This window comes from Kitasatospora sp. NPDC059973 (assembly GCF_042737525.1).
Classification (GTDB): Bacteria; Actinomycetota; Actinomycetes; order Streptomycetales; family Streptomycetaceae; genus Kitasatospora.
Genome location: NZ_JBHWUI010000071.1, coordinates 1 through 41,298, shown reverse-complemented (window position 1 = coordinate 41,298; position 41,298 = coordinate 1). Strand labels below are relative to the sequence as shown.

Annotated in this window: 38 protein-coding genes and 1 riboswitch; of the genes, 22 read left to right on the top strand and 16 right to left on the bottom strand. The window is 71.9% G+C overall.

What is annotated here, in order from left to right; genetic code table 11:
* Nucleotides 1–98: 98 nt before the first annotated feature.
* Nucleotides 99–1,295 (bottom strand): NADP-dependent malic enzyme, encoded by a 1,197-nt coding sequence (locus tag ACFWA9_RS20525; RefSeq protein WP_329489567.1) that lies wholly within the window; start codon nt 1,293–1,295, stop codon nt 99–101.
* Between the two features lie 598 nt (nt 1,296–1,893).
* On the opposite strand from ACFWA9_RS20525, the gene ACFWA9_RS20520 reads away from it, so the two are divergent.
* From ACFWA9_RS20520 to ACFWA9_RS20500, 5 genes are all read left to right on the top strand, one after another.
* A complete protein-coding gene (locus ACFWA9_RS20520) occupies nt 1,894–2,820 on the top strand; it encodes an ABC transporter substrate-binding protein (protein WP_380388702.1) in 927 nt (308 codons plus the stop codon).
* A gap of 515 nt (nt 2,821–3,335) precedes the next feature.
* Nucleotides 3,336–4,262, top strand: a complete 927-nt coding sequence (locus tag ACFWA9_RS20515) for a transporter substrate-binding domain-containing protein (protein ID WP_380388700.1) — start codon at nt 3,336–3,338, stop codon at nt 4,260–4,262.
* 36 nt (nt 4,263–4,298) lie between these two features.
* On the top strand, nt 4,299–5,273 hold the full coding sequence (locus ACFWA9_RS20510) for an amino acid ABC transporter permease (protein ID WP_352293124.1): 975 nt from the start codon (nt 4,299–4,301) through the stop codon (nt 5,271–5,273).
* Nucleotides 5,270–6,070: an amino acid ABC transporter ATP-binding protein gene (locus ACFWA9_RS20505; RefSeq protein WP_329489563.1), complete on the top strand. Its 801-nt coding sequence runs from the start codon at nt 5,270–5,272 to the stop codon at nt 6,068–6,070. Before ACFWA9_RS20510 ends, ACFWA9_RS20505 begins: the two co-directional genes overlap by 4 nt.
* Before the next feature lie 110 nt (nt 6,071–6,180).
* The gene (locus tag ACFWA9_RS20500; RefSeq protein WP_329489562.1) at nt 6,181–6,771 is read left to right on the top strand and encodes a CGNR zinc finger domain-containing protein; all 591 of its coding nucleotides are present in this window, start codon (nt 6,181–6,183) and stop codon (nt 6,769–6,771) included.
* A gap of 13 nt (nt 6,772–6,784) precedes the next feature.
* Here ACFWA9_RS20500 and sodX read toward each other — a convergent pair whose 3' ends face one another.
* On the bottom strand, nt 6,785–7,225 hold the full coding sequence (sodX, locus tag ACFWA9_RS20495) for a nickel-type superoxide dismutase maturation protease (RefSeq protein WP_359803320.1): 441 nt from the start codon (nt 7,223–7,225) through the stop codon (nt 6,785–6,787).
* Between the two features lie 184 nt (nt 7,226–7,409).
* Here sodX and sodN point away from each other — a divergent pair, with 184 nt between their 5' ends.
* From sodN to ACFWA9_RS20455, 8 genes are all read left to right on the top strand, one after another.
* A complete protein-coding gene (gene sodN / locus ACFWA9_RS20490) occupies nt 7,410–7,805 on the top strand; it encodes a superoxide dismutase, Ni (protein WP_063347853.1) in 396 nt (131 codons plus the stop codon).
* A gap of 101 nt (nt 7,806–7,906) precedes the next feature.
* Nucleotides 7,907–8,025, top strand: a riboswitch (cobalamin riboswitch).
* Between the two features lie 102 nt (nt 8,026–8,127).
* Entirely contained in the window at nt 8,128–9,204 is a 1,077-nt protein-coding gene (locus tag ACFWA9_RS20485; protein ID WP_359803200.1) for an iron ABC transporter permease, read from the top strand.
* Entirely contained in the window at nt 9,204–10,022 is an 819-nt protein-coding gene (locus ACFWA9_RS20480) for an ABC transporter ATP-binding protein (RefSeq protein WP_380388697.1), read from the top strand. Before ACFWA9_RS20485 ends, ACFWA9_RS20480 begins: the two co-directional genes overlap by 1 nt.
* Before the next feature lie 9 nt (nt 10,023–10,031).
* Nucleotides 10,032–11,027, top strand: a complete 996-nt coding sequence (locus tag ACFWA9_RS20475) for an ABC transporter substrate-binding protein (RefSeq protein WP_380388695.1) — start codon at nt 10,032–10,034, stop codon at nt 11,025–11,027.
* A gap of 65 nt (nt 11,028–11,092) precedes the next feature.
* On the top strand, nt 11,093–11,476 hold the full coding sequence (locus ACFWA9_RS20470; protein WP_352293116.1) for a nuclear transport factor 2 family protein: 384 nt from the start codon (nt 11,093–11,095) through the stop codon (nt 11,474–11,476).
* A gap of 9 nt (nt 11,477–11,485) precedes the next feature.
* Nucleotides 11,486–11,962 carry a GNAT family N-acetyltransferase gene (locus ACFWA9_RS20465; protein WP_380388693.1) on the top strand — a complete coding sequence of 159 codons (477 nt, stop codon included), beginning with the start codon at nt 11,486–11,488 and terminating at the stop codon, nt 11,960–11,962.
* A gap of 301 nt (nt 11,963–12,263) precedes the next feature.
* A complete protein-coding gene (locus ACFWA9_RS20460; protein ID WP_093860582.1) occupies nt 12,264–12,674 on the top strand; it encodes an anti-sigma regulatory factor in 411 nt (136 codons plus the stop codon).
* Between the two features lie 155 nt (nt 12,675–12,829).
* The gene (locus ACFWA9_RS20455; RefSeq protein WP_329489556.1) at nt 12,830–13,837 is read left to right on the top strand and encodes an RNA polymerase sigma factor SigF; all 1,008 of its coding nucleotides are present in this window, start codon (nt 12,830–12,832) and stop codon (nt 13,835–13,837) included.
* 43 nt (nt 13,838–13,880) lie between these two features.
* Here the strand turns inward: ACFWA9_RS20455 and ACFWA9_RS20450 are convergent, their stop codons facing one another.
* Nucleotides 13,881–14,309 carry a hypothetical protein gene (locus ACFWA9_RS20450; RefSeq protein WP_329489555.1) on the bottom strand — a complete coding sequence of 143 codons (429 nt, stop codon included), beginning with the start codon at nt 14,307–14,309 and terminating at the stop codon, nt 13,881–13,883.
* A 50-nt stretch (nt 14,310–14,359) separates the two neighbouring features.
* Here ACFWA9_RS20450 and ACFWA9_RS20445 point away from each other — a divergent pair, with 50 nt between their 5' ends.
* Together ACFWA9_RS20445 and ACFWA9_RS20440 are read left to right on the top strand one after the other, a co-directional pair.
* Nucleotides 14,360–15,331 (top strand): diacylglycerol kinase family protein, encoded by a 972-nt coding sequence (locus ACFWA9_RS20445; protein WP_329489554.1) that lies wholly within the window; start codon nt 14,360–14,362, stop codon nt 15,329–15,331.
* Nucleotides 15,332–15,700: 369 nt separating this feature from the next.
* Nucleotides 15,701–15,952: a WhiB family transcriptional regulator gene (locus tag ACFWA9_RS20440; protein ID WP_014138019.1), complete on the top strand. Its 252-nt coding sequence runs from the start codon at nt 15,701–15,703 to the stop codon at nt 15,950–15,952.
* A 476-nt stretch (nt 15,953–16,428) separates the two neighbouring features.
* On the opposite strand, the gene ACFWA9_RS20435 is transcribed toward ACFWA9_RS20440, so the two are convergent.
* The 7 genes from ACFWA9_RS20435 to ACFWA9_RS20405 form a co-directional block, all read right to left on the bottom strand.
* The gene (locus ACFWA9_RS20435) at nt 16,429–17,949 is read right to left on the bottom strand and encodes a PAS domain-containing sensor histidine kinase (protein WP_329489553.1); all 1,521 of its coding nucleotides are present in this window, start codon (nt 17,947–17,949) and stop codon (nt 16,429–16,431) included.
* Between the two features lie 430 nt (nt 17,950–18,379).
* Nucleotides 18,380–19,438 carry an SIS domain-containing protein gene (locus tag ACFWA9_RS20430; protein WP_380388691.1) on the bottom strand — a complete coding sequence of 353 codons (1,059 nt, stop codon included), beginning with the start codon at nt 19,436–19,438 and terminating at the stop codon, nt 18,380–18,382.
* Between the two features lie 209 nt (nt 19,439–19,647).
* Nucleotides 19,648–20,946, bottom strand: coding sequence for an extracellular solute-binding protein (locus ACFWA9_RS20425; RefSeq protein ID WP_380388704.1), 1,299 nt, complete (start codon nt 20,944–20,946; stop codon nt 19,648–19,650).
* A 435-nt stretch (nt 20,947–21,381) separates the two neighbouring features.
* On the bottom strand, nt 21,382–22,935 hold the full coding sequence (locus ACFWA9_RS20420; RefSeq protein ID WP_329489550.1) for a glycoside hydrolase family 3 protein: 1,554 nt from the start codon (nt 22,933–22,935) through the stop codon (nt 21,382–21,384).
* Nucleotides 22,936–22,941: 6 nt separating this feature from the next.
* Nucleotides 22,942–23,769 carry a carbohydrate ABC transporter permease gene (locus ACFWA9_RS20415; protein ID WP_329489549.1) on the bottom strand — a complete coding sequence of 276 codons (828 nt, stop codon included), beginning with the start codon at nt 23,767–23,769 and terminating at the stop codon, nt 22,942–22,944.
* Nucleotides 23,766–24,791: a sugar ABC transporter permease gene (locus ACFWA9_RS20410; protein WP_329489548.1), complete on the bottom strand. Its 1,026-nt coding sequence runs from the start codon at nt 24,789–24,791 to the stop codon at nt 23,766–23,768. The genes ACFWA9_RS20415 and ACFWA9_RS20410 overlap by 4 nt, the downstream gene beginning before the upstream one ends.
* Before the next feature lie 88 nt (nt 24,792–24,879).
* Nucleotides 24,880–26,163 (bottom strand): extracellular solute-binding protein, encoded by a 1,284-nt coding sequence (locus tag ACFWA9_RS20405; RefSeq protein ID WP_329489547.1) that lies wholly within the window; start codon nt 26,161–26,163, stop codon nt 24,880–24,882.
* Nucleotides 26,164–26,499: 336 nt separating this feature from the next.
* Here ACFWA9_RS20405 and ACFWA9_RS20400 point away from each other — a divergent pair, with 336 nt between their 5' ends.
* The 4 genes from ACFWA9_RS20400 to ACFWA9_RS20385 all read left to right on the top strand — a co-directional run bounded on the left by ACFWA9_RS20400 (nt 26,500) and on the right by ACFWA9_RS20385 (nt 30,454).
* Nucleotides 26,500–27,291, top strand: a complete 792-nt coding sequence (locus ACFWA9_RS20400) for a GntR family transcriptional regulator (protein ID WP_329489546.1) — start codon at nt 26,500–26,502, stop codon at nt 27,289–27,291.
* Nucleotides 27,292–27,610: 319 nt separating this feature from the next.
* A complete protein-coding gene (locus tag ACFWA9_RS20395; RefSeq protein ID WP_329489545.1) occupies nt 27,611–27,868 on the top strand; it encodes a DUF3311 domain-containing protein in 258 nt (85 codons plus the stop codon).
* Nucleotides 27,865–29,478 (top strand): monocarboxylate uptake permease MctP, encoded by a 1,614-nt coding sequence (mctP, locus tag ACFWA9_RS20390; RefSeq protein WP_352293106.1) that lies wholly within the window; start codon nt 27,865–27,867, stop codon nt 29,476–29,478. Before ACFWA9_RS20395 ends, mctP begins: the two co-directional genes overlap by 4 nt.
* Before the next feature lie 154 nt (nt 29,479–29,632).
* Nucleotides 29,633–30,454, top strand: coding sequence for a histidine phosphatase family protein (locus tag ACFWA9_RS20385; protein ID WP_380388687.1), 822 nt, complete (start codon nt 29,633–29,635; stop codon nt 30,452–30,454).
* A gap of 46 nt (nt 30,455–30,500) precedes the next feature.
* On the opposite strand, the gene ACFWA9_RS20380 is transcribed toward ACFWA9_RS20385, so the two are convergent.
* Nucleotides 30,501–31,457 carry a helix-turn-helix domain-containing protein gene (locus tag ACFWA9_RS20380; RefSeq protein ID WP_352293104.1) on the bottom strand — a complete coding sequence of 319 codons (957 nt, stop codon included), beginning with the start codon at nt 31,455–31,457 and terminating at the stop codon, nt 30,501–30,503.
* A 443-nt stretch (nt 31,458–31,900) separates the two neighbouring features.
* Between ACFWA9_RS20380 and ACFWA9_RS20375 the strand changes: the two genes are divergently transcribed.
* Nucleotides 31,901–32,395: an N-acetyltransferase gene (locus ACFWA9_RS20375; RefSeq protein WP_352293102.1), complete on the top strand. Its 495-nt coding sequence runs from the start codon at nt 31,901–31,903 to the stop codon at nt 32,393–32,395.
* A gap of 182 nt (nt 32,396–32,577) precedes the next feature.
* Nucleotides 32,578–34,824, top strand: coding sequence for an acyltransferase family protein (locus tag ACFWA9_RS20370; RefSeq protein WP_380388684.1), 2,247 nt, complete (start codon nt 32,578–32,580; stop codon nt 34,822–34,824).
* Here ACFWA9_RS20370 and ACFWA9_RS20365 read toward each other — a convergent pair.
* The 5 genes from ACFWA9_RS20365 to ACFWA9_RS20345 form a co-directional block, all read right to left on the bottom strand.
* Nucleotides 34,794–35,993 (bottom strand): glycoside hydrolase family 113, encoded by a 1,200-nt coding sequence (locus ACFWA9_RS20365; RefSeq protein ID WP_380388682.1) that lies wholly within the window; start codon nt 35,991–35,993, stop codon nt 34,794–34,796. The genes ACFWA9_RS20370 and ACFWA9_RS20365 overlap by 31 nt on opposite strands.
* Before the next feature lie 26 nt (nt 35,994–36,019).
* The gene (locus ACFWA9_RS20360) at nt 36,020–37,471 is read right to left on the bottom strand and encodes a glycosyltransferase family 2 protein (protein ID WP_329489538.1); all 1,452 of its coding nucleotides are present in this window, start codon (nt 37,469–37,471) and stop codon (nt 36,020–36,022) included.
* Between the two features lie 71 nt (nt 37,472–37,542).
* Nucleotides 37,543–38,367 carry a hypothetical protein gene (locus ACFWA9_RS20355; RefSeq protein ID WP_380388680.1) on the bottom strand — a complete coding sequence of 275 codons (825 nt, stop codon included), beginning with the start codon at nt 38,365–38,367 and terminating at the stop codon, nt 37,543–37,545.
* Between the two features lie 149 nt (nt 38,368–38,516).
* The gene (locus tag ACFWA9_RS20350; protein WP_380388678.1) at nt 38,517–39,980 is read right to left on the bottom strand and encodes a glycoside hydrolase family 26 protein; all 1,464 of its coding nucleotides are present in this window, start codon (nt 39,978–39,980) and stop codon (nt 38,517–38,519) included.
* A gap of 169 nt (nt 39,981–40,149) precedes the next feature.
* The gene (locus ACFWA9_RS20345; RefSeq protein ID WP_380388676.1) at nt 40,150–40,968 is read right to left on the bottom strand and encodes a hypothetical protein; all 819 of its coding nucleotides are present in this window, start codon (nt 40,966–40,968) and stop codon (nt 40,150–40,152) included.
* On the opposite strand from ACFWA9_RS20345, the gene ACFWA9_RS20340 reads away from it, so the two are divergent.
* Nucleotides 40,957–41,298, top strand: a 342-nt coding sequence (locus tag ACFWA9_RS20340; RefSeq protein ID WP_380388674.1) for a hypothetical protein, incomplete at its 3' end; no start/stop codon positions are given. The two genes, ACFWA9_RS20345 and ACFWA9_RS20340, sit on opposite strands and share 12 nt — an antisense overlap.

Sequence of the window (41,298 nt, the reverse complement as noted above, 5' to 3'; positions counted from 1 at the left end):
CGTAACCGGGTGTGCCTGTCCGGCGCGCCCGGGGTTGGGCCGGGACCGGGGCCCCGGCCGGGCGCGCCCCCCCCGCGGGGGCGCTCCCGGCCCGGGCGTCAGCGCCGGGCGACGCCCTCGGCCCGGGCGGCCTCGGCGACGGCCTTGGTGACGGCCGGGGCGACCCGCTCGTCGAACGGCGAGGGGATCACCTTCTGCGGCGTCAGCTCGTCGGCGACCACACCGGCCAGCGCCTTGGCGGCGGCCAGCTTCATGCCCTCGGTGATCCGGGTCGCCCGGACCTGGAGGGCGCCGGCGAAGATGCCGGGGAAGGCCAGCACGTTGTTGATCTGGTTCGGGAAGTCGCTGCGACCGGTGGCGACGACCGCCGCGTACTTGTGCGCGACCTCCGGGTGGATCTCCGGGTTCGGGTTGGCCATCGCGAAGATGAAGGCGCCCTCGGCCATGGTGGCCACGACCTCCTCCGGCACGGTCCCGCCGGAGACGCCGATGAAGACGTCGGCGCCGGCCAGCGCGTCGGCCAGCGAGCCCTTGACGCCGGTCCGGTTGGTCTGCGCGGCGATCTCGGCCTTGACGTCGGTCAGGTCACCGCGGCCCTCGTACACGACGCCCCGGCGGTCGCAGACCGCCACGTCGCCGATGCCGGCGGCGACCAGCATCTTGGCGATCGCGATCCCGGCCGCGCCGGCGCCGGAGATGACGGCCCGCAGGGTGCCGATCTCCCGGCCGGTCACCCGGGCCGCGTTCCAGAGCGCCGCGGTGGTGACGATCGCGGTGCCGTGCTGGTCGTCGTGGAAGATCGGGATGTCCAGCGCCTCCTGGAGGCGGCGCTCGATCTCGAAGCAACGGGGCGCGGAGATGTCCTCCAGGTTGACGCCGCCGAAGGAGGGCGCCAGCCGGACGACGGTCTCGACGATCTCGTCCACCCCGGTGCAGGCGAGCGCGATCGGCACCGCGTCCACGCCGCCGAACTGCTTGAACAGGATGGCCTTGCCCTCCATGACGGGCAGCGAGGCCTCCGGGCCGATGTCGCCGAGGCCCAGCACCGCGGTGCCGTCGGTGACGACGGCGACCGTGTTGGCCTTCCAGGTGTAGTCGTTCACCAGCTCCGGCTGCTCGGCGATGGCCGTGCAGACCCGTGCGACACCGGGGGTGTAGGCGAGGGACAGGTCGTCCGCGTCGCGCACCGGAACGGTCGCCCGGACCTCCATCTTGCCGCCGCGGTGGAGCGCGAAAACGGCATCGACCGGATCGACGGTGTCCTGGGTGCTGCTGTGGATGATCTCCGCTGCCACGATGACCTCTTCGTCATTGATCAGCGAGGACGCGTGGCCGACGGGCGGACGACCCGGCCGGAAACTTGAAACCGGGTACGCCGAGGCGGACCCGGGGAGGGCTGGATCGGGGCGCCGCCGTCGGGGCCGCGCCCTCGGAATGAGGGTTGTGTAACTGTTGAGCTGCGCTGTGCTGCTGCTTCTTCCCGGGCCGAGCGTAGGTCGGACGACGGCATCGCACCTATGCCTTTTCGTCCTCGTCGCGCGTACTTCCTCCGCATCGCGGCCAAAAGACGGGTGCCTGGCGTCTGGAACACCGGGCACCGGTGGCGGCAACAGCGGACGAGCACGCGCACTCGCAGGAGTGAACCAGGACACGACGGGGAGGCGGTGCCTCGGATACGGAGTCGGCGTCGTCGTGGACTTCCGTTCCTGCGCACCCCGAGCCTGTCGCGACTCGGTGGTCCGGTTCGAGCATCGGGGGTCACCCGGTACTGGATTCTGACACACCCGCCGCCGGGACCGGCAGGTCGGGATGGGAGGATCCCTTCTTCCGCCGTCTCGCGTACATCTCCGCGACGGCGTGGCGACACCACCTCCCTCCCACAGGAGCACCCTCATGCACCACCGCGCCCACCCCCGCCGACCGGCCGCCGCGGCCCTCTGCCTGGCCACCGCCGGCGCCCTGCTGCTCACCGGTTGCGGCGGCGACGAGCCGACCGCCGCGAAGGACCCGGTCCAGGAGCTCCGGGGCCGGATCCCCCAGGCCCAGCGCACCGCGGGCGTGCTCCGGATCGCCTCGGACCTCAACTACGCGCCGGTGGACTTCCGGGGTGCGGACGGCAAGCCGGACGGCATCGACCCCGACATCGCCAACGCCGTCGGCAAGATCCTCGGCCTGCGGATCGAGGTCGTCGACACCCCGTTCGAGAAGCTGATACCGAACCTGCACGCCAAGCAGGTCGACGTGGCGATGTCCGGTCTGAGCGACATCCGCCAGCGCCGGGACGGCGTCGACGACGCGGGCAAGCAGGTCGACCCGGGCGTGGACTTCGTGGACTACTTCATCGCCGGCACCTCGATCATCGTCCAGAAGGGCAACCCCAAGGGCGTCCGCACGCTGGACGACCTGTGCGGCCGGGTCGTCGCGGTGCAGCAGAACACCACCCAGGACGAGATCGTCGCCCGCCAGGTGCTGGCCTGCGGCCGGAGCGGCAAGCCGCTGACCGTCCACAAGTTCGACAGCGACGCCAAGGCGCTGGCCGAGGTCGCCGCGGGCACGGCGGCCGCCGGCCTGGACGACTTCCCGGTGGCCGCCTACGCGGCGAAGACCACCGACGGCGGTAACCGCTTCGAGGTGACCGGCGCGCAGTCCCGGTCGAACCCGTACGGGATCGCGGTGCGCAAGGAGGACACCGACCTGCGCGACGTACTGACCAAGGCGGTGGACCAGCTGATCCGCAGCGGCGAGTACGACAAGATCCTCGCCAAGTGGAACGTCGCCGCGGGGGCGGCCCAGAACGCGGTGGTCAACGGCGGCATCTGAGCGGCCGCGCGGGCGCGGACACCGGGCACCGTCACCGGGCGCCGTCCGTGGGCGCCGTCACCAGGCGTCATCACCGGGCGGCGCGGCCGGGGGACCCATCCGGCGGGCACACGGGCGGGCCTCCGGGCAGAGCGCGGGGAGATCTGCATACTTATACGCAGGGTGACAGGGACACGGTATTGGTCCGAATAGCGGACAGTGTGACCCCCCGTTATCCGATTTTGATCTGAATGAGGGCCATCCGACCGTCATCAGATGGCAGGATTCCCCCCATCTCCGATCGAGCCGGCCACTGGTCGAGGCGGTTCGATCAACGTCCACCTCGGCGGAGGGTGGCGGAAGCAGTACCACGCACCACCCTGCGCGAAGCCTGCTCAGGCCCAGCACGACCGGCTCTGCCCGTTCGACGACGTACCGCGACATACATCCCGTACAGCGCCGTACGGCCTGCTGCCCCGGTGTGCCGCTCCCCGCGGCGCGCTCCGCCCGACCTCTCCCTCAGGAGGAGATCCCCCATGACCGCCCGTACCCCGCGCACCCGTCTCCTCGCCGCCGGCGCGGTACTCGCGTCCGTCTCCCTGGCCCTCACCGCCTGTAGCAGCAGCAAGGACGAGAGCACCGGCGCCCCCAACGCCGGCGCGACCGTCAACGAGGTGAAGGCCGACGACAAGCTGGCCGCCCTCGTCCCCGCCGACATCAAGTCCGCCGGGAAGCTCACGGTCGGCTCGGACGCCTCGTACGCTCCCAACGAGTTCAAGGCCGACAACGGCAAGATCGAGGGCATGGACGTCGACCTGATCACCGCGGTCGCCGCCAGGCTCGGCCTCAAGGTCGACGTCCAGGACTCCGGTTTCACCGCGATCATCCCCGGCATCCAGTCGAACAAGTTCCAGATCGGCATGTCGTCCCTGACGGACAACAAGGAGCGCGAGCAGACCGTCGACATGGTCACCTACTTCAACGCGGGCAGCGCCATCGCGGTGAAGAAGGGCAACCCGGACAAGATCGACCCCGCCGACCTGTGCGGCAAGAAGGTCGCCGTCCAGACCGGCACCACGCAGGCGCAGGAGATCACCGACACCCGCAACCCCGCCTGCGCCCAGGCCGGCAAGCCGGGCATCGTCAACGACGGTGACAAGTTCGACCTCCAGACCGACGTCACCAACGCCGTGGTCTCCGGCCGCGACCAGCTCATGATGGCCGACTCCCCGGTCGTCGACTACGCGATCAAGCAGTCCGGCGGGCAGCTGGAGAAGGTCGGCGCCACCTACGACGCGGCCCCCTACGGCATCGCGCTGGCCAAGGGCTCGGCCCTCACCCCCGCCGTCCAGAGCGCCGTGCAGTCGCTGATCGACGACGGCACCTACAAGCAGATCCTCTCCAAGTGGGGCGTCGAGGCCGGTGCGATCGACAAGTCGACCGTCAACGGCGCCGTCAGCTGACCCTCCGCCTGACTCTCTCTCCCCCGAGGCCACACCGTGAACTCTCTGGACAAGGGGAAGGCGACGAAGGGACGGCCTGAGACCATCAAGGCCGTCCCCGTCCGCCACCCCGGACGCTGGGCGGGCGCCGTCGTCATCGCCCTGCTCGCGGCGATGCTGCTGAGCGCCCTCTTCACCAATCCCGCCTTCAAGTGGGACATCGTCGGGAAGTACCTCTTCCACGACAGCATCGTGCACGGCATGCTCGTCACGCTGGAGCTGACCGCGCTCGCCATGATCATGGGCGTGGTCGGCGGCATCATCCTCGCGGTGATGCGGCTCTCCCCCAACCCGCTGCTCTCCGGCACCGCGTGGATGTACATCTGGATCTTCCGCGGCACGCCCGTCCTGGTGCAGCTGGTCTTCTGGAACTTCCTCGGCCTGATCTGGGCCAAGCTCTCGATCGGCGTACCGTGGGGACCGGAGTTCTGGTCCGAGTCCACCAACGTGCTGATCCCGACCTTCGTCGCCGCCCTGCTGGGCCTGGGCCTCAACGAGGCCGCCTACATGGCGGAGATCGTCCGCGGCGGCATCCAGTCGGTCGACGAGGGCCAGAGCGAGGCCTCGCACGCGCTCGGCATGAGCCGCTTCCAGACCATGCGGCGGATCGTGCTCCCGCAGGCCATGCGGGTGATCATCCCGCCCACCGGCAACGAGACCATCTCGATGCTGAAGACCACCTCGCTGGTCAGCGTGATCTCCCTGGAGGAGATCTTCCGGGCCGGCCAGGTGATCTACTCGCGCAACTACCAGAACATCCCGCTGCTGATCGTGGTCAGCCTCTGGTACCTGTTCTTCACGTCGCTGCTGACCATCGGCCAGTACTACATCGAGCGGCACTACGCTCGCGGCTCCAACCGGACGCTCCCGCCCACGCCGATCCAGCGGCTGCGGAGGCTGTTCGCCGGGAAGCCCGCCCCGAAGACCACCGCCGACGTGGTCCCGGGGCTCGAGGGAGGTGGTCACGTATGACCGATCTGACCAAGACCCCCGCCGACGCCGGCAACGGCGGCCCGATGGTCCGCGCCGAGGACGTCCACAAGTCCTACGGCACGGTCCAGGTGCTCAAGGGCATCGACCTGGAGGTCAAGCAGGGCGAGGTGTTCTGCCTGATCGGCCCCTCCGGCTCCGGCAAGTCGACCTTCCTGCGGTGCATCAACCACCTGGAGAAGATCAACGCCGGCCGGCTCTGGGTCGACGGCGAGCTGGTCGGCTACCGGCAGAAGGGCGACCGGCTCTACGAGCTCCGGGAGAACGAGGTCGCGCTCAAGCGGCGCGACATCGGCATGGTGTTCCAGCGCTTCAACCTGTTCCCGCACATGACCGCCCTGGAGAACGTCATCGAGGCGCCGGTGCAGGTCAAGGGCGAGTCCAAGGCGGACGCCCGGACCCGCGGGATGGCCCTGCTGGAGCGGGTCGGCCTGGCCGACAAGGCGAAGAACTACCCCTCGCAGCTCTCCGGCGGCCAGCAGCAGCGGGTCGCGATCGCCCGGGCGCTGGCCATGAAGCCCAAGCTGATGCTCTTCGACGAGCCCACCTCGGCGCTCGACCCGGAGCTGGTCGGCGACGTCCTGGACGTCATGCGCGGCCTCGCCGAGGAGGGCATGACCATGGTCGTGGTGACCCACGAGATGGGCTTCGCCCGCGAGGTCGGCGACGCCCTGGTCTTCATGGACGGCGGGGTGGTGGTCGAGTCCGGCAACCCCCGCGACGTCCTCACCGACCCCCAGCACGAGCGCACCCGCGCGTTCCTCTCCAAGGTGCTCTGAGCGCACCGGCACGGCGCCCGGCAGGCCGGTCCTGCCGGGCGCCGACGTTTTCCCCGCCCGGGTAATAGGCTGGAGCTAGTCAGCCCGTTACCGACTCTGGAAGGACCACCGTGGAGCTCGCCTCGTACGCCGAACGGGCCGTTCGGCTGGTGAACACCGAGGAGCCCGAGCGCGGCACCGACACCCTGACCTCCGTGGACGCCGTGCGGTCGCTGTTCTCCGAATCCTCCCGGGCCGCCGCGCTCGCCGACGAGTCGGACCTGCCGCGGCTGCGCGCCGTCCGGACCAGGCTGCGCGGAGTGTTCGAGGCCGCCGCCGAGGGGGACGAGATCCGCGGCGTCGACCTGCTGAACAGCCTGCTGATGGAGTACCCCGTCAGCCCGCTGGTCTCCGGGCACGACTACCTGGACGACGCCGGGCGGCCGCGCTGGCACCTGCACCTCGCCGACAACTCGCCCACCGCCACCGCGCACTTCAGCGCCGTCGCCTGCATGGGACTGGCCGTCCACCTGACCGAGCTGGGCGCCGACCGGCTCGGCATCTGCCAGGCCTCGCCCTGCCGCAACGCCTACCTGGACACCTCCACCAACCGCTCCCGGCGGTACTGCTCCGACCGGTGCGCCACCCGCGCCAACGTCGCCGCGTACCGGGCCCGCAAGCGGCAGGAGGCCCAGGACGCCTCGGCCCTGGCCGGGGGCTGACCGGTACCCCCGGCTACCAGGCGCCGGGGTCGACCCAGACGCCCAGCCGGCGGGCGAGGCCCGGGATCCGGGCCGGCGGGCCGGCCAGCAGCAGCCGCTCCAGCCGGTGCCCCGGGGCCAGCCAGGCCGGGCGCGGGCGCAGCCGCAGCAGCACCCGGCCGAGCACCAGCTCGTCCGGGACGGCGCCGTAACTGCGGCTGTCGCTGTCGACCGGCCGGTTGTCGGAGAGCAGCCACCAGCCCTTGGCCCGCCGCTCGACGGCCCGCTTCACCACCAGCAGGTCCTGCTGGAAGGGGTGACGGAACACCACCACCGCCCCCGGTCTGATCCGCGCGCCGTACCTGACCAGGAGCCGGTCGCCCTCGCGCAGGGTCGGCACCATCGAGGGCCCCGCCACGTCGATCAGCCCGAACGGCGCGCCACCCCCCGGGGTGCCGCCCTCCGGTTCCGTCATCCGCGCCACGCCTGCTCCTCCCGGCTCGCCGCGTCCAGTCTGCCGCACGGGCCGTCCGCGGCCGATGCCCGAATTGGCCCGGTTCCGGCTCCGCCTTTTGCCTTAGGCCCGCCGCCCGGCCGCGAAACCCGGTGCCCGGAAGGGTAATCTCGCTCGCGGGAAGACGATCTAAGGAAGGACTCCCATGTTCTCTCGTCTGTTTGCACCGCGCGCCACCGCCCACGCCCACTGCGACCTCCCCTGCGGCGTGTACGACCCCGCGCAGGCCCGGATCGAGGCCGAGTCGGTCAAGGGCACCCAGGAGAAGTACCAGGCCAACGAGGACCCGGCGTTCCGCACCCGCGCCCTGATCATCAAGGAGCAGCGCGCCGAGGCCGTCAAGCACCACATCTCGGTGCTGTGGAGCGACTACTTCAAGGCCCCGCACTTCGAGAAGTACCCGCAGCTGCACCAGCTGATCAACGACACCCTGAAGGCCGCCTCGGCCGCCAAGGCGTCGACGGACCCGGCCACCGGCCAGGCCCTGCTCGACCTGATCGCCGAGGTCGACAAGATCTTCTGGGAGACCAAGCAGGCCTGATCACCGATCAGGCGCCGCCGACCGCCCCCGTCCGTACCGCCGGACGGGGGCGGTCGCGCGTTTTCGCGCGCGCGAACCCGGTAAGGGTCGCTCCGGCCCGGCGCTTGTTATGCTGCCAGGGCGTCCGAGGGAGAAGTCCGGTGTGAATCCGGCGCTGACCCGCAACGGTGGGCGGAGCCCTGTGCCCGCGAGCCCGATCGCCCTGGGACGCCGATCTCCCGACAACTCGCCGTGGACTGCGAGGGGATGGCGCCCCGGCAGCTGCGTGCCCGGGCGCGCCGCCTCGCTGCCGTCCGCGGCCCGAGGCGAAGGCGCGCCGCCCGTGAGCACCGCAGTGACCGCACCGGCCCCCGTACCGGCGGCCCGTCGAATACCCGTCGCGGCGCTGGCCGCCGGCCTGCTCGCGGCGCTGCTGCTCTCCCTGGTCTGCGGGGTGGCCCTCGGTGCCTCCGGACTCGGCTGGGCCCGCGTCCTGCGGCTGCTGGGCGCCGGACTGACGGGCGGTCGACTCGACGCCGGGGAGGCCGCCGCGTACGCGATCGTCTGGGAGATCCGGCTGCCGCGCACGGTGCTGGCCGCCGTGGTCGGCGCCGGGCTCGCGGCCACCGGGGTCGCGGTGCAGGCGATGGTCCGCAACGCGCTGGCCGACCCGTTCGTGCTGGGCATCTCCTCCGGCGCCTCGGTCGGCGCCAACGCCGTGCTGCTGCTGGGCGCGTTCGCCTCGCTCGGGGTCTGGGCGATCTCGGTCTCCGCGTTCGCCGCCGCCCTGCTGGCGATGGTCCTGGTCTACGCCGCCGCCCGGACGGCGTACGGGCTCACCCCGCTGCGGCTGGTGCTGACCGGTACCGCGATGTCCTACGGGTTCTCGGCGGTGACGGCGCTGATGGTGTTCGGCGCCGCGCGCGGTGAGGCCGCCCGCAGCGCCATGATGTGGCTGCTCGGCAGCCTCGGCGGGGCGACCTGGGGGTCCGTCCCGATCGCCGCCGCCACCGTGCTGGCCGGTCTCGCCTACCTGGCCGGCGCGGCCGGGCGGCTGGACGCCCTCGCCATGGGCGACGAGACGGCGGCCTCGCTCGGGGTGGACGGCGACCGGCTGCGCCGCGAGCTGTTCGTGGTGACGGCCGCCGTCACCGGCACCGTGGTCGCGGTCAGCGGCGCGATCGGCTTCGTCGGCCTGATGGTGCCGCACCTGACCCGGATGCTGGTCGGCGCCGGGCACCGCCGGGTGCTGCTGGTCGCGCCGCTCGCCGGGGCGCTGCTGCTGGTCTGGGTGGACATCGTCTCGCGCACCCTGCTGGCGCCGGCCGAACTGCCGGTCGGGGTGGTCACCGCCGTCCTCGGGGTGCCCTGCTTCCTGCTGCTGATGCGCCGTCGCGGCTACACCTTCGGAGGCCGCTGATGGACCTCGCCCTCGACGGCGTCTCGGTGGACCTGGCCGGCACCCGGCTGGTCCACGACGTCACCCTCGGCGCCGCCGCCGGGCAGGTGGTCGGCCTGGTCGGGCCGAACGGCAGCGGCAAGTCGACCCTGCTGCGCTGCGTCTACCGGGCGCTGCGCCCGGCCGCCGGCGCCGTCCGGCTGGACGGCGAGGACCTGCACGCGCTCGCCGCCCGCGAGGCCGCCCGGCGGGTGGCCGCGCTGCCGCAGGAGCACTCCGCCGAGTTCGACTTCACGGTGGCCGAGGTGGTCGGCATGGGCCGGCTGCCGCACCGCGGCGGCTTCGCCCGGCCGACCGCCGAGGACACCGGGCGGTGCGCCCGCGCCCTGCGGCGGGTGGGCGCGGACCACCTGGCCGGGCGCGGCTTCCTGAGCCTGTCCGGGGGCGAGAAGCAGCGGGTGCTGATCGCCCGCGCGCTGGTCCAGGAGCCTCGGGTGCTGGTGCTCGACGAGCCCACCAACCACCTGGACATCGCCCACCAGTTGGAGGTGCTGGCGCTGGTCCGGGAGGCCGGTACGACCGTGCTCACGGCCCTGCACGACCTCAATCTGGCGGCCGGCCACTGCGACCTGCTGTACGTCATCGCGGCCGGCCGGATCGTCGCCTCCGGGCCGCCGGCCGAGGTCCTGGAGCCGGCCCTGCTGGCCGAGGTGTTCGGCGTCCGCGCGACGCCCGTGAAGCACCCGGGGACCGGCGCCGTCCAGTTGCTCTTCGACCGGCTCGTCCGGACCTCCCCCGGCCCCGCCGACTCCGCCGACCCTGCCGACTCCCCCTGCTGAGGAACCCCCATGCGTACCAAGGCCGTTGCCACCGCCGCCCTGCTCACCCTCGCGCTGACCGCCTGCGGCGCCGAGATCGCCCCCGCCGGGGACGCCGACGCCGGCTCCGCCCACTACCCGGTGACCGTCGACAACTGCGGTACGAAGGTCACCTTCGAGCGGAAGCCGGCCCGGACGGTGACCAACGACGTGGGCATCACCGAGCTGATGTTCGCGCTCGGCCTGGCCGACCGGATGGCCGGCTACGTGATGCCCGACGACAAGGGCCAGGTCGACAAGGTGGCCTGGAAGGACGGCTACCAGCAGGCCAGGTGGCTCTCCAAGCAGCAGATCACCAAGGAGATCGCGCTGGAGGCGAGGGCCGACCTGGTCTTCGCCGGGTGGCACTACGGCTTCGACGAGGCCGGCGGCTTCACCCCGCAGGCGCTGGCCGGTCTCGGCATCGGCTCGTACGTGCTCAGCGAGTCCTGCCGCAGCGGCAAGGGCCCCGAGCGCGGGGTGATGTCCCCCCTGGACGCGCTCTACACCGACCTGACCAACCTGGGCGAGATCTTCGACGTCCGGGACCGGGCCGACGCGCTGATCGCCGGTTTCCGGGCGCAGGTCGCCGCCGTCCCGCAGCCCGAGCGCCGGCCGCGCGTCTTCCTGTACGACAGCGGCGAGGACAAGCCGTACACCTCGGGGAAGTTCGCCGCGCCCCAGGAGATCATCGCCAGGGCCGGCGGGGAGAACGTGATGGGCGACCTCGCCGACTCCTGGACCACCGTGGGCTGGGAGAGCGTGGTCCAGCGCGACCCCGAGGTGATCGTGATCAACAACTACGGCTCCCCGGACGCCGAGGCCAAGCGGACGTTCCTCACGTCCTTCCCGCCGCTGGCCGGCGTCTCCGCCGTCCGCAACGGGCGGATCTTCGTCCTGGACTACGTCGACCTGGTGGAGAGCCCGCGCAACCCGGCCGCGATCACCGCGCTCGCGGCCCACCTGCGCGGTGTGACGGCCGGCTGAGCCGCGGCGGGGCGGGCGTACGCTCGGAGGTACGAGCCGACGGAACCGACCGGAGGAGCGAGAACATGAGCACCATGGCCGCGCCGTCCGCCTTCGACACCGGCGTGCTGCGCGAGGGCATCGAGCGCGGCGACGCCGGCGCGCTGCTGGCGCTCTACGCGGACGACGCCGAACTGCGCGTGGTCGACCGCGAGACCCAGCCCAGCCACCCGCTGGTGGTGCACGGCCGGGACGAGATCGGCGCCCTGCTGAACGACGTCTACGGCCGGGAGACGAGCCACACGCTGGAGCGGGTGGTCCTGGACGGCGACCGCCTCGCCTTCATGGAGTCCTGCCGCTATCCCGACGGGGTCCGGGTGCTGGTCACCTCGGTCGCCGACCTGCGGGAGGGCCGGATCGTCGACCAGACCTCGATCCAGGCCTGGGACGAGGACGAGCGGGCCAAGTAGGCTCGTGGCATGATCCGCACCGCCGTAGTCACCGATGTCCCGGTCATCCACGCCATGATCCGCGAACTCGCGGAGTACGAGAAGGCACCGCACGAGGCGGTCGCCACCGAGGAACAGCTGCGCGAGTCGCTGTTCGGCGCCGCCCCGGCGGTGTTCGGGCTGGTCGCCGAGGACGACACCACCGGCGAGCCGGTCGGGTTCGCGGTCTGGTTCCTCAACTTCTCGACCTGGCGCGGGACGCACGGGATCTACCTGGAGGACCTCTACGTCCGCCCGCAGGCCCGCGGCGGCGGCCACGGCAAGGCGCTGCTGCTGGAGCTGGCCCGGATCGCCGTCGAGCGCGGCTACTCGCGGGTGGAGTGGTCGGTGCTGGACTGGAACGAGCCCTCGATCAACTTCTACAAGTCGCTGGGCGCGGTGCAGATGGACGAGTGGACCGTGCACCGGCTCACCGGCCAGGCGCTCACCGCGGCCGGCACCCGCTGACCGACCGGGTGCCACGAGTCCCTCCCGGGGGCTGCCACCCTGCGTCGCGAGGGCCTACCATGAGTGACCCTCGCACCCGGTGTCGCTCGTTCCCGTGAAGGCGGGACCGGATCGCGACATCCGCCCACCGATAGCGGTAACGTCTCGGGCGGATGCGCGGCGTCCGACCACCCCTCCCGGGGTATGACCGGTACGTACCGCACCACCCCTCTGGACAGTTGGGGCGAAGCAGTTGAGCCAAGCAACAGACAGTGCCGCGGCCACCGGCCCGGAAGCACAGCGCGTCACCCAGGAGGTGAGGGTGTCCCAGATCGACGGCGAGCCCGGAGTACAGGACTTCGTGGAGGTCAGGCTGCCCGCGGCGGGGGCCTACCTCTCGGTGCTGCGAACAGCGACGGCGGGGCTGGCGGCCCGGCTGGACTTCACGCTGGACGAGATCGAGGACCTCCGGATCGCGGTGGACGAGGCCTGCGCCATCCTGCTCCAGCAGGCGGTGCCCGGCTCCGTCCTCTCCTGCGAGTTCCGGCTGGTGGGCGACTCGCTGAAGGTCATCGTCTCCGCCCCGACCACGGACGGCCGTGCCCCGGAACGGGACACCTTCGCCTGGACGGTGCTCTCCGCGCTGGCCGGCGAGGTGGAGTCCTCGGTCGCCGAGGACAACACCGTCTCGATCAGCCTGCACAAGAAGCGCGGCGGGTCCGCCGCCCATTAGGGCCGCCACAGCAGCACCGAACAAGAGCCGTCCGTCCGGCGCCACGCGGGCCGGCGGACGGCTCCCGGTACCGCCCACCACGCGGTACGACCAACGAGACGAATCCGGGACCACCCCAGGTCCCGGTGCTCCCGGAACGGAACGGGGGAATGGCCGTGAGTGATCTGGACCGTACCGGCCTCGCGACGGCGGGCCCTGCCGTACCGACCCAGGCGAGCGTTCCCGGCCTCGCCGCCAACGACGAAGCGCACCCGAAGGACGCCCACCGGATGAGCCAGCCGACCGAGCCGACGTCTGATCCGTCGCCCACGCCCTCGCCGCCGTCCGCGGCCCCGGAGTCCCCGGTGCCCGACGCGGCCGAGGCGCTGCGCGGTGCGGTGCCCTCGCAGGCGCCGCACCGTTCGGGGGCGCCGGACCGGGAGGCGGCCCGGGCCCTGTTCGTCCGGCTGTCCGCGCTGCCCGAGGGCTCCGCGGAGCGCGTCGAGCTGCGCAACCAGCTGGTGCGGATGCACATCCCCCTGGTGGAGCACCTGGCCCGGCGGTTCCGCAACCGGGGCGAGCCGCTGGACGACCTCACCCAGGTCGCCACCATCGGACTGATCAAGTCGGTGGACCGCTTCGACCACGAACGCGGGGTCGAGTTCTCCACCTACGCGACGCCGACCATCGTCGGCGAGATCAAGCGCCACTTCCGGGACAAGGGCTGGGCGGTCCGGGTACCGCGCCGGCTCCAGGAGCTGCGGCTGTCGCTGACCACGGCGACCAGTGAGCTCTCCCAGCGGCACGGCCGCTCCCCCACCGTGCACGAGCTGGCCGAGCACCTGGGGATCTCCGAGGAGGACGTGCTGGAGGGCCTGGAGTCCGCCAACGCGTACTCCACGCTGTCGCTGGACGTCCCCGACAGCGATGACGAGTCGCCGGCCGTGGCGGACACCCTGGGCGCCACCGACGAGGCGCTGGAGGGCGTCGAGTACCGCGAGTCCCTCAAGCCGCTGCTGGCCCAACTGCCGCCCCGGGAGCAGAAGATCCTGGTGCTGCGGTTCTTCCGCAACATGACCCAGTCGCAGATCGCCGCCGAGGTGGGCATCTCGCAGATGCACGTCTCCCGGCTGCTGGCCCGTACCCTGGCCCAGCTCCGGGAGAAGCTCCTGGTGGAGGAGTAGGACTGACGGCCGCTCAGCGGCCGCCGTCGCCGGCCCTCCGCGCTCAGCCCTCGTGCGGAGCGTAGAGGGCCGTCGTCGCCTTCGGGCTGAGCAGGGCGCCGATGCCGGCCAGCCCGAGCAGGCCGATCGCCGCCCCGACGGCCACCATGGCGCCGCCGGTCTGCCACATGTAGTAGGCCACCGGCAGGCAGATCGAGTTGGTCAGCACCGCCGGGCTGCGGCCCCAGCGGCGGCCCTTGAGCAGCGCCCGGGCGGCCAGCAGCGGCAGCACGCCGAGCAGGACGATCACGAGGCCGCCGAACTCGTTCAGCGCGAGCTGCCTGGAGTCGCCGGACACGGCGGACACCATGTCCCAGACGCCGACGACGGCGAGTGCGGCGCCCTCCAGGGCGGTGATGGCGGCGCCCGCGGTCAGGGCCGCCGGCCGGTCGGCGCCGGGCGCGGGTACGGGTGCGGAGGATTCTGCGGTCACTCCAGCAGGGTAGCCGCCGGTTGGTCCGTACCGCCCCGTAGGCTGAGCACATGCGCGCTCTCCTGGTCGTCAACCCGAAAGCGACCACCACCAGTGGCCGCACCAGGGATGTCCTGATCCATGCCCTGCGCAGCGACCTCAAGCTGGAAGTGGCCCAGACGGAGTACCGCGGCCACGCGCGCGACCTGGCCCGCGAGGCGGTCGAGGACGGCGCCGTCGACCTGGTGGTGGCCCTGGGCGGCGACGGCACGGTCAACGAGGTGGTCAACGGACTGCTGACGCACGGCCCGGGCGAGAAGGTCCCCCGGCTGGCCGTGGTGCCCGGCGGGTCGACCAATGTGTTCGCCCGCGCGCTGGGTCTGCCCAACGACCCCGTGGAGGCCACCGGGGCCCTGCTGAACGCCCTGGACCAGCGCCGGGAGCGGCCGATCGGCCTGGGCAAGGCGATGACGGAGGGGCTGCCGGACCGCTGGTTCACCTTCACCGCCGGCCTCGGCTTCGACGCGGGCGTGGTGGGCCGGGTGGAGGAGCAGCGCAGAGCGGGGCGCAGGTCGACCCACGCGCTCTACGTCGGGCAGGCGCTCCGGCACTACGTCACCCAGCGTGAGCAGCGCCGATCGGGCCCCGTCACCCTGCAACTGCCGGGCCGGGCGCCGGTGCCGGGCCTGGTGCTGGCCATAGTCAGCAACACCTCGCCGTGGACGTTCCTGGGCAACCGCCCGGTCTACCCCTCCCCGCTCGCCTCCTTCGACACGGACCTCGATGTCTTCGGCATCACCCGGATGACCGCGTTCGGCACCGCTCGAACGGTCCGTCAGATCCTGCGGTCGCACACGCCTTCGGCCGATGGCGCCGCCCCTGCCGGCCCGTCCGGAAAGCACGTCGTCTCCTACCACGACGCTCGGCACTTCACCTTGGTTTCGCAGGAACCGGCCCCATTCCAGGTGGACGGGGACCACCTTGGAGACAGGAGTCGCGTCAGTTTCACAGGCGTACGGCGGGCACTGCGTGTGATTGTGTGACTGGAAGGAGGGTTCTCCCTTCTTCTCGAACGCACAAGCCCCCTTCACTCCATAGAAGTACTGGCTGTGAGCTAGGCGACACCGAAGAATCAAAAATTCCTCCCTGAAGGGGGTTGTATCCGGGCCCGAGGTTTGCGAACCTCTACATGGCGATCGGGACACATCGCAGCGACGGCAACCACAGACCCTGGCGGGTGCCGACCGCGGAGTGTCCCTCGAATCGCCGAATCCCTCCCCAGCACAGACCACCCGGGCCCGATGGGCCTTTGGTCTCTTTTGCTGTTGCGGGATTCGTGAAAGCGTTCACATTCACAAGCCATCGATTATGCCGATCGGGTCACCCCCGCCGGCAGGAGGAGTTGGACGACCATGGACTGGCGCCACCGCGCTGTCTGCCGCGAAGAGGACCCGGAGCTTTTCTTCCCGATCGGGAACACCGGTCCTGCTCTGCTGCAGATCGAGGAAGCCAAGGCCGTGTGCCGCCGCTGTCCGGTCATGGAGCAGTGCCTGCAGTGGGCGCTCGAGACCGGCCAGGATGCCGGCGTCTGGGGCGGTATGAGCGAGGACGAGCGTCGCGCGATGAAGCGCCGCGCTGCCCGCAACCGCGCCCGCACCGCCTGATCACACGCCGTAACACCAGTAGTGACCGCAGTGCCGATCAACACATGATCAAGGGCTTCCCTGCACTTCCTGGCGAAGCCTTCCGTACAAAGGACCTTGCTCGACACGGTCCGACGACACCGGGCCGCCCAGGCACTTGATACTGTTCACTTAGAGCAATATTGTGGAGCTGAGGCGCTCACCGTGTGCAACGCACCGGTGAGGTGTCGTATCACCCAGAGCCCCCGTTCCGGCCGACTCCCCCCGACGGCCGGAACGGGTTGAGAGGCCCTGTCGACCCACCCCCCCGGTCGACAGGGCCTCGTTTCTGTTTCCGCGCCCGGTCACGCGCGGCGGCCACCCGCCGTTCGGGTCACTTCCCGACGGCCACCTGCGGTGGTGCGGAGGTGCGCACCCGGCGCCCGTTCCGGGTACACGCCCCCGGCACACTCCACTGCGCCTCGGGTGCCGCGCCGTGTCCGTCGAGCCGGGACGGCTCAGGGCACCGGGATCTCCAGGATCACCTTGGTGCCGCCGTTCGGTCCCGCCACCATGTCGAAGGTGCCACCCAGCTCCCCGGTGGCCAGGGTCCGGACGATCTGCAGCCCGAGGTTGCCCGCCTGCTGCGGGTCGAATCCCTCCGGCATGCCCCGGCCGTCGTCCTGCACGGTGATCAGCAGGTACTCCTCCGGCCGGGCGCCGCCGTTCCAGCTGTCCGACCAGCCCATGCCGGTGGCCGGGGCCCGCCCGCGCAACGCGCTGACCTCCAGGTTCCCGGAGGCGGACGGCCCGAAGGCGTGCTCCAGCGCGTTCTGCAGCAGCTCGGTGAGCACCATCGCCAGCGGGGTGGCCACCTCGGCGGAGAGGATGCCGAAGCTCCCGCTGCGCCGGGTCGCCACCCGGCCGTCCTGGGACAGCTCCATCACCATGGCCAGCACCCGGTCAGCGATCTCGTCGAAGGCGACCTGCTCGTCCAGCGCCTGGGAGAGCGTCTCGTGCACGATCGCGATCGACCCGACCCGGCGCACCGCCTCGTCCAGCGCGGCCCGGCCGGCGTCCGAGTCCATCCGGCGGGACTGCAGCCGCAGCAGGGCCGCCACCGTCTGGAGGTTGTTCTTCACCCGGTGGTGGATCTCCCGGATGGTGGCGTCCTTGGTCATCAGCTCGCGGTCGCGCCGCCGCAGCTCGGTGACGTCGCGGCAGAGCACCAGGGAGCCGGTCAGGGTGCCCTTGGGCTTCAGCGGGATCGCCCGCAGGGTCACCACCCCGCCCTGCACCTCGACCTCGGTCTGGCGCGGCGCCCAGCCGCTCGCCAGCTTCACCAGTGCCTCGTGCACCGCCGACCGCGAGGGCGGGACCAGCTCGGCGGTGGCCCGGCCGAGGTGGCTGCCGACCAGGTCGGTGGTGAGCCCGAGGCGGTGGTAGGCGGAGAGCGCGTTGGGGCTGGCGTAGGTGACGATGCCGTCGGCGTCGAGCCGGATCAGGCCGTCGCCGACCCGGGGGGCGGCGTCCATGTCGGTCTGCTCGACTCCGTGGTACGGGAACGTCCCGGCGGCGATCATCTGGGCCAGGTCGGAGGCGCTCTGCAGGTACGTGAGTTCGAGCCGGCTGGGGGTGCGGACGGTCAGCAGGTTGGTGTTGCGGGCGATCACGCCGAGCACCTTGCCCTCGCGCCGCACCGGGATCGACTCGACCCGGACGGGCACCTCCTCGCGCCACTCCGGATCGCCCTCGCGCACGATCCGCCCCTCGTCGAAGGCGGCGTCCAGCAGGGGCCGGCGGCCGCGCGGGACGAGGTGGCCGACCATGTCGTCCTGGTAGGAGGTGGGCCCGGTGTTGGGCCGCATCTGGGCCACCGAGACGTACCGGATGCCGTCCCAGGTGGGGATCCACAGGACCAGGTCGGCGAAGGAGAGGTCGGAGAGCAGCTGCCACTCCGAGACCAGCATGTGGAGCCAGTCCACGTCGGCACCGGTCAGGGTGGTGTGGCGGCGGACGAGTTCGTTCAGCGAGGGCACATGGCGAGCGTAGCTCCAGGTCCCGGGCGGGGACGTGGCGCACCCGCCCGCGCGCGGGTGACCGCAGGTTGTCCAGACCAATTTTCGGGGTCCCCTGGACAACCCAGATTGGTCTAGTCCACAATGAAAGAGCACCAAGGAGAGGCCGCCGCGCAACTGCCCTGACCGCGCGACGCCGCTCCTCGGTCGGATACCGCCGAGCGAGGACCCCGCACAGTTCTCGGTCGTCCCGGTACCCGACGACAGCTCCGGGCTGCGGTGCCGCATGGGTTGAGGGTCCCGTGTCGGCGCCGTGGCCCGTAGTGCTTCCCGCCCCCGGCCGGGGGCGCTCCCCGCCCCGGCGGGACACCCGCGGACCGCTCCGGCCGCTCAAACGCCGCACCCCCGTCCACGGCCCGTGGACGGGGGTGCGGCGTCGTGGCGCCCGCGGTCAGTGCGTCTCGGTGACCTTGGCCAGGGCGCGCGGGGCGTCCGGGTCCTGGCCGCGGGCGATGGTGACCTCGTAGGCCAGCAGCTGCAGCGGCAGGATCTCCAGGACCGTCTGGACCTCCTCGGGTACGCCGGCCGGCAGCACGAAGCCCGCCGAGGCGGCGTCCACCTGCTGTCGCTGGCCGATGACCACCAGGTCCGCGCCGCGGCCGCGCAGGCGGTCCAGGACGGGCTGCAGGGCCTCCCCGCCCTTGCCCTCCGGGACGATCGCGATGACCGGGGAGACGTTGTCGACCATGGCCAGCGGGCCGTGCAGCAGATCGGCGCCGGAGAACGGGGAGGCCGGGATGTAGGTGGTCTCCATGAGCTTCAGCGCCGCCTCGCGGGCGGTCGGGTAGCCGTAGCCGCGCGAGGTGATGACCAGGCGCTGGGCGAAGCGGTAGCGCTCGGCCAGGGCCTTCACCTCGGGCTGCCGGGCCAGGATGCCGGCGGCCAGCTCCGGCAGCTCGCGGGCGGCCGCGCCGTCGCCGCCGCGCAGGCCCTCGACCAGCAGGTAGAGCGAGAGCAGCTCGGCGGTGTAGGTCTTGGTGGCGGGCAGCGCCTTCTCCGGGCCGGCCAGCACGTCGATGTGGAACTCGGAGACCTCGGCGAGCGGCGAGGAGGCGTTGTTGGTGACCGCCAGCGTGATCGCACCGGCCTCGCGGGCCGCCTTGGTGGAGGCGACGAGGTCCGGCGAGCCGCCGGACTGGCTGACGGTGACGACCAGCACGTCCGTGAGGTCCGGCTTGGCGCCGTACGCGGTGGTGGTGGACATCGAGGTCAGACCGGCCGGCTTGCCGAGCAGGATCTCGACCAGGTACTTGGCGTAGAGCGCCGCGTTGTCGGACGTGCCGCGCGCGGTGAGCAGGACGAAGCGAGGGTTGCGGGCGGCGATCCGGGCCGCGATGTCGAAGATCTTCGGGGCGCCCTCGTCGAGGATGCGCCGCAGGACGGCCGGCTGCTCGGCCATCTCCGCCGCCATGATCCGGCCGGGGACGGGGGCAGTCTGCGGGTCGGACATCAGGATGTGCCTCCGATGAGATGGTTCGACCCCGCCCGGACGGGGATGCCCGGCGAGGACCTCTACGGCGGCGAGTCCGCACACTCGCTGCGGTGGTTCCGTGATTCCTGCGGCAATCGTACGGGGACTCCCCCGCGCGGCACATCCGAGAGCCCCTCCCGGTGGTCCGGAAGGGGCTCTCCCCGGGGCGCCGGCCCCGCCGGGGCGGCTCAGCCCTGCTTGTTGATCAGCTGGTCGATCGCGGCGTCCGCCTCCTTGGCGGCCTGGTCCACCGGCTTGTTGCCCTTGAGGATCGCGGTGAGCATGTCGGGCAGGATCTTCTGCTTCTCGATCGCGCCCCAGCCCGGCGCCAGCGGGGTGAACCAGGCGTCCGGCACCGCGTTGGCCGCGGCGGCGGTCGCCGGCTTGCTCTTCAGCGGGTTCAGCTGGGTGAGGTTGTTCGGCAGGATGTCCTTGTCCGCCAGCGCCTGCTGGGACTTGGTACTGGTGAACATCCGGACCCAGTCGGTGGCCAGCGCGGCCGACGGCGACTTGGCGGTGACGGCGAGGTCCGAGCCGCCGATGAAGGTCGGCAGCGGCTTGCCGCCCGGGCCGGGCATGGTGGCCAGCTTGACGGCGTCCTTGAGGGTCGGGTCGCCGGTGACCGGCGCGGTCACGCTGGAGGCCTCGTAGCCGTTGCCGTAGAAGGCCCCGGCGTGGCCGCGGGCCATCGCCTCGAACTGGTTCTGCTCGTTGACCGCCAGGTCGCCCTTGTTGTACTTGCGCACCAGGTCGACGAAGTGGTTCAGCCCCTGCTGGGACTTCGGGTCGCTGAGCGTGCCGTGCCAGTTCCCGGCGCTGTCGAAGCGGGCGATGGCGCCGCCGTACGCGGAGACGTAGCTCATCGCGGCGTACCAGTACGGGCCGGGCAGGTAGAGCGCGGAGTAGCCCTTGTCGGCCTTGTTCTTGTCCGCGACCTTGTCCAGGGCCGCCTTGAGTTCGTCCTCGGTCTTGGGGAACTCCGCGCTGCCGGTGGCCGTCTGGAAGGCCGTCGCGTTGTAGATGGCGACCCGGGCGCCCGCGTAGTACGGCACGCACCAGAGCTTGTCCTGGTAGGTGCAGGTGTTGGCGAGCGCCTTGATCCAGGCGTCCGAGTTGTCGAAGCTGGAGCGCTCCACCGGGGCCAGCGCGCCGGCGAGCACGTACTTCATGGTCTCGGTGTTGCCGAGCTCCACCACGTCGGGGGCGTTGCCCTCGGCGAGCGCCTTGTCCAGCTTGCCGACCTTGTCGGCCCACCCCTGGTAGGCCAGCCGCAGGGTGACGTTGGGGTACTTCGCCGCGAACTCGTCGTTCACCCGCTGCACGAGGTCCGGCCAGTTCTTCTGGGCGTCGTCCATCAGCCAGACGGTGACCGTGCCGGTGGCGGACTTCGGGTCCGCCGTGGCGGCCTTGCCGTCGCCCGAGGGCGAGCCGCCCGAGGAACAGGCCGTCAATCCGGCGGCGAGCGCCAGGATCCCGAACGTCGCCATGAGCTGACGCTTCTTCACGCCATCCTCCGAGGGTGCTAGAGCCTGTGCCCGCCGGCAGCGTGATGGCGCGTCCGCCGGGAGGGATCCGGGCGGGGACGGCGAAGTGCTTCAGGAAGGGCCTATACCACATCCGGTGAGGTTGAAGTTCGAACCGGATGGACTGGAGCCTGGCCTAGACCACTGGCGGTGTCAACGCCAAATGGCCAGGCCGACAAGGACGTTGCAGACCCGTTGTAGCCCGTGGCGATCAGTTGCGACGTCATCACCCTAAGTAGAACTTAAGGCTGTCTTAAGGCCGATTTGAGGGAACACCGTCATCTGGGAACGCCGCAGGCCAACGGCGGGAAAACGGAACGGGCCCGCCATGCGCCATGCGCATGACGGGCCCGCTCGCGGAGGCCTTCCCGGCCCCCGGGGTCACGGTCCGACGGGACCTCAGCCGATCGCTCCCGACTGGCCGGTGAGCACCTCGACGGCCGCCAGCCCGCAGACCCGGGCGGCGCCGTGGGTGGCGATGTGGAGCGCGCCGACCGGCTCGGACTGGGGCAGGCCCATCTCGACCACCGCGGCGTCCGGGCGGGCCGCCACCAGCCGGGACAGCGCGGCGGACATCCAGGCGTAGCGGTGCGCGTCGCGGACCACCAGCACCAGGCGGCGGCCCTCGGCGCCGGCCACCACCTCGGCGACCAGCGCGTCCAGCTGCTCCGGGGCGGCGTCCTTCGGACCGACCTCCCGGGTGCGGGTGCCGGGGAAGCGGTCGGCCAGCATGTCGGCCACGCCCCACGGGGTCACCGCGCCGACGGCGATGTTGGGCTCGTCGGAGAACGAGGCCACGTACGGGCGCTCGGTCACCGGCAGGGCCTCCCGGCCCGGCGCCCGGACCACCCGCAGCGCGCGGCGGGCGGCCCGCAGGCCGACCGCCAGATCGGGCTCCAGCCGCTCGCCCTGGGCCGCGATCCGGCCCCAGCTGCCGAGCGCGCGCACCCGGTCGGCGGCCTCGGCCAGCCGCTCCTCCGGGAGCTTGCCGGCCCGCACGCCCGCCACGATGGCGTCGCGCAGCAGCAGCACGGTGTCCTCGTCGGCCAGCCCGCCGCCGACGCAGATCGCGTCCGCACCGGCCGCCAGGGCCAGGACGGTGCCCTCGCCCATGCCGAAGGTGTCGGCGATGGCGCCCATCTCGATCGCGTCGCTGACGATCAGGCCCTGGTAGCCGAGGCCGCCGTCGGCCGGGGCCGCGCGCAGCAGGTCGCGCAGCACGCGGGGGCTGAGCGTGGCCGGCAGCTTCGGGTCGAGCGCCGGGATCATGATGTGGGCCGTCATCACGGCCTTGGTGCCGGCCGCGATGGCGGCCTGGAACGGGATCAGGTCGCGGGCGCGCAGGGTGGCCAGGTCGACGTCGATCACCGGCAGGCCGTGGTGCGAGTCGACCGCGGTGTCGCCGTGCCCGGGGAAGTGCTTCGAGCAGGCGGCCACGCCGGCCGACTGCAGGCCCTCGACCCAGGCCGCGGTGTGGCGGGCGCACAGCTCCGGGTCGGCGCCGAAGGAGCGGACGCCGATCACCGGATTGCGCGGGTTGGAGTTGACGTCCGCGGTGGGCGCCCAGTTGTAGTTGACGCCGGCGGCCGCCAGCGCGCGGCCCAGCTCGCGGGCGACGTCGCGGGTCAGCGCCGGGTCGTCGATCGCGCCGAGGGCGAAGTTGCCCGGCCAGGAGGAGCCGGAGCCGGCCTCCAGGCGGGTGACGTCGCCGCTCTCCTCGTCGATCGCGATCAGGAGGTCGGGGTTCTCCTCGCGCAGCGCCCTGGTGAGCGCCGACAGCTGGTCGAGACCGGTGACGTTGCGGTCGAAGAGCGCGACCGAACCGAGGCCGGCCGCCAGGTGGCGGCGGACCCACTCCGGGGGCTCGGTGCCGACGAAGCCGGGCTGCAGGACGGTCAGCGCGTCACGGTGCAGCTGGTCGCTGGCCGGGAGGGTGGGGACAAGGATGCTCACGTCGCGTCAGCCCTTCACTGCACCGTCGGTCAAGCCACCGACGGCCTTGCGCTGGAGGAATACGAAGAGGATCAGCACCGGGAGGGCGAACAGCGTCGAGGCGGCCATGGTGGCACCCCAGTCGGTGCCGAAGTTGGTCTGGAACGAGGACAGCCAGAGCGGCAGGGTCTGCCCCTCGGTCTTGTTCAGGATCAGGACCAGGGGGAACTCGTTCCACGCGGTGATGAAGCCGAACAGCGAGGTCGACATCAGGCCCGGGGCGAGCAGCGGGAAGATCACCTTCACGAAGGCCTGGGTGCGGGTGCAGCCGTCCACCATCGCCGACTCCTCCAGCTCCTTCGGGACGGCGGCGATGAAGCTGCGCAGCGTCCAGATGGTGAAGGGCAGGACCATCATCATGTAGAAGGCGGTCAGCGGGACCAGGCTGTTCAGCATCTCGCTGTCGCGGGCGATCAGGTAGACCGCGATGGTCATGACCTCCCAGGGCGCCATCTGCGCCGCCATCACGACCAGGACGAAGGCCTTGCGGCCGCGGAACCGCATCCGGGCGATGGCGAAGGACGCCAGGGTCGCGATCACCAGCGAGATCAGCACCGCGACGACCGTCACCGTGAAGCTGTTGGTGACGTACGTCCAGAACTTGGGCGCGTTGACCGCCGTGGTGAAGTGGTCGAACGTCGCGTGGATCGGCAGGAAGACCGGCGTCCGGCTGACGATGTCCTTGTCGTCCTTGAAGGCCGTGATGACCATCCAGTAGACCGGGAAGATGAAGAAGACGAAGAGGACGAGCGCGATCACGTTCGGCCAGGTACGTCCGATGAGCGAGCGCCTCACAGCTCGTCCTCCTGCTTCAGAATGATCCGGAAGTAGTACGCCATCAGCACGCCGAGCATCAGGATGGTGAGCACCGCGATCGCGGCGCCGGTCCCGTAGTGCTGGGCGCCGGAACCTTCCAGGAAGGCGTGGACGGGCAGCGTCCGGGTGAGCGAGTCGGGGCCGCCCGCCTTGATCGCGTAGACCTGGGTGAAGGCCTTGAAGACCCAGATGACCTCAAGGAAGGTCGTGGCCAGGAAGAACGGCCGCAGGCTGGGGAAGATCACCGAGGTGAAGATCTTGGCGGGGCCGGCGCCGTCCATCCGGGCCGCCTCGTAGAGCTCCTTCGGGATGGTCGTCAGACCGGCGTACATGTTGAACGCCACGAAGGGGATCGAGCCCCAGACGATCAGCAGGATGATCACGAAGAAGGTGGAGTACTGGCTGCCGGTCCAGTTGTAGGCGGCCATCGAGTGCCAGCCCAGCTGGTCCAGGAACCAGTTCACGACACCGAAGCGGGTGTCGAACAGCCAGGTGTAGACGGTGGTCGCGGCGACCACCGGCATGGCCCAGGCGAGGAGCAGGCCGACCGAGAGCACCAGCCGCATCTTCTTGCCGAGCCGGTTGAGCAGCAGGCCGACCAGCGAACCGCCGACCATGATCAGGACCACGTTGACCAGGGTGAACGCGACCGTCCGGCCGGTGACCGCCCAGAAGTCGGCGTTGGTCAGCTGCTCGGTGTAGTTCTCGAAGCCGTTCCACTCGGTCAGGTGCTGGACGAGCTGGCGCGCGTTCAGGTTCTGGAACGAGACCAGCACGGTCTTCAGCAGGGGCCAGCCCAGCAGGCCCAGGGTCACCACGGTGGCCGGCAGCAGCAGCAGGTACGGGGCGAACCGCGTGCCGAAGCCCGGTCCGCCCGCTGTTCTGGTGCTCTTCTTCGGAGTGCCCTCGGCGCCGCCGGCGACGCTCGTCTCAATAGTGGCCACAGCAGCCTTCCCTGTGTCCGGGGACTGTGTCTGCACCCGCTCCGAATGCACAGCCATCGTTCTCTCTTCCTGGAACCTGACCACGACGGACAGGCGCCGCCCACCGGCCCCCCGCCGGGGGCCGGTGAGCGACGCCGCTCGACTACTACTGCTTGGCGTTCAGACGCTTGGCGATCTCGTCGTCGGCCTTCTTGGCGGCGGCGGCGTAGTCACCGGTCAGGGCGCCGGTCAGGAACTCCTTGATGGGGTTCGGGTTGTTCTCGACGCTCGCCCAGTTCGGCGTGGTCGGGGTGATCCCGCCGGAGGAGGCGGCGACCTTGGCGGCCGCGGCGAAGTCGCCGACCACCTTGTCGTCCAGCGACTTCTTGTTCGGGATGCTGCCGGCACCCGCGACGAGACCCTCGTTCTTGTCGTTGAGGGCGATCTTCAGGAAGTCCTTGGCCATGTCGGTGTTCTTGCTCGCCTGGGCGATGGCCAGGTTCGAGCCGCCGAGGAACACGCCGGAGGCCTTGTCGGCGGTCTTGCCCGGGAGCGGGAAGTAGCCGATCTTCTCCTTCGGCATCTCCTTCTCGGTCGGGATCTCCCAGCCGAGGCCGATGATCGAGCCGATGTCGCCCTTGGCGAAGACGTCCTTCTGCTGCGGCTTGGCCTCGTCACCGTCCTTGGCGGCGGTGGCCGAGTAGCTCTGCAGCTTCTTGTAGGTGTCGAAGGCCTTCTGCGCCTCGGGGGTCGACAGACCGCCGGCCCACTTGTCGCCGTCCTTCTTCGCCAGCTTGCCGCCCTCGCTGGTGAGCAGACCGAAGTAGGTGTACCACTCCTGGCCGGGCATGTAGATCGGGTCGGTGACGCCGGGGACGGCCTTGACCTTCTCCAGGTCGGCGTAGAACTCGTCCAGGGTCTTCGGCGGCGTGGTGATGTTCGCCTTGCCCCAGATCTCCTTGTTGTAGGCGACCACGCGGTTGGTCACGAACCACGGGGCGGCGTACTGCTTGCCGTCCAGGATCGCGGACTCGCTCTGGTTGTCGTTCCAGTCGGCACCGCCCAGGGCGGCCTTGTCCTTGGTGATGTCGAGGAGACCACCGGTGGCCGCGTAGCCCGCGGTCTGGGTGTTGCCGACCTCGAGGACGTCGACCGAGCCCTCGGACAGCGCCGCGGTGACCTTGGGGCCGATGCCGGTCCACTCCTGGATCTGGTACTCGACCTTGGAGCCCGGGTAGGTGGACTCGAACTCGGTCTTGACCGCGTCGTCCCAGCCCTTGGGGGCCGAGCCGGACATCAGCCACACCTTGAGCGTCTTGCCGCTGTAGTTCTTGGCGGCGGACGAGGACGAGCCGGCCTTGTCGCCGTCGCTCTTGGCGTCCGAACCACAAGCCGCCAGGCCGACGACCATTGCTGCGACGCCGACCGCCGCGATGAGCTGACGCTTCACGCCATCCTCCTGAGGGATGCCTGAGTGACCCCCGTCGGGTGGCAGCGGCAGACCCACATAAAGCGGGAGGAAAGGTGCCGCGGAGCCCATCGAACGGGTGGGGGGATTCATAGTTACCGATCTAGTGGTGTAGACCAGATGCCTGGAGCTTGGCCTAGACCAATGGGCCTGTCAACGGCTCTTAGACCGATCCGGACCACCCGTTATCAAGCCGACACCGCACATCGTTCATCGCGTGATGAGGTATTCGTTCCGTAGCCATACATGCAACGATGTGAGTTGTTAACGATGCGGCGGGGCGCCCAAAGACCCCGCGAGAAGCGGGAGACAGGTCCGATGAGCAGCGACGGGGGCAGCACGGCCCAGGTCAACGACCCCCAGGTGAAGAACCTCCCCGCGCAGACCGGCGCGGACGCCACCGCGCGGGTGCCCAAGTACTACGGCCTCAAGCGCCATCTGCTGCAGCTCACCGAGACCCAGCCGGCCGGTACCCCGGTACCGCCCGAACGGGCACTCGCCGCCCAGTTCGACACCTCGCGCACCACCGTCCGCCAGGCCCTCCAGGAGCTGGTGGTCGAGGGGCGGCTGGAGCGCATCCAGGGCAAGGGCACCTTCGTCGCCAAGCCCAAGGTCGCCCAGGCGCTCCAGCTCACCTCCTACACCGAGGACATGCGCGCCCAGGGCCTGGAGCCCACCTCCCGGCTGATCGAGATCGGTTACATCACCGCCGACGACCGGCTGGCCCCGCTGCTGGACATCAAGCCCGGCGGGCGGGTGCTGCGGATCGAGCGCCTGCGGCTGGCCAACGGCGACCCGATGGCCATCGAGGTCGCCCACCTCTCCGCGAAGCGCTTCCCGGCCCTGCGCCGCAACCTGGCCAAGCACAACTCGCTGTACACGGCCCTGCGCGAGGTGTACGGCGTCACGGTGGCCGAGGCCGAGGAGACCATCGAGACCACCCTGGCCACCCCGCGCGAGGCCGGGCTGCTCGGCTCCGACCTCGGGCTGCCGATGCTCCAGCTCGCCCGGCACTCCTTCGACGCGGACGGCGACCCGGTCGAGTGGGTGCGGTCCATCTACCGCGGCGACCGGTACAAGTTCATCACCCGGCTCAAGCGCCCCGAGTAGGCTTCCGGCCGCTCCCCCACCGCTCTCCCGGCACCGGCGTACGCACGGCGTACGCCGGTGCCTTCGTGCACGGGCCCGGCGCGCGGCGGCCCGCCCCGGCGCGCGGAGCGTCCGGAATGCGGGAAGTTCTGTCGTTCCCGGTGACACAGATCACGCCATGCTCTAGATTTCGCACCCGTATTGACTGTCGATCACCAGTGGTGCTGCTCGGCGGGTTCCGGGGGGCTGTGCGGTGCTCCGGGGCTGCGGCGCCGTCGGGGTGAGCCCTCTGGAGCGGAGCCGAACCATGTCGTCAGATCCTGCTGCCACCGAACCTGTCATGCCCGAGCCACCGGGCCCGGCGGCCGTGCCGGCGGTGACGCCGGAACGGGTCCTGGCCGGGCTCGCCCTGCTCGTGCCGATCGTCGCGATGCTCTGGGTGTCCTCGTACGACAAGACCGACCCCGAGGCGGGCGGGGTGCCCTTCTTCTACTGGTACCAGCTGCTCTGGGTGCCGGTGTCGGCCGTCTTCACGGTGGCCGCGTACCTGCTGATCAACCGGGACGAGAAGGCCCGCAAGGCGGGTGGCGCGCGATGACCGGCGTCAACGTACCGGCCCTGACCGTCTTCGTCCTCTTCTTCGTGCTGGTCACCGTGATGGGCTTCATGGCCTCGCGCTGGCGCCGGGCCGACGACGCCCTGCACCTGGACGAGTGGGGCCTGGGCGGCCGCAGCTTCGGGACCTGGGTGACGTGGTTCCTGCTCGGCGGCGACCTCTACACCGCCTACACCTTCGTCGCCGTCCCGGCGGCGGTCTACGCGACCGGCGCGGCCGGCTTCTTCGCGGTGCCGTACACGATCATCGCGTACCCGCTGGTCTTCCTCTTCCTGCCCCGGCTCTGGTCGGTCTCCCGGGTGCACGGCTACGTCACCCCGGCCGACTTCGTGCGCGGGCGGTACGGGTCCAAGCCGCTCGCCCTGGTCGTGGCGCTGACCGGCATCCTGGCCACGATGCCCTACATCGCGCTCCAGCTGGTCGGCATCCAGGCGGTGCTGGACGTGCTGGGCGTCGGCGGCGGGGAGAACGCCAACTGGTTCGTCAAGGACCTGCCGCTCTTCATCGCCTTCGGCGTGCTGGCCGCCTACACCTACTCCTCCGGGCTGCGGGCGCCGGCGCTGATCGCCTTCGTCAAGGACGCCCTGATCTACATCGTGATCATCGTCGCGGTGATCTACATCCCGCTGCGGCTCGGCGGCTACGGGCACATCTTCGACGCGGTCGGCGAGAAGTTCAGCGCTCCCAAGTCGGCCGGCTCGCTCACCGTGCCCGAGAACAAGCAGTGGACGTACGCCACGCTGGCGATCGGCTCGGCGATGGCGCTCTTCATGTACCCGCACTCGGTGACCGGCGTGCTGGCCTCGAAGTCCCGCAACACCGTCCGCCGCAACATGGCGATCATGCCCGCCTACTCGCTGATGCTGGGCCTGCTGGCGCTGCTCGGCTTCATGGCGATCGCGGCCGGCATCGGCAAGGGCGACAAGAAGTTCAACGCCCAGCTCTCGGTGCCGCAGCTGTTCGAGAACATGTTCCCGGACTGGTTCACCGGCGTGGCCTTCGCGGCGATCGGGATCGGCGCGCTGGTGCCGGCCGCCATCATGTCGATCGCGGCGGCCAACCTCTTCACCCGCAACGTCTACAAGGAGTTCCTGAAGCCGGCCGCCACCCCCGCCGACGAGACCAGGGTCGCCAAGCTGGCCTCGCTGCTGGTCAAGGTCGGCGCGCTGGTCTTCGTGCTCAGCATGGACAAGCAGGCGGCGATCAACCTGCAGCTGCTCGGCGGGCTGTGGATCCTGCAGACCTTCGTCTCGATCGTCGGCGGCCTGTTCACCCGGTGGTTCCACCACTGGGCGCTGTTCGCCGGCTGGGCGGTCGGCATGATCTACGGCACCTGGGAGGCGTACGACATCGCCAGCCCCGCCACCAAGCACTTCGGCGGGAACGCCGCCGAGATCCCCGGCATCGGCGAGCTCGGCTACATCGGCCTCACCGCCTTCGTGCTCAACCTGGTCGTCTCGGTGGTGCTCACCCTGGTGCTCCGGGCGGTCAAGGCGCCGGACGGGCCGGACGAGACCCGGCCGGGCGACTACAGCGCCGAATCCGGCGACGAAGAGCTGAAGAACGCGCCGGAGCCCGTGGCGGCGCACTGATTCGCTCCGCGCGCGCCCTGTGACCGCGCCGCCTCCTCCGTGAACACTGGAGGAGGCGGCGCGATCATATGTATGAACGGCCGCACATGCAGGGCACCACCAGACCGGACCGGCATCCGGCCGGCACCCGATCGACCCACGGGGAGCAGCGGCGATGGCAGAGCTCGGCACCACACTCAACGGTCAGCACCAGTCCACCCACCGGCCCGGCCCGCAGGTCACCGCGGCGCCCTACCCGGCGGCGCCCGCCCCGCACACCGCGCCGGTGACGGCCCCGGGCCCGCTGCCGTCCGTGCTGATCGCCACCCGGCACGGCGAGTCCACCGCCAACGTCGAGTTCCAGCTCGCCGAGGCGGCCGGCGCGCTGAGCGTGCCGATCAACTGCCGCGACGCGGACATCCCGCTCTCGCTCCAGGGCCGGCAGCAGGCCCAGGCGCTCGGCCGCTGGTGGGCCGGCCTGCCCAGCGCCGACCGCCCGCGCAGCGTCTGGTGCTCCCCCTACGAGCGCACCACCGAGACCGCCCGGATCGCGCTGGCCCAGGCCGCCGGGCTGGGCGCGGTACCGGTCTCGCTCGCCGTCCGCTACGACGAGCGGCTGCGCGACCGCGAGCTGGGCATCCTGGAGATGCTGCCCAAGGCCGCGATCGAGGCCAGGCACCCGGACGAGGCCGCGAGACGCCGCAAGATGGGCGAGCTCTACTACCGCCCGCCCGGCGGGGAGTCCTGGGCGGACGTGGCCCTGCGGGTGCGCAGCGTGCTGCGCGACATCTGCGCGGAGGAGGCCGGGCGGCCGGTCCTGCTGGTCGCGCACGACTGTACGGTGCTGATGCTCCGCTACGCGCTGGACCGGCTCACCGAGGCGCAGTTGACGGCCCTGGACACGGTCCGCAACTGCTCCACCAGCCTGTGGCGGGCCGAGGCCGGGCGGCTGCGCCCGGCGCATTGGAACGACACCGGGCACCTGACGCTCGGCTGAGGCCGCGGGCCGTCGGCCGACGGCGGCAGGCCCGAGCGGGCCGCCGTCAGCCGACGGCCGGTTCGGCGAAGCAGCGGCGGTACGCCAGCGGGGTCGTGCCGAGCCGGCGGCCGAAGTGGTGCCGCAGGGTGGCGGCGTTGCCGAAGCCGCAGCGCGCGGCGATCGCGTCGACCGGCTCGGCGGTGCTCTCCAGCAGCCGCTGGGCGAGCAGCAGCCGCTGCCCGGTGAGCCAGCGGTGCGGGGTGGTGCCGGTCTCCTGCTGGAAGCGGCGGGCGAAGGTGCGCGGCGACAGGTGCACCCGGGCCGCCAACTGCTCGACGGTGGACTCCTCGTCCAGGTGGTGGCGCATCCAGTCGAGCAGCGGCGCGAGGGACTCGCCGTCCCCCTCGGGCAGCGGCCGGGCGACGAACTGGGCCTGGCCGCCCTCCCGGTGCGGGGCCACCACCATCCGGCGGGCGATCCCCCGGGCCACCTCGGCGCCCTGGAACCGGCGGACCAGGTGCAGGCAGGCGTCGATGCCCGCCGCCGTGCCGGCCGAGGTGATCACCGGGTCGTCGTCCACGTAGAGCACGTCCGGCTCGACGGTGGTCCGCGGGAACCGGGCGGCCAGCTCCGCGGTGTGCCGCCAGTGCGTGGTCGAGCGGCGGCCGTCCAGCAGCCCCGCGGCGCCGAGCACGAAGGCGCCGCTGCAGATCGAGAGCACCCTGGCACCGCCCTCCACCGCCGCGCGCACGGCGTCCACCAGCGGCTCCGGGTAGTGCGGGCGCACCCCGGTGGCGGTCACCACGACGAGGTCGGCCTCGGCGAGCCGCTCCGGGCCGTACGGGACGTCCACCGAGAAGCCGGCGTGGGTGCGGTGCGGCCCGGGGCGGGCACCGGCGACGGCGAAGTCGTACCGGGGCAGGCCGTCCGCACTGCGGTCCAGGCCGAAGACCTCGCAGGCCACCCCGAGTTCGAAGGGGTGGAGCTCCTCCAGCACCACCGCGACCACGTTCTTCAGCATGCCGCCCAGGATGCCTCCCCGGGGAGCCCGCGGGGAAGGGCCCGGGTGGCAGGATTTCGATGAGATCGGGCATTCCTGCCACTCGTGGCCGGCCTGCCGCGCCGCGAGAGTGGAGCCATGGACTCCGACACGCTCGCAAGTGCACTCGCCCTGGTCGGGACCGTCGGCGGCTTCGGACTGCTCGGCACCCTGATCGGGCGCGACGTGGCCCGCGGCGCCGCCACCGGCCGCGACAACTGGCACCAGCCTGGCGGGTACCCCGTCGACCCGGCGCTGCCCGACCGGCTCTACGGCACCATGCCGGCCGCCTCGCTGCGCCCCGACGCCGACCCGGCCGCCACCGCCACTCCTGCCGTCGCCGGCCCCGCGGCGGCCGCTGCCACCGGTCCGCGGGCGGCCGCCCCGGCGCCCGCCGCCGGACGCGGCTCCGGCACACTGACCGGATGGACATCGTCATCCGCCCGGCCCGCGAAGCGGACCTCGAAGCAGCCGGCCACGTCACCGTCGAGGCCTTCGTCGGCGACGGTTACACCTCGCCCGAGAGCCAGTACGTCGACCTCCTGCGCGACACCGCCCGCCGGGCCCGGGAGGCCGAGCTCCTCGTCGCGGTCGACGCGGCCGAAGGACGGGTGCTCGGCTGCGTGACCTTCGCCGTGGGCGGTACCGAGTGGGCCGACATCGCCACCCCGGACGAGGGCGAGATCCGGATGCTCGCCACCGCGTCGGCCGCCCGCGGCCGGGGCGTCGGCGAGAGCCTGGTGCGCGCCGCCCTGACCCGCAGCCGCGAACTCGGCCTGGCCGGGATGGCCTTCTCCACCCGCCCCGACATGACGACCGCCCACCGCATCTACGAGCGGATCGGCTTCCGCCGGACCCCGGAACGCGACTGGGCGCCGTACCCGGGGATGGACCTGATGGTCTACAGCATGGCCTTCTGACGGCCCACCGGGGGCGGTCCGGCCGCGGGCCGGCCCGCCGGTCAGGGGGCGGCGGAGCGGCGGGCCGGGGACCGGACCGGCCGGCTGCCCCGGCGGCCGACGAACGATCAGGCCGCTCTTTTGATATAAACCTCTGATCGAGACACGTCGTGGTAGCCCATCGATCAGAGGAGCAGCACCTCATGTACGACGGGCCCGGCATCGGCGCGCCCTCCGCGGCGAGCGGACCCACCCTGCGGGACATGCGCGAGGCGCGCGGGATCCCCGCGCCGCGCGGCAGCCGGTACGCGATCCCCGCGGAGCCGCCCGCCCCCCGGCGGCCGGTGCCGCCGTCGGTGCGCTTCAAGGCGGTGGACGGCCTGCGCGGCCTCGCCATCGCCTCCGTGCTGCTCTACCACACCAACTGGTTCCAGAACGGCCTGTTCGGTGTGGACGCCTTCTTCGTCCTCTCCGGCTTCCTGGTCACCCTGGTCCTGATCCGGGAGCTGGACCGCACCGACGGCATCGCCCTCGGCGTCTTCTACCGCCGCCGGGCCAAGCGGCTGCTGCCCGGCCTGCTGGTCACCGTGCTCCTGGTGGTCCTCGTCTCGGCCCTGCTCAGCCCGCTCAAGGACGTGAAGGAGCTGCGCCCGCAGGCGCTGGCCGCGCTGGCCCAGGTCGCCAACTGGGCGCAGCTGGAGCGCGGTGACGCCTACTGGCAGCACTTCGCCGGCATCGACCCGCTGGCCGCGATGTGGTCGCTCAGCATCACCGAGCAGTTCTACGTGGTCTGGCCGCTGGTCCTGCTGCTGATCTACGCCGTCTGCCGCCGCTCGCTCAAGGCCGCGGGCATCGTGACCGGTGTGCTGTTCGCCGGCGCCGCCGCCGTCGCCCCGCTGATGTGGAACGGCTCCAACAGCGACCGGCTCTACCTGGGCACCGAGTCCCGCGCGGTCGGTTTCGCGGCCGGCGCCGCCGCCGCCTTCGTGGTCTACCTGCGGCTGCGCCGCACGGTCCAGGAGGGTCCGGAGACGGGCTCGCGGGCCCAGCGGCGTTCGCCCGGCCGTCCGGGGGCGGGGAGCACGGTGCTGCCCACCGTGGTCGGCACCCTCGCGCTGGGCGGCCTGGTCTGGGCCAGCCTCAGCGTGGACAACTACCACGAGCCCTGGCTGTACCGGGGCGGGCTGGCCGGCGTCGCGGTGCTCTCGGCCGTCCTCGCCGCCTCGCTCTGCCACGACCGCGGTCCGCTGGTCCGGCTCCTCGCACTGCCCCCGCTGCGGCTCACCGGCACCATCTCCTACAGCCTCTACCTGCTGCACCTGCCGGTCTACTGGCTGCTCCAGCGGTTCGTCGACGACATCTCGCCGGCGCTGCTGCTGGCCATCGGCGCGCCCGTCTCCTGGGTGCTGGCCTGGCTGCTGCACACCGGCACCGAGCGGCTGCGGGTGCTGCGCTGGCGACCGCTGCCGACCATCCCGCTGCTGGCCGCCGCCGCGCTGACGGCCACCGCCGGCGCCTGGTACCTGCCCGCCTGGGTCGAGCACGACATGCGCGGCGGCCCCGCCGACAAGCCGCTGGTACTCGCCCTCGGCGACTCCTTCTCCGAGGACCTGGCCACCGGCCTGTACCGGCACGGCGACCGCTTCCGGGTGGTCGACGGCGGCATCAGCGGCTGCGGCGTGTTCGGCTCCGAGAAGGTCCGCGGCACCTCCCGGGTGGAGTTCGACACCACGGACGACTGCCGCGACCGCACCGCGCTCTGGACGAAGAGCCTGGACGGCGTCCAGGCGCAGGCGGTCGTCCTGCACCTCGGCTGGGACGCCGCCGAGCAGTACCTGGACGGCAGCTGGCTCAACCCCTGCGACGAGGACTACCGCACCCGGTACACCGCCCAGCTCACCCAGGCGACGGACCTGGTCCGCGAGCGCGCGCACGGCGCCCGGGTGCTGCTGATGAACGAGCGGGTGCAGAACGGCGCGATCAGCAAGGCCTGGGGCACCTGCTACAACCAGCAGGTCGGCGACTTCGTGAAGGCCTCCGGCGGCGCCGTCCAGCTGCTCGACCTGAACGCCTTCTACTGCCCCGGCGGCAACTGCCTCTGGAAGGACCGGGACGGCCACCTGGTCTCCCCCGCCACCGACGGCGTGCACCTCACGCCGGCCGGCATGCGGCTGGTGACGCCGTGGCTGGAGCAGCAGATCGCGGACGCGCTGGCCGGGGTCCGGCCGCCGGACGCGCCGGCTCCCCAGCCGACGCCGACCGCCCCGGCGACGCCGACCGCCCCGCCGGCCACCGAACAGGCCACCCCGACCGAGCAGCCGTCCCCGAGCCACTCGACGACCCCGTCCCGCAAGCCCACCACCACGCCGTCCCGCAAGCCCACCACCGCCCCGAGCCGGGCGGCGACCCCGCCGGCCGGTCAGCCGGCCGCGCCCTCCGGGACGGCGTAGGTCTGCGCGAAGCAGTCGCGGATCGCCTGCTCGGAGGCGGGGCGCCCGGCGAAGTCCATCCGCGGGGTGTCCTGGTTGGTGGGCAGGGTCGGGTCGATGCCGAAGTAGAGCGACCAGAAGTACAGTCCGGCCAGCTTCCGCTCCTGCGCCACCTGGCAGACCGCGGTGAACCAGGTGGCCTGCACGGGCTCGTTGAGCTCGCGCTTGGTGTAGAAGTCACCGGGCGTCTTGTAGGCGCCCTTCTGGGCCGGGATACCCACCTCGGTCAGCTTGGTGGTCGGCTGCGGGCCCTTGCCGCGCTTGTCCAGCCAGCTGTTCCAGCTGGCCGCCAGGTCGGCCGCGGTGGCGTCGTCCCCGGCCGACTTGGCCGGGAAGTAGGCGTCGACGCCGGTGCGCCCGGTCGGCACCGCGACGGCGCCCTTGGACCAGTTGTCCCAGTTGGCGTCGTAGGCCACCTCGCCGTGGAAGGTCTTCCCGGCCTGCTCGACCAGCGGGGCCCAGTGCGGGTCGGCCTCCAGCGAGTTGAACTCGGTACCGATGGTGAACTCGGTCGCGTCGTGCTCCTCGGCCGCCTTCAGGTAGGGCGCCAGGAAGGCCGCGTAGCTGGCGAACCAGGCGTCCCGGTCGGTGGGGGCGATGTTGCCGCGCCAGCCGTTGTTGGCCGGCTTCAGCGACTCCTCGTCCAGGATCGGCCGGACGGTGGTGCGCAGGCCCGCCCGGTGCGCGGTGTCGAGCAGGATCGCCAGCCGGTCCGGGCTCGGGGTGGTCGGCCGGGCGGCGACCGCGTTGGACTTGCTGCCCACCGTGTAGAACGGGAAGGACACCGAGAGCGCGTTGGCGTTCAGGCCGACCACGTACTTGACGATGCGGTCCGCCTTGCCCTGGACGAAGCTCTCCGGGTCGGCCGGGTCGTCCAGCCAGTACACCTGGACGCCCCACTCCGGGCTGCCCTTCGCCCACGGCCGGGCCACCTTGGGCCCGGTGTCCTCCGGCGGCGCGTCCTTGCCGAAGCCCCAGACCCGGCCCTGCTCGGCCGGGGCACCGGCCCAGTGCACCTCGGTCGGGCGCTTGTGGTCGAACTTGATCGGGTGGTCGCCCCAGACGATCGGCACGCCCACGGTGAGGCCGAGCACGACGGTCGGCAGGATGAAGATGACGAAGCGTTTCATATCTGGCAGCAGTCCCTGGTCGCCGGTCAGGCCGGCTTGGCGATGACGACGAACTTGTTCTCCTCGCGGCGCAGGAACTTGATCAGTCCCCGCATCCCGCCCCAGCCCTCCAGCAGGGAGAACAGCGGGATGGCCGCCACCACCGCCATCGGCTCCCACCACTTGCGCCGGTGGTCGGCCGAGCCCACCACGTTCAGGCGCAGGCCCTCCCAGTACGTCCAGATCACGTAGGCGAAGTTGATCGACCAGATCAGCACCACCGACTGGGTCACCGGCGAGGTGTTCATCGTCCCGGTGAACCAGGCGATCAGCAGCACCAGGCCGACGTGCTGGAGCGGTCCGAGCACCCAGCTGACCATGCCCATCCCGATGAACAGCCGGAACCGCAGCGGGATGCTCTTGTTGAAGCAGAGCGCCACCAGGCCCCAGGCCCAGCGCTCGCGCTGCTTGAGGAAGTCCTTGAGGCCGGCCGGCGAGGCGCCGTAGCAGCGGCCGTTGAACCAGTCGCTGCGGCCGGGGTAGCGCACGCAGAAGTTGAGCGCCATCTGGGCGTCCTCGACGATGGTGTCGGGGCCGAAGTCCCAGCCGATGGTGGCCTCCACCGAGGAGCGCACCAGCAGCAGTTCGCCGTGCACGCCGGCGATCGGCGTCCCGGTCCCGGTCATCGCGCGGAAGCGGGCGATGTCGTCGGCCGGGCGGATCGCGTCGGCGAGCCAGGTGAAGGTGGAGACGGCGTTCTCCCGGGGGTACGTCAGGATCCCCTGGGCCATGTGCTTGGCGTCGTCCCCGGCCCGGCGCTGCCGGTTGATGAACTGGGCCACCGCGGCGGCGGTGTCCGGCCCGACCCCGGTGTCGTCGTCCATGTGCAGCACCCAGACGTCGTCCTCGGCCTCGCCCTCCTCGATCCGCAGCTCGTGCGAGTAGTGGTTGGCGCGGGCCTTGAACTTGGTTCCGTTGGGCGTCTGGTAGGCCTTCGGGACGGTCACCACCCGGATCAGCGGGTTGCGGGCGGCCAGCTCGTCGATCTTCTCGCCGGCCGCGCAGCCCTCCTCGGTGAGGATGTCCACCCGCATCCACGGGAAGTAGGCCGGCAGGTGGTCGACGTACGACAGCACCGAGCGCTCCAGCGCCGGGTAGGTGTCGTGCCGGCCGATGGTCGGCACCAGGACGATCAGGTAGTCGTCGTCGACCGGCACCGCCGGGGTCATCCGGTTCGCCTTGCGCAGCCGGCGGCGGACCATCAGCACGCCCTGGAAGCCGATCAGCACGCCGAAGACCGGCATGCCCCAGAGGATCGTGATCGCCCAGCCGAGCGGGGTCGGGTTGGGCACGTACGCCCAGAGCGAGAAGCCGAAGATGATCACGAACGAGAGGTAGAACGGGACGATGCGCGGCTTCCACGACATCTGCCGATCGGCGAGCCGAGCGGCCTCGCGGGACGTGGTGAGTACCGTCCGCGCGGGTGCTGGTGCTGTCATGGCGAAAGTCGTTCCTCGTCTGTTGCGTCTGTCCGTTCACCCCGCCGGTCCGGGCCGGCGGGTCCTGCTCGCTACCCCGGGTAGGGCGGCGTCCCCGGGGCCGGCGGAACCGGCCCGGGCGTCACCGGCGGGGCCGGCCACGAGTGCTGGGGCTGCGGGGGCTGCGGCGGGACGGCGGCCGGCGGCGGGGTCCAGCCGGGCTGCGTCCGGTCGTGCGGGGGCTGGGGGGCCTGCTGTGGCTGCGGAGGCTGCTGGGGCTGGGGAGCCTGCTGGGGCTGCGGCCAGGCCTGCGCGGGCTGCTGGGGCTGGGTCGGCGGGTGGCCGGGAGCCTGGTCCTGCGGCAGCGTCTGCAGCAGCGACCAGTGCAGCTGGCCGGGCTGCTGCCCCTGCTGAACGGGCAGCGGCTGGAACGGCGAGGGCTGCCCGGCGGCCGCCCACGGGCCCGGCGCCGGCGCCCAGCGGGATCCGGTCCGGCGCAGCGAGACGACCAGCAGCACCGCCAGCGTCGCGGTGACGGCCACCCCGAGCCCGAAGGTCGCCAGCTTCAGCCAGCCCTCGGTGGTGCCGGTGAACCACCGGCGCTGCGGGGCGTCCAGCAGCGCGCCGGTCAGACTGCGCACCCGGTTGTAGCCCTCGACCAGCGCCACGCCGACCACCACGCCGCGCGCCCAGTCCCGCCCGCGCAGCAGCAGGATGCCGGAGGTCAGGTACAGCACCGCGAAGTTGAGGCTGCCGGTCTCGGCGCCCACCGAGGAGCCGCCGTAGTAGAAGACGCCCTTGGCGAAGGTGGCGAAGCCGACCTGCCAGAAGCAGTTGTAGACCGCCCAGCCGAGCATCACCGCCCCCCAGGCCACCGCGAGGCCACCGGCCGGACGGTCAGGACGCGCCTGTGTCATCTCCCGTACCCCCGCCCCTGCCGGGCGCACCCGGCTTCAACCCGTTCGATTCCGGGCCACAGGATGCCACACGCGCGAACGGACCAGGAATTCCCCGGGTTCAGGAGGGTGCGGACGTGTTGTCGATCTCACGGAGGAGGCCGGCCGGTTCACCGGACGTGCAGACCGCTCCAGTCGACGTCCGCGCCGAACGGGCCGGAGCCGCCGGTGAGCGCCAGGCCGTTGCCGTAGGTGGCCTTGACGTCGGCGTTGGAGTTGCGGGGCTGGTCCGGGGTCAGGTTGTCCGCCGTCAGCGACTGCCCCCAGACCGTCCAGATCGTCCACGGGGTCCGCCGCAGGGTGTCCGGCTGGCGGGAGTTGACCGGCACGGCGAAGGACTCGGCCAGGATCCGCGGCTTGCTGTAGCCGGCCAGGCCGTCGTAGTAGCGCTTGGTCCACACCTCGCCGGTGCCGATCGGGTGCGCCGGGCTGCCGCTGTAGTCGTCCACCCCGACCACGTCGACGTACCGCGCGCCCGGGTAGTAGTCCCACGGATCGACGCCCGGGGCGCCGTCCCAGGAGACCGGCGTCCAGGCGAACAGCAGGTTGTGCAGGCCCCTGGTCTCCACCAGGTAGTGGTAGGTGATCCGCCAGAGCGCCTGGTAGTCGGCGGGTTTGCGGCCCGACCACCAGAAGCCGCGGGCGCAGTCGGCCGCGTTCATCTCGTGGTACGGCCGCAGCAGCACCGGCACGTCGTGGGCCGCCAGGTACTCCAGGTGGTCCGCCAGGAAGGAGAGGTCCGTCAGCAGCGCGCGGTACTCGGGGGTGTCGCCGGCGCTGTCGACGACCCGGCCGAACCAGCCCGGGTCCTTCGCGCCGGGCGAGGCCGAGCAGAGCACCCGGTCGAAGGACTTCACGTCCGAGCCCGGGTACGGCTCGTGGAAGGACATCCCGACCAGTCCGGCCGGGCCGCCGCCGTTGTCGGGCAGCTCGGTGCTGGTGCCGTCGCAGTTCTTCTGGGTACCCGACGCCCCGTAGCTGCCGTCGTCCGGGCGCGGGTGGCCGGACCAGACGGCGGTCATCAGGTCGACGGCGTCGTCGGTGTACTGCCAGCCGACCGCGCAGGCCGGCCAGCGGCCCGCCGAGTAGGAGCGCGGGTTGCCGACGCCCCAGCCGTTCTGGCCGTAGCCGGGGCCGAGGTCGGTCTCGACGAAGCCGGGCAGCCGGCCGGTGATGTCGGCGGCCTTCTTGTAGTAGTAGCCGACCGGCTTGGTCCCCCGGTAGTCCCCGTACTCGGGGTTGTAGAGCTCGTTGTGCGCCTCGACGTGCTGGCCGATCACCGTCCCGCCGGAGCGGCCGGCCCGGGCCGCGCCCTCCAGGTCGGCGAGGAGCTGCTGGACGGCCCGCGCGTTGGGCGAGGCCTGCGGGTCGCGGGCCAGCAGCTCGCGGCCGACCTCCGGCGCCAGGGTGCGCCCGGCGCCGCCCAGGGTGAGCGTGCTGCGGGCGGGCGCGTCCCGGCGGTCGCCGTCGGCCCGGCCGTCCTGGCCGGCCAGCACCACCGCGCCGGCGGCGAGCAGCGCGCCGGCCGCGGCCAGCACGGCCGGTTTGGCACGCAGCGCGCGGGGCAGGGCCACGGACACTCCTCCGGATGCTCACCGGCACCGGCCTGCGCCGTCACAACCGGAACACGTGTACGACTGACAGGCGGTGAGCCTGCCACATCCCCCGGGGCCGGGGCGAGCGGACCCGCCGGGCGCGAACCGGGACGGGCCCGGCCGGAACCGGGCCGAACCGGGCGGACCGTCAGCCCGCCGGAGTGGCGGCCGGTGCGCCGCCCGCCGCCTTGGTGCGCTGGAGGAGCTGGTTCTTCACGTGCTCGTCGAAGCCCGCGGCGGCCGCGGTCGCGGCGGCGTCCGCGGTGTTGCCGCCCTTGGCGGAGCCCTCGACGGTGAAGAAGCCGTACCGGCCCAGGGTGCCCTTGGTGTTGGTGCAGCCGGGGGTGGTGCAGAACGCCGGCGAGCCGGGGGCCGCGGCGCCCTTGAGGTGGCCGACGTAGTTCTTCACCGCGGTCTCGGCCTGCTGCTTGTGGTCGAAGACCGCGACGCCGACCGTCACCGCGCTGTCGCCGGAGACGTAGGTGGCCCGGAGCACCTGGCGGCAGCCCTGGTCACCGAGGACCTTGCCGAGGCCGCCGACCGTGGAGTTGCCGTCCCAGCAGGGCGAGTCGAGCGAGACCACGGTGCGGTTCCAGGTGGCGCCGTTGACCGTCACGGTGAGCGCCGAGAAGAGCGCCGCCGCGTCCTGCGGAGCCGGGTCGGTGGTCGCCTCCCAGAGCGGCTTCGACGGGTCCTCGGGCGTGGCGCTCGGGGTGGCCGTCGGGGACGCCTTGCCGGACGCCGTGGGCGCCGGCGGCTGGGTGGCCGCCGTGGCGGCGCCGGTGGGATCCGCGACCGGCTTCTTGTCGTCGCCCTTGTTCAGGAACAGCAGGCCGCCGGCGACCAGACCGCCGACCACCAGGAGGGCGACCACGCCGCCGATGATCCGCGTCCGGCCCTTGCGCTTGGCCTCCGCCTCGTTCCGGTCCGCGAGGGCGGCCCAGTCCGGCTCGGCGTGCTGCGGCACGGGCTGGGGGTGCGGGTGCTGCGGGTGCTGGGGCTGCGGCTGGGGCTGCCACTGCTGCGGCTGCGGCTGCGGCTGCGGCTGCGGCTGCGGCTGGACATGCTGCTGGTGCACCGGGGGCTGCGGCTGCACCGGCGCCGGCTGCTGCTGGACCGGCTGCTGCACGGGCTGCTGGACCGGCTGCGGCACGGGCGGCTGGACCTGCGGCTGCGGCTGCGGCGGCTGCGGCACGGACGGCACCGGCGGCTGGACCGGCTGCGGCGCGGGCACCGGCGGCCCGTACGAGGCGGGCGGCGGACCGAACCCGCCGGGGGCCGGCGGCACCGGCTGCGG

What these genes read in the sequence shown, in the direction of transcription:
- ACFWA9_RS20520 (WP_380388702.1), top strand. Translation starts at nt 1,894, where the DNA reads ATGCACCACCGCGCCCACCCCCGCCGACCGGCCGCCGCGGCCCTCTGC.
- ACFWA9_RS20515 (WP_380388700.1), top strand. Translation starts at nt 3,336, where the DNA reads ATGACCGCCCGTACCCCGCGCACCCGTCTCCTCGCCGCCGGCGCGGTA.
- ACFWA9_RS20505 (WP_329489563.1), top strand. Translation starts at nt 5,270, where the DNA reads ATGACCGATCTGACCAAGACCCCCGCCGACGCCGGCAACGGCGGCCCG.
- sodX (WP_359803320.1), bottom strand. Translation starts at nt 7,225, where the DNA reads ATGACGGAACCGGAGGGCGGCACCCCGGGGGGTGGCGCGCCGTTCGGG.
- sodN (WP_063347853.1), top strand. Translation starts at nt 7,410, where the DNA reads ATGTTCTCTCGTCTGTTTGCACCGCGCGCCACCGCCCACGCCCACTGC.
- ACFWA9_RS20480 (WP_380388697.1), top strand. Translation starts at nt 9,204, where the DNA reads ATGGACCTCGCCCTCGACGGCGTCTCGGTGGACCTGGCCGGCACCCGG.
- ACFWA9_RS20475 (WP_380388695.1), top strand. Translation starts at nt 10,032, where the DNA reads ATGCGTACCAAGGCCGTTGCCACCGCCGCCCTGCTCACCCTCGCGCTG.
- ACFWA9_RS20470 (WP_352293116.1), top strand. Translation starts at nt 11,093, where the DNA reads ATGAGCACCATGGCCGCGCCGTCCGCCTTCGACACCGGCGTGCTGCGC.
- ACFWA9_RS20465 (WP_380388693.1), top strand. Translation starts at nt 11,486, where the DNA reads ATGATCCGCACCGCCGTAGTCACCGATGTCCCGGTCATCCACGCCATG.
- ACFWA9_RS20445 (WP_329489554.1), top strand. Translation starts at nt 14,360, where the DNA reads ATGCGCGCTCTCCTGGTCGTCAACCCGAAAGCGACCACCACCAGTGGC.
- ACFWA9_RS20440 (WP_014138019.1), top strand. Translation starts at nt 15,701, where the DNA reads ATGGACTGGCGCCACCGCGCTGTCTGCCGCGAAGAGGACCCGGAGCTT.
- ACFWA9_RS20430 (WP_380388691.1), bottom strand. Translation starts at nt 19,438, where the DNA reads ATGTCCGACCCGCAGACTGCCCCCGTCCCCGGCCGGATCATGGCGGCG.
- ACFWA9_RS20425 (WP_380388704.1), bottom strand. Translation starts at nt 20,946, where the DNA reads ATGGCGACGTTCGGGATCCTGGCGCTCGCCGCCGGATTGACGGCCTGT.
- ACFWA9_RS20410 (WP_329489548.1), bottom strand. Translation starts at nt 24,791, where the DNA reads ATGGCTGTGCATTCGGAGCGGGTGCAGACACAGTCCCCGGACACAGGG.
- ACFWA9_RS20400 (WP_329489546.1), top strand. Translation starts at nt 26,500, where the DNA reads ATGAGCAGCGACGGGGGCAGCACGGCCCAGGTCAACGACCCCCAGGTG.
- ACFWA9_RS20395 (WP_329489545.1), top strand. Translation starts at nt 27,611, where the DNA reads ATGCCCGAGCCACCGGGCCCGGCGGCCGTGCCGGCGGTGACGCCGGAA.
- mctP (WP_352293106.1), top strand. Translation starts at nt 27,865, where the DNA reads ATGACCGGCGTCAACGTACCGGCCCTGACCGTCTTCGTCCTCTTCTTC.
- ACFWA9_RS20385 (WP_380388687.1), top strand. Translation starts at nt 29,633, where the DNA reads ATGGCAGAGCTCGGCACCACACTCAACGGTCAGCACCAGTCCACCCAC.
- ACFWA9_RS20380 (WP_352293104.1), bottom strand. Translation starts at nt 31,457, where the DNA reads ATGCTGAAGAACGTGGTCGCGGTGGTGCTGGAGGAGCTCCACCCCTTC.
- ACFWA9_RS20375 (WP_352293102.1), top strand. Translation starts at nt 31,901, where the DNA reads ATGGACATCGTCATCCGCCCGGCCCGCGAAGCGGACCTCGAAGCAGCC.
- ACFWA9_RS20370 (WP_380388684.1), top strand. Translation starts at nt 32,578, where the DNA reads ATGTACGACGGGCCCGGCATCGGCGCGCCCTCCGCGGCGAGCGGACCC.
- ACFWA9_RS20365 (WP_380388682.1), bottom strand. Translation starts at nt 35,993, where the DNA reads ATGAAACGCTTCGTCATCTTCATCCTGCCGACCGTCGTGCTCGGCCTC.
- ACFWA9_RS20360 (WP_329489538.1), bottom strand. Translation starts at nt 37,471, where the DNA reads ATGACAGCACCAGCACCCGCGCGGACGGTACTCACCACGTCCCGCGAG.
- ACFWA9_RS20355 (WP_380388680.1), bottom strand. Translation starts at nt 38,367, where the DNA reads ATGACACAGGCGCGTCCTGACCGTCCGGCCGGTGGCCTCGCGGTGGCC.